Source organism: Massilia sp. 2TAF26 (genome assembly GCF_052115005.1).
Lineage (GTDB): Bacteria > Pseudomonadota > Gammaproteobacteria > Burkholderiales > Burkholderiaceae_D > Telluria.
This window is the reverse complement of record NZ_JBFRFV010000003.1, coordinates 55,234-110,850: the sequence shown is the minus strand read 5'-3', so window position 1 is coordinate 110,850 and position 55,617 is coordinate 55,234. Positions and strand designations below refer to the sequence as shown.

The 55,617-nt window shown below is 65.7% G+C and carries 51 protein-coding genes (2 of these 51 cut by a window edge); 16 read left to right on the top strand and 35 right to left on the bottom strand.

Features of this window, described 5'->3' with window-relative positions:
- From AB4Z32_RS04160 to AB4Z32_RS04120, 9 genes are all read right to left on the bottom strand, one after another.
- Positions 1–243, bottom strand: partial view of a ribonucleotide-diphosphate reductase subunit beta gene (locus AB4Z32_RS04160; RefSeq protein ID WP_441934654.1) — the beginning only. The gene continues 870 nt to the left of window position 1, outside the view; only the first 243 of its 1,113 coding nucleotides appear in the window; it begins with the start codon at positions 241–243; the stop codon falls past the left edge of the window.
- Between the two features lie 120 nt (positions 244–363).
- Entirely contained in the window at positions 364–3,276 is a 2,913-nt protein-coding gene (locus AB4Z32_RS04155) for a ribonucleoside-diphosphate reductase subunit alpha (protein WP_441934653.1), read from the bottom strand.
- 427 nt (positions 3,277–3,703) lie between these two features.
- Complete coding sequence (locus tag AB4Z32_RS04150; protein ID WP_441934652.1) at positions 3,704–5,203, bottom strand: sigma-54-dependent transcriptional regulator; 1,500 nt, start codon at positions 5,201–5,203, stop codon at positions 3,704–3,706.
- Between the two features lie 3 nt (positions 5,204–5,206).
- A complete protein-coding gene (locus tag AB4Z32_RS04145; RefSeq protein ID WP_441934651.1) occupies positions 5,207–6,850 on the bottom strand; it encodes an ATP-binding protein in 1,644 nt (547 codons plus the stop codon).
- Between the two features lie 5 nt (positions 6,851–6,855).
- Complete coding sequence (locus AB4Z32_RS04140; RefSeq protein WP_441934650.1) at positions 6,856–7,146, bottom strand: PP0621 family protein; 291 nt, start codon at positions 7,144–7,146, stop codon at positions 6,856–6,858.
- Positions 7,143–7,952, bottom strand: a complete 810-nt coding sequence (locus AB4Z32_RS04135) for a cytochrome C assembly family protein (RefSeq protein WP_441934649.1) — start codon at positions 7,950–7,952, stop codon at positions 7,143–7,145. Before AB4Z32_RS04135 ends, AB4Z32_RS04140 begins: the two co-directional genes overlap by 4 nt.
- A 224-nt stretch (positions 7,953–8,176) precedes the next feature.
- Positions 8,177–8,971: an ABC transporter ATP-binding protein gene (locus AB4Z32_RS04130; protein ID WP_441934648.1), complete on the bottom strand. Its 795-nt coding sequence runs from the start codon at positions 8,969–8,971 to the stop codon at positions 8,177–8,179.
- A 14-nt stretch (positions 8,972–8,985) separates the two neighbouring features.
- Entirely contained in the window at positions 8,986–9,822 is an 837-nt protein-coding gene (locus tag AB4Z32_RS04125) for an ABC transporter permease (RefSeq protein ID WP_441934647.1), read from the bottom strand.
- Positions 9,823–9,849: 27 nt separating this feature from the next.
- Positions 9,850–10,824, bottom strand: coding sequence for an ABC transporter substrate-binding protein (locus AB4Z32_RS04120; protein ID WP_441934646.1), 975 nt, complete (start codon positions 10,822–10,824; stop codon positions 9,850–9,852).
- Between the two features lie 266 nt (positions 10,825–11,090).
- On the opposite strand from AB4Z32_RS04120, the gene ffh reads away from it, so the two are divergent.
- Both ffh and AB4Z32_RS04110 read left to right on the top strand, forming a co-directional pair.
- Positions 11,091–12,455 carry a signal recognition particle protein gene (gene ffh / locus AB4Z32_RS04115; RefSeq protein ID WP_441934645.1) on the top strand — a complete coding sequence of 455 codons (1,365 nt, stop codon included), beginning with the start codon at positions 11,091–11,093 and terminating at the stop codon, positions 12,453–12,455.
- A gap of 243 nt (positions 12,456–12,698) precedes the next feature.
- Complete coding sequence (locus AB4Z32_RS04110) at positions 12,699–13,091, top strand: SWIB/MDM2 domain-containing protein (protein WP_441934644.1); 393 nt, start codon at positions 12,699–12,701, stop codon at positions 13,089–13,091.
- An 89-nt stretch (positions 13,092–13,180) separates the two neighbouring features.
- On the opposite strand, the gene AB4Z32_RS04105 is transcribed toward AB4Z32_RS04110, so the two are convergent.
- The 3 genes from AB4Z32_RS04105 to AB4Z32_RS04095 are packed head-to-tail and all read right to left on the bottom strand — an operon-like array spanning position 13,181 to position 16,839.
- Complete coding sequence (locus tag AB4Z32_RS04105) at positions 13,181–14,563, bottom strand: alkaline phosphatase (RefSeq protein WP_441934642.1); 1,383 nt, start codon at positions 14,561–14,563, stop codon at positions 13,181–13,183.
- A gap of 19 nt (positions 14,564–14,582) precedes the next feature.
- Complete coding sequence (locus tag AB4Z32_RS04100; protein ID WP_441934641.1) at positions 14,583–16,031, bottom strand: alkaline phosphatase; 1,449 nt, start codon at positions 16,029–16,031, stop codon at positions 14,583–14,585.
- A 34-nt stretch (positions 16,032–16,065) separates the two neighbouring features.
- A complete protein-coding gene (locus AB4Z32_RS04095; RefSeq protein WP_441934639.1) occupies positions 16,066–16,839 on the bottom strand; it encodes a sulfite exporter TauE/SafE family protein in 774 nt (257 codons plus the stop codon).
- 91 nt (positions 16,840–16,930) lie between these two features.
- Between AB4Z32_RS04095 and AB4Z32_RS04090 the strand changes: the two genes are divergently transcribed.
- A complete protein-coding gene (locus AB4Z32_RS04090; protein WP_441934637.1) occupies positions 16,931–17,821 on the top strand; it encodes a LysR family transcriptional regulator in 891 nt (296 codons plus the stop codon).
- A gap of 36 nt (positions 17,822–17,857) precedes the next feature.
- Here AB4Z32_RS04090 and AB4Z32_RS04085 read toward each other — a convergent pair whose 3' ends face one another.
- A complete protein-coding gene (locus tag AB4Z32_RS04085) occupies positions 17,858–18,469 on the bottom strand; it encodes a lytic transglycosylase domain-containing protein (RefSeq protein ID WP_441934635.1) in 612 nt (203 codons plus the stop codon).
- A gap of 44 nt (positions 18,470–18,513) precedes the next feature.
- Positions 18,514–20,238: a proline--tRNA ligase gene (locus AB4Z32_RS04080; RefSeq protein ID WP_441934633.1), complete on the bottom strand. Its 1,725-nt coding sequence runs from the start codon at positions 20,236–20,238 to the stop codon at positions 18,514–18,516.
- Between the two features lie 209 nt (positions 20,239–20,447).
- On the opposite strand from AB4Z32_RS04080, the gene AB4Z32_RS04075 reads away from it, so the two are divergent.
- The 3 genes from AB4Z32_RS04075 to AB4Z32_RS04065 all read left to right on the top strand — a co-directional run bounded on the left by AB4Z32_RS04075 (position 20,448) and on the right by AB4Z32_RS04065 (position 23,342).
- Positions 20,448–21,152: an RNA pyrophosphohydrolase gene (locus AB4Z32_RS04075; protein ID WP_441934631.1), complete on the top strand. Its 705-nt coding sequence runs from the start codon at positions 20,448–20,450 to the stop codon at positions 21,150–21,152.
- 142 nt (positions 21,153–21,294) lie between these two features.
- Positions 21,295–22,851, top strand: coding sequence for a retroviral-like aspartic protease family protein (locus AB4Z32_RS04070; RefSeq protein WP_441934629.1), 1,557 nt, complete (start codon positions 21,295–21,297; stop codon positions 22,849–22,851).
- A gap of 65 nt (positions 22,852–22,916) precedes the next feature.
- Complete coding sequence (locus AB4Z32_RS04065) at positions 22,917–23,342, top strand: DUF1841 family protein (protein WP_441934627.1); 426 nt, start codon at positions 22,917–22,919, stop codon at positions 23,340–23,342.
- A gap of 112 nt (positions 23,343–23,454) precedes the next feature.
- Here AB4Z32_RS04065 and AB4Z32_RS04060 read toward each other — a convergent pair whose 3' ends face one another.
- Entirely contained in the window at positions 23,455–23,808 is a 354-nt protein-coding gene (locus AB4Z32_RS04060) for a c-type cytochrome (protein ID WP_441934625.1), read from the bottom strand.
- 12 nt (positions 23,809–23,820) lie between these two features.
- Positions 23,821–24,171 (bottom strand): c-type cytochrome, encoded by a 351-nt coding sequence (locus AB4Z32_RS04055; RefSeq protein ID WP_441934623.1) that lies wholly within the window; start codon positions 24,169–24,171, stop codon positions 23,821–23,823.
- 176 nt (positions 24,172–24,347) lie between these two features.
- On the opposite strand from AB4Z32_RS04055, the gene AB4Z32_RS04050 reads away from it, so the two are divergent.
- Genes AB4Z32_RS04050 through AB4Z32_RS04040 form a run of 3 tightly spaced genes read left to right on the top strand, consistent with a single transcriptional unit; the run spans position 24,348 to position 26,945 of the window.
- Complete coding sequence (locus AB4Z32_RS04050; protein WP_441934621.1) at positions 24,348–25,202, top strand: AAA family ATPase; 855 nt, start codon at positions 24,348–24,350, stop codon at positions 25,200–25,202.
- Positions 25,199–25,786 (top strand): GNAT family N-acetyltransferase, encoded by a 588-nt coding sequence (locus AB4Z32_RS04045; RefSeq protein ID WP_441934619.1) that lies wholly within the window; start codon positions 25,199–25,201, stop codon positions 25,784–25,786. The genes AB4Z32_RS04050 and AB4Z32_RS04045 overlap by 4 nt, the downstream gene beginning before the upstream one ends.
- Positions 25,776–26,945, top strand: a complete 1,170-nt coding sequence (locus AB4Z32_RS04040) for a vWA domain-containing protein (protein ID WP_441934617.1) — start codon at positions 25,776–25,778, stop codon at positions 26,943–26,945. The genes AB4Z32_RS04045 and AB4Z32_RS04040 overlap by 11 nt, the downstream gene beginning before the upstream one ends.
- A gap of 30 nt (positions 26,946–26,975) precedes the next feature.
- Here the strand turns inward: AB4Z32_RS04040 and AB4Z32_RS04035 are convergent, their stop codons facing one another.
- Positions 26,976–27,557: a CPBP family glutamic-type intramembrane protease gene (locus AB4Z32_RS04035; RefSeq protein WP_441934615.1), complete on the bottom strand. Its 582-nt coding sequence runs from the start codon at positions 27,555–27,557 to the stop codon at positions 26,976–26,978.
- A 9-nt stretch (positions 27,558–27,566) separates the two neighbouring features.
- Positions 27,567–27,926 (bottom strand): hypothetical protein, encoded by a 360-nt coding sequence (locus AB4Z32_RS04030; protein WP_441934613.1) that lies wholly within the window; start codon positions 27,924–27,926, stop codon positions 27,567–27,569.
- An 89-nt stretch (positions 27,927–28,015) separates the two neighbouring features.
- Here AB4Z32_RS04030 and AB4Z32_RS04025 point away from each other — a divergent pair, with 89 nt between their 5' ends.
- Both AB4Z32_RS04025 and AB4Z32_RS04020 read left to right on the top strand, forming a co-directional pair.
- Complete coding sequence (locus tag AB4Z32_RS04025; RefSeq protein WP_441934611.1) at positions 28,016–28,462, top strand: SRPBCC family protein; 447 nt, start codon at positions 28,016–28,018, stop codon at positions 28,460–28,462.
- Positions 28,463–28,513: 51 nt separating this feature from the next.
- A complete protein-coding gene (locus AB4Z32_RS04020; protein WP_441934609.1) occupies positions 28,514–28,918 on the top strand; it encodes a VOC family protein in 405 nt (134 codons plus the stop codon).
- Positions 28,919–29,057: 139 nt separating this feature from the next.
- Here AB4Z32_RS04020 and AB4Z32_RS04015 read toward each other — a convergent pair whose 3' ends face one another.
- Both AB4Z32_RS04015 and AB4Z32_RS04010 read right to left on the bottom strand, forming a co-directional pair.
- Positions 29,058–29,387 carry an antibiotic biosynthesis monooxygenase family protein gene (locus AB4Z32_RS04015; protein WP_441934607.1) on the bottom strand — a complete coding sequence of 110 codons (330 nt, stop codon included), beginning with the start codon at positions 29,385–29,387 and terminating at the stop codon, positions 29,058–29,060.
- The gene (locus tag AB4Z32_RS04010; protein WP_441934605.1) at positions 29,384–29,713 is read right to left on the bottom strand and encodes an NIPSNAP family protein; all 330 of its coding nucleotides are present in this window, start codon (positions 29,711–29,713) and stop codon (positions 29,384–29,386) included. Before AB4Z32_RS04010 ends, AB4Z32_RS04015 begins: the two co-directional genes overlap by 4 nt.
- A 78-nt stretch (positions 29,714–29,791) precedes the next feature.
- Between AB4Z32_RS04010 and AB4Z32_RS04005 the strand changes: the two genes are divergently transcribed.
- Entirely contained in the window at positions 29,792–30,469 is a 678-nt protein-coding gene (locus tag AB4Z32_RS04005; protein ID WP_441934603.1) for an ArsR/SmtB family transcription factor, read from the top strand.
- 12 nt (positions 30,470–30,481) lie between these two features.
- Here AB4Z32_RS04005 and AB4Z32_RS04000 read toward each other — a convergent pair whose 3' ends face one another.
- Positions 30,482–30,841, bottom strand: a complete 360-nt coding sequence (locus tag AB4Z32_RS04000; RefSeq protein WP_441934601.1) for a hypothetical protein — start codon at positions 30,839–30,841, stop codon at positions 30,482–30,484.
- Positions 30,842–31,016: 175 nt separating this feature from the next.
- Positions 31,017–31,970, bottom strand: coding sequence for a gamma-glutamyl-gamma-aminobutyrate hydrolase family protein (locus AB4Z32_RS03995; protein WP_441934599.1), 954 nt, complete (start codon positions 31,968–31,970; stop codon positions 31,017–31,019).
- Between the two features lie 240 nt (positions 31,971–32,210).
- Between AB4Z32_RS03995 and AB4Z32_RS03990 the strand changes: the two genes are divergently transcribed.
- Positions 32,211–34,211 (top strand): DNA topoisomerase IV subunit B, encoded by a 2,001-nt coding sequence (locus AB4Z32_RS03990; protein WP_441934597.1) that lies wholly within the window; start codon positions 32,211–32,213, stop codon positions 34,209–34,211.
- Between the two features lie 57 nt (positions 34,212–34,268).
- Positions 34,269–36,602, top strand: a complete 2,334-nt coding sequence (gene parC, locus AB4Z32_RS03985) for a DNA topoisomerase IV subunit A (protein WP_441934595.1) — start codon at positions 34,269–34,271, stop codon at positions 36,600–36,602.
- Between the two features lie 60 nt (positions 36,603–36,662).
- Here the strand turns inward: parC and AB4Z32_RS03980 are convergent, their stop codons facing one another.
- From AB4Z32_RS03980 to AB4Z32_RS03950, 7 genes are all read right to left on the bottom strand, one after another.
- Positions 36,663–37,412 (bottom strand): DsbC family protein, encoded by a 750-nt coding sequence (locus tag AB4Z32_RS03980; RefSeq protein ID WP_441934593.1) that lies wholly within the window; start codon positions 37,410–37,412, stop codon positions 36,663–36,665.
- Between the two features lie 22 nt (positions 37,413–37,434).
- Positions 37,435–38,211 (bottom strand): lipase secretion chaperone, encoded by a 777-nt coding sequence (locus AB4Z32_RS03975; RefSeq protein ID WP_441934591.1) that lies wholly within the window; start codon positions 38,209–38,211, stop codon positions 37,435–37,437.
- 4 nt (positions 38,212–38,215) lie between these two features.
- Positions 38,216–38,737, bottom strand: a complete 522-nt coding sequence (locus tag AB4Z32_RS03970) for a nuclear transport factor 2 family protein (protein ID WP_441934589.1) — start codon at positions 38,735–38,737, stop codon at positions 38,216–38,218.
- Between the two features lie 98 nt (positions 38,738–38,835).
- The gene (locus AB4Z32_RS03965; protein WP_441934587.1) at positions 38,836–39,774 is read right to left on the bottom strand and encodes a hypothetical protein; all 939 of its coding nucleotides are present in this window, start codon (positions 39,772–39,774) and stop codon (positions 38,836–38,838) included.
- A 609-nt stretch (positions 39,775–40,383) separates the two neighbouring features.
- The gene (locus AB4Z32_RS03960) at positions 40,384–41,010 is read right to left on the bottom strand and encodes a hypothetical protein (protein WP_441934585.1); all 627 of its coding nucleotides are present in this window, start codon (positions 41,008–41,010) and stop codon (positions 40,384–40,386) included.
- A 153-nt stretch (positions 41,011–41,163) separates the two neighbouring features.
- The gene (locus AB4Z32_RS03955) at positions 41,164–41,751 is read right to left on the bottom strand and encodes a hypothetical protein (protein WP_441934583.1); all 588 of its coding nucleotides are present in this window, start codon (positions 41,749–41,751) and stop codon (positions 41,164–41,166) included.
- Between the two features lie 98 nt (positions 41,752–41,849).
- The gene (locus AB4Z32_RS03950; RefSeq protein WP_441934581.1) at positions 41,850–43,274 is read right to left on the bottom strand and encodes a M64 family metallopeptidase; all 1,425 of its coding nucleotides are present in this window, start codon (positions 43,272–43,274) and stop codon (positions 41,850–41,852) included.
- 135 nt (positions 43,275–43,409) lie between these two features.
- Here AB4Z32_RS03950 and AB4Z32_RS03945 point away from each other — a divergent pair, with 135 nt between their 5' ends.
- Positions 43,410–44,444: an alpha/beta fold hydrolase gene (locus tag AB4Z32_RS03945; RefSeq protein WP_441934579.1), complete on the top strand. Its 1,035-nt coding sequence runs from the start codon at positions 43,410–43,412 to the stop codon at positions 44,442–44,444.
- Positions 44,445–44,446: 2 nt separating this feature from the next.
- Here the strand turns inward: AB4Z32_RS03945 and AB4Z32_RS03940 are convergent, their stop codons facing one another.
- From AB4Z32_RS03940 to AB4Z32_RS03925, 4 genes are all read right to left on the bottom strand, one after another.
- Positions 44,447–45,133 carry a hypothetical protein gene (locus AB4Z32_RS03940; protein ID WP_441934578.1) on the bottom strand — a complete coding sequence of 229 codons (687 nt, stop codon included), beginning with the start codon at positions 45,131–45,133 and terminating at the stop codon, positions 44,447–44,449.
- A 61-nt stretch (positions 45,134–45,194) separates the two neighbouring features.
- Positions 45,195–46,439: a cyanophycinase gene (locus AB4Z32_RS03935; RefSeq protein ID WP_441934576.1), complete on the bottom strand. Its 1,245-nt coding sequence runs from the start codon at positions 46,437–46,439 to the stop codon at positions 45,195–45,197.
- Between the two features lie 75 nt (positions 46,440–46,514).
- Positions 46,515–46,958: a GNAT family N-acetyltransferase gene (locus AB4Z32_RS03930; RefSeq protein WP_441934574.1), complete on the bottom strand. Its 444-nt coding sequence runs from the start codon at positions 46,956–46,958 to the stop codon at positions 46,515–46,517.
- A 96-nt stretch (positions 46,959–47,054) separates the two neighbouring features.
- Entirely contained in the window at positions 47,055–47,675 is a 621-nt protein-coding gene (locus tag AB4Z32_RS03925) for a hypothetical protein (RefSeq protein ID WP_441934572.1), read from the bottom strand.
- Positions 47,676–47,824: 149 nt separating this feature from the next.
- On the opposite strand from AB4Z32_RS03925, the gene argH reads away from it, so the two are divergent.
- Positions 47,825–49,222, top strand: a complete 1,398-nt coding sequence (gene argH, locus AB4Z32_RS03920) for an argininosuccinate lyase (RefSeq protein ID WP_441934570.1) — start codon at positions 47,825–47,827, stop codon at positions 49,220–49,222.
- A 9-nt stretch (positions 49,223–49,231) separates the two neighbouring features.
- Here argH and AB4Z32_RS03915 read toward each other — a convergent pair whose 3' ends face one another.
- On the bottom strand, positions 49,232–49,519 hold the full coding sequence (locus AB4Z32_RS03915; protein WP_441934568.1) for a hypothetical protein: 288 nt from the start codon (positions 49,517–49,519) through the stop codon (positions 49,232–49,234).
- A 319-nt stretch (positions 49,520–49,838) separates the two neighbouring features.
- A protein-coding gene (locus AB4Z32_RS03910) for an Ig-like domain-containing protein (RefSeq protein ID WP_441934567.1) crosses the window boundary here: on the bottom strand, positions 49,839–55,617 show its 3' portion. Its footprint extends 2,465 nt past the window's final position; only the last 5,779 of its 8,244 coding nucleotides appear in the window; the start codon falls outside the window, past its right edge — the gene reads right to left on this strand; the stop codon is at positions 49,839–49,841.

Sequence of the window (55,617 nt, the reverse complement as noted above, 5' to 3'; positions counted from 1 at the left end):
GCGCTGCATGTTCACTTCCTGCGGCATCCAGTGGTTGGCGCAGCCGGCCAGGTATTTATCCCAGGCCCACTTGTACTTGAACGGCACCAACTGGTTGACGTCGGTTTTGGCGTTGATGATGCGCTTGTCGTCGGCGTTGACGCGCTTGGCGACATCGGCGGCGCTGACGCCTTCCGCGATGTTGCTTCCTGCGGCGGCGGCCGGTGCGCCCGTGGTCGGTTCATCGTCCCATGACAGAGCCATGATCTTTTCCTTCTATTATTAACTTAGAAACGTCGCCCCCGCGGAGGCGGGGGCCCAAGTTAAGTTAGCGTACCGCGAACAAACTTGGATTCCCGCCTTCGCGGGAACGACGGGGTGTCTTTACTGGCAGGCTTCGCACTCGTCGAAGCCGGCATCGCCCGGACGCAGGTAGCATGCTGCGCCTTCCACGACATCCGGGGTGCTCGCCACCGGTGCGGCCGGGGCTGCAGCCGGAGCTGCCGCCGCCGCCGACAGGCCGCCATCGACCGCCACGGCGTTCAGGGCGCCGGTACGGGTAGTCGACTTCTCCATGTGGGTCGCCGCGATGGTGCGCAGGTAGTAGGTCGTCTTCAGGCCGCGCAGCCAGGCCAGCTTGTAGGTCTCGTCCAGCTTCTTGCCCGAGGCGCCGGCCATGTAGATGTTCAACGACTGCGCCTGGTCGATCCACTTCTGGCGGCGGGAAGCGGCTTCCACCAGCCACTTCGGCTCGACTTCGAAGGCCGTCGCGTAGATGTCGCGCAGGTCTTGCGGCACGCGGTCGATACGCGACAGCGAGCCGTCGAAGTATTTCAGGTCGTTGATCATGACCTCGTCCCACAGGCCGCGCGCCTTCAGGTCGCGCACCAGGTAGCCGTTGATCTCGGTAAATTCGCCCGACAGGTTCGACTTCACGTACAGGTTCTGGAAGGTCGGCTCGATGCAGGCAGAGACGCCAATGATGTTCGAGATGGTCGCGGTCGGCGCGATCGCCACGCAGTTCGAGTTACGCATGCCGAACTGCTTGATGCGGTTGCGGACCACGGTCCAGTCCATGGTTTCGGACAGGTCCTGCTCCAGGTAGCCGCCGCGCTCTTCGGCCAGCAGCTTGATCGAATCCTGCGGCAGGATGCCGCGGTCCCACAGCGAACCTTCGTAGGACTGGTAGCGGCCGCGCTCTTCGGCCAGCTCGGTCGAAGCCAGGTAGGCGTAGTAGCAGACGGCTTCCATCGAGCGGTCGGCGAATTCCACGGCCTTGCTTGATGCAAACGGCACGCGCATCATGTGCAGGCAGTCCTGGAAACCCATGATGCCCAGGCCGACCGGACGGTGGCGCAGGTTCGAGTTCTTCGCCTTGTCGACGGCGTAGTAGTTGATGTCGATGACGTTGTCGAGCATGCGCATCGCGGTGCGGATGGTCTTCTGCAGCTTGACCACGTCCAGGCCGTCGCCCTTCATGTGGGCCGGCATGTTGACCGAACCCAGGTTGCAGACGGCGATCTCGTCGGCGTTGGTGTTCAGCGTGATCTCGGTGCACAGGTTGGACGAGTGCACCACGCCGACGTGCTGCTGCGGCGAACGGATGTTGCACGGATCCTTGAAGGTGATCCACGGGTGGCCGGTCTCGAACAGCATCGACAGCATCTTGCGCCACAGGTCGAGCGCTTCAATTTTCTTGTACACGGTCATTTCGCCGCGCGCCGCCCTGGCTTCATAGCCCAGGTAGGCTTCCTCGAAGGCCTTGCCGACCTTGTCGTGCAGGTCCGGCACTTCGGACGGCGAGAACAGGCTCCAGGAGCCCTTCTCCATCACGCGCTTCATGAACAGGTCGGGAATCCAGTTCGCGGTGTTCATGTCGTGGGTGCGGCGGCGGTCGTCGCCGGTGTTCTTGCGCAGGTCGAGGAATTCCTCGATGTCCAGGTGCCAGGTTTCCAGGTAGCCGCAGACCGCGCCCTTGCGCTTGCCGCCCTGGTTGACCGCCACGGCGGTGTCGTTCGCCACTTTCAGGAACGGAACCACGCCCTGCGACTTGCCGTTGGTGCCCTTGATGCGCGAACCCATCGCGCGGACCGGGGTCCAGTCGTTGCCCAGGCCGCCGGCGAATTTCGACAGCAGTGCGTTTTCCTTGATCGCGTCGTAGATGCCTTCCAGGTCGTCGCTGACGGTGGTCAGGTAGCACGAGGACAGCTGCGAGCGGCGGGTGCCCGAGTTGAACAGGGTCGGGGTCGAGCTCATGAAGTCGAAGCTCGACAGCAGGTTGTAGAACTCGATCGCGCGCGCTTCGCGGTTCTCTTCGCGCAGGGACAGGCCCATCGCGACGCGCATGTAGAAGGCCTGCGGCATCTCGATGCGGGTTTCGCGGATGTGCAGGAAGTAGCGGTCGTACAGGGTCTGCAGGCCGATGTAGCCGAATTGCAGGTCGCGGTCGGCGACGATGGCCTTGGCCAGCTTCTGCAGGTCGAACTTGGCCAGTTCCTCGTCCAGCAGCTCGGCGTCGATGCCCTTGGCGATGTACTGCGGGAAGTAGGTCACGTATTCGGCGGCGGCACCGGCTTGCGGCACTTCCTTGCCGAAGACTTCCTTGCGGATGGTGTGCAGCAGGATGCGCGCGGTGACCTGGCTGTAGGCCGGATCCTTTTCCATCAGGGCGCGGGCGGCCAGGATGGCCGACTTGTGCAGCTCCTCGACCGGCACGCCGTCGTAAAGGTTTTTGACGGTTTCGGCCAGGATGGCGTCGGCGTCGACATGCTTTTCCAGGCCGGCGCAGGCGGCGCCGATCAGGGACGAGACTTCGTTCATGTCCAGCGGACGGCGCACGCCGCCGTCGACCACGGTGAACTGCGGCGCGGCGACCGCGGTGGCGCCGGCTGCTTCCTTGGCGGCGCGGCGCTCGTCCATGCGCTTGGCGCGGTACAGCACGTATTCGCGCGCGACGTCATGCTCGCCCGAGCGCATCAGGGACAGCTCCACCTGGTCCTGCACATCTTCGATGTGGAAGGTGCCGCCGTTCGGCTGGCGGCGCACCAGGGCGGCGACCACGTTGTTGGTCAGCTGCTCGACCAGGTCGCGGATGCGCGCCGACTCGCGGCCCTGCTCGCCGTTCACGGCGAGGAAAGCCTTGGTCATCGCGACGGCGATCTTGTTCGGAGCAAACGGCACCACGGCGCCGTTGCGGCGGATGATGCGGTAGTCGCCGGTCGCGACCAGTTCAGCCGCGCTGGTGCCGGCAGCCGTTCCTGGTTGCGGATTGATGGAGATGTCCGAAGATGTTTGCATTGAGCCTCCCAGGATGGCAGCGCGCCACCAACTAAAAACGATGAATGCCAACTGAGCAAAGTTGGCAACCTAATAACTTTTTGAAAATAATAAAGAGGAGAGCCATGTTGAAAAACGCCTGCATGCGCCCCTCCTCTTACTGATCTGTCTTCCGACACTGACCACTAGATATAGTGTCCGACAGCCGTATGAGCCTAATTGTAGTCGATATTCGGCAATATCAAAGGCTCTGCTGAGCGGTTTTTTTTGTAGCGCCGAGCTTGACATTTGCCGAGGCGAATCATCATGGGCCTCGGAATGAAAGTAAGCACTAACATAACGATTGGGGGGCCCAGGCGTGGTGCGGCCAGACGTTGACGGAGTCGGCGTTCAGGCTATGCTGCGATGGCGAAAAGGCAACAGCTCGCCCGTTTAACCATGATCCGAATCAGGGTTCGGGCGCGTGGATCTCCAGTTTCTGCATCTGATAGCGCAGTTGGCGCACGCTGATGCCGAGCAGGCTGGCAGCCTGGGTGCGGTTGAACTGGGTCTGCTGCAGCGCGCGCAGGATGATGTCGCGCTCGACCTGGCTGAGGTAGTCCGGCAGGTTGCTGGGCAGCTCGCCGGCGCCCAGGCTCGGCATGCCGGACGGCGTCTCGGCCGGGACCGGCGCGGCGGGTGCGGCGGGCGCCGCGGCCGGCGGCATGGCGGCCTGCGCTGCCGGCTGCGCAGGCGCTTCCACTGCCGCCGTTTCGCGGACCACAGCGGCGCTTCCCGCATCGAGCAAACGCGCGCCCTTCAGCAGCAGATCGCCGGCCTCGATCACGCCGTCGTCGGCAAAGGCCAGCGCGCGTTCCAGCACATTCTCCAGTTCGCGCACATTGCCGGGAAAGGCATAACCCTGCAGCGCTTCCAGCACGCCGGCGCCGAGGCGCGCATTGCCCGGCCCCGCCAGGCGCGCGAGGATGGCCTCGGTCAGCAGCGGCAGGTCGTCGAGGCGTTCGCGCAGCGGCGGCAGGGTCAGCTCGATCACGTTCAGGCGGTAGAACAGGTCCTGGCGGAACTGGCCGGTCTCGACCAGCCTTCCCAGATCCTTGTGGGTGGCGCTGATGATGCGCACGTCCACCGCTTCCTCGGCGGTGGCGCCGATCTTGCGCACGCGCCGCTCCTGAATCGCGCGCAGCAGCTTGACCTGCATCGCCAGCGGCAGGTCGGCCACCTCGTCCAGCATCAGGGTGCCGCCGTTGGCGGCCTGGAAGAAGCCGTCGCGCTCGTCGGTGGCGCCGGTGAAGGCGCCTTTCCGGTAGCCGAAGAACTCGGCCTCCATCAGCGCTTCGGGAATCGCGCCGCAGTTCACGGCGACGAAGGGCTTGCCGGCGCGCGCGCTCCGGGCGTGGATCTCGCGCGCCGCCAGCTCCTTGCCGCTGCCGGATTCGCCGTTGATGGCGATCGGCGCCTGCGAGCGCGCCAGCCGGCCGATCTGGGCGCGCAGCGCCTGCATCGCCTGCGAGCGGCCGAGCAGGCGCGAATTCCTCCCGTCCTCCCCCTCTCCCGGGGCCGACGGCTGCCCGGCCGGCGCTTCGGACAGGCGCAGCGCCGAGCGCACCATGGTGCGCAGGTCGTCCAGCACCACCGGCTTGGAGACATAATCGAAGGCGCCGGCCTTCAGCGCCACCACCGCGTTCTCGGCGCTGCCGTAGGCGGTGATCACGGCGATCGGCGTGCCGCGCCCCGCGCCGGCGACTTCGCGCACCAGCTCCAGGCCGGTGCCGTCGGGCAGGCGCATGTCGGTCAGCACCAGCGCGTATTCGGTCTGGCCCAGCAGCGCGCGCGCCTCGCGCACGGTGGACGCGCTGTCGACGTCCAGCCCCATCTTGACCAGGGTGATCTCGAGCAGTTCGCGCAGGTCGGCTTCGTCGTCGATTACAAGGATGCGGGGAGAACTCATACTCTATATAGTAAAGGTGATCACGAAGCGTCCCGGCGCATCGAAGCCGGCGGGGCCATCGACCCGGTATTCGTAGTCGAGCATGGCGCCGTTGTTCAGGCACAGCTCGCGCGCCAGGTAGAGCCCCAGGCCGGTGCCCTTGCTCGAGGTGGTATAGAAGGGCTCGAACAGGTGGGCCCTCACCTCGGGCGTGATGCCGGGACCGTCGTCCTGCACGTGCAGCTCGACGCGACCGGTGGCGTCCAGCACCGGGAACACGCGGATGCTGGCCGGCTTGCCGCTCGCATAGCGTACGGCATTGCCCAGCAGGTTGACCAGCACTTCCCGCAGGTGCAGGCCGTCGAAGCGCACGGTGCGCGGGCCGGCGTCGCCGATGTAGATCATGTGATCGGCCAGGCCATGGGTTTCCGTGAACTCCGCCTTCAGCTCGGCCAGGAAGGCGCCGAGCGGCACCGGCTCGGCGCCCGGCTGCACCTTGCGCGACAGTTTCAGGATGTCCTCGACCATGCGGTTCACGCGCGCCACGTTGTCGCCGACGATGCGCAGCAGCCGGGTCTCGGCCGGTCCGCTCAGGTCTTCGGCCAGCAGCGAGGTCGCGTGGCCGATCGCCGACAGCGGATTCCTCACCTCATGCGCGATGCTGGCCGTCAGGCGGCCCATCGAGGCCAGCTTGAGCTGCTGCGCCTGGTTCTCGATGGCGCTCACGTCCTGCATGAAGATCACGCTGCGCTCGGCCTCGCCGTCCGGGGTGTCGACCCGCGCGAAACGCAGTTTCAGGTGCACCGGCTGGTCGAGGCGGCCGCGCACCGGTCCGGCCGCGTCCTGCCAGCGCTTGACGGTCACGTAAGTTTCGGCCGGTTCGGCCTCGAGCCAGGCCTGGAAGGCCTGCGCCACCGGTTCCAGCGCGGCGATGTCGGCCAGGCGGAAGTCGCTGTCGCTGTCCAGCCCGAGCATGCGGCGCGCCGCCGGGTTGCCGGAAAAGACGAAGCCGTCGCTTCCCACCACCAGGATGCCGTCGCCGGCATCGTCGACCACGATGCGGTTGACCGCCTGCTGGACCCGCAGGTCGGCACCGCGCCTGGCCGCCAGCTCTTCCTGCCCGATCAGGCGGGCCGCCAGCCGGCTCACCACCAGCACCACGGCAAAGAAGACGGCGCCCGTCATCCCGGCCTGGAACAGCGGCGGCTCCTGGTCGCTGATGAAGATCTGGTAAGTGCTTTCGGCCAGCACGAACAGGGTCGCGAGCGAGGCCGAGAACAGCGCCAGGACCAGCGGCGCCAGGATCGCGGCGCCGGCCAGCGGGAACAGATAGAGCAGTCCGAGTCCGCTGCGGGCGCCGCCGGCGGCCAGGTAGAGCAGCGAGATGACGGTGATGTCGACCAGGATCTGGCAGCACAGCTGCCACAGGAAACGGCGGCGCCAGCGCTGGGTGATGCCGGCGAACAGCAGGGCCGCCAACACGTAGGCGACGCAGGTCTGGCCATAGACCGCGCCGCCCAGCCGGCTGAAGCCCTGGCCATGGCGCGCATCGACCGCCAGGTAGACCAGCAGCACCAGCGCGATCACGATGCGCGTCGCGTTGAGCGTCTGCAGCGAGCGCCAGAAGGTCTCCCGCGACGCTGCGGACAAGGGCTGCCAGGGCGCCATGCGCCTCAATCGATGCGGGAGGCGGCCGCCTGGCGCGCGTGGGCCTGGCTGCAGTAATCGCGTCCGCCCTCACGAACCGATTCCGAGGCCGGGAAATAAATGCCGCATTGGGCGCAGGAAGTCATGCGCTCGGAGTCCTCGACTTGCGGCCGGACCGGCGCGCCGGCGGCGGACATGTCGGGCCCCTGCCCCGGCTGCGGTTGATCGGTGCGCGCGGCCACCGCCGCCCGCAGTTTGCTGCGTACCGCCATCACCACCAGGATGATGAGCGCAATCCAGAATAACAGTCGCGTCATACGAACCCCCGGTGCAGAACGACTTCAAGGACAAAACGGCTGCCGACATAGGCCAGCGCCAGGGTAGCGAATCCCGCCAGCGTGAAGCGCAGCGCGGTCTTGCCGCGCCAGCCGCGCCAGCGGCGTCCGGCCAGCAGCGCGGCGAACAGCAGCCACGACAGCAGCGCGAATATATTTTTGTGGTCCCAGCGCAGCGCGCGCCCGAACAGCTGTTCGGAGAACACGATGCCCGACAGGACGGTCAGGCTGAGCAGAACGAAGCCGATGCCGATCATCCGGAACAGCAGCTTTTCCATGGTCAGCAGGGCCGGCAGCTGGTCGATGGCGGCGCCCAGCCAGCCCTTCTTCGCGTTGCGGGTGTGCAGGCGGGTTTCCTGCAGCGCCATCAGCACGGCGTGGAAGGCGGCGATGGTGAGCGTGCTGTAGGCCATGATGGCGACCGCGACGTGCCAGCCGAAGGCCGGCGTCTGGGACTGTTCGCTCAGCGAGATGAGGCTGCCCGGGAACAGCGGCGGCAACAGGGCGGCGACCGCCGCGCACGGCATCACCATGCGGCGCATGCCGTCGAGCGCGAAATTGCGGTTCTCGATCCACCAGGCCGCCACCGAAATCCACAAGGCGGCCGACAGCATGAAGGCGAAGCCGACGCGCAGCGCACCGTGGGCCAGCATGTCCGGCCACAGCGCGGCGCCATGCAGCGCCCACGCCAGCGCGGTCACGCCGGACACGACGAAACCCCGCCGCGCCGGCAGCAGGGCACACACCGCGTACAGGATGGCCGCGGCAATGAATAAGGTGGTTTGCATAGGGGCGAGTTTACACTATCCGGATCGTTACCACCGTCGTCTCCCGCGAAGTCATCACCGTCGGCCCCGAGAAGTCATCACCGTCGGCCCCGAGAAGTCATCACCGTCGGCCCCGAGAAGTCATCACCGTCGCCCCCGCGAAGGCGGGGGTCCAGGTTTGTTTGCAGAACGCTAGCTTAACTTGGATTCCCGCCTTCGCGGGAACGACGTTTACTAGTAAACACTTAGTCGACAGCCGCCGACCTCATCTCCGCCTCATGATGCCGCTGCTGCTCTTCCATGACGAGCTGCCCCAGCTCGCGCTTGAGCGCATTGAACTCGGGCGCGGCCGGGTCGCGCATGCGCGGCAGGTCGATCGCCATGTCGCGCTTGACCGTGCCCGGCCGGTAGGTCATCACGACGATGCGGTCGGCCAGGTAGATCGCTTCCTCGATGCTGTGGGTGACGAAGATGACGGTCTTCTTCAGCTCGGCCCAGATGCGCAGCAGCTCGTCCTGCAGGTTGCGGCGGGTCAGCGCGTCGAGGGCGCCGAAGGGTTCATCCATCAGCATGATCGGCGAATCCAGCGCCAGCACGCGCGCGATCGCGACCCGCTGGCGCATGCCGCCCGACAGGTCCTTCGGATAGCGCCTGCCGAAGTCTTCCAGCGACAGCAGTTTCAGGAGCTCGGCCACGCGCGCCGCGACGGCGGGCCTGGCCATGCCCTTGATCTCGAGGCCGAAGCCGACGTTCTGCTCGACCGTCATCCACGGGAACAGCGCGTATTCCTGGAACACCATGCCGCGTTCCGGTCCGGGTCCGGCCACCGGGGCGCCGTCGGCCAGGATCCGGCCTGCGGTCGGCGGGGCGAAGCCGGCGATCGCGTTCAGCAGGGTCGACTTGCCGCAGCCGGACGGGCCGAGCAGGCAGACGAACTGGCCGCGCGGGATCTCGAGGCCGATGTTCTCCAGCGCGACCAAGCGGCGGCCGTCGGTTTCGAACACCTTGCTGACCTGATCAATGACGATATGCGCGCTCACTCGGTGCTCCCCATTCAGTGCTCCAGGCCGCGGTGCCAGCGCAGCAGGTGGTTGTTCAGGCGGTTCATGGCCCAGTCGATCGCCAGGCCGAGGAGGCCGATGGTGATCATGCCGGCGATGATCTTGTCCGACCAGAAGTACTCGCGCGCCTCGAGGATGCGGAAACCCAGGCCGTTGTTCACCGCGATCATCTCGGACACGATCACCACGATGAAGGCGGTGCCAACGCCGATCCGCATGCCGGTCAGGATATACGGCACGGCAGCCGGCAGGATCACGCGCAGGAACATGGTGGCGCCGCCGGCGCCCAGGTTGCGGGCGGCGCGCAGGTAGATGCCGTCGACCTGGCGCACCCCGGCGATGGTATTCATCAGCACCGGGAAGAAGGCGCCGATCGCGATCAGGAAGATGGCCGGCGGATTGCCCAGCCCGAACCACAGGATCGACAGGGGGATGTAGGCGATCGGCGGGATCGGGCGCAGCAGCTGTACCAGCGGATTCATCCAGGCGTACACGATGCGGCTGGCGCCCATCGCCAGGCCGAGCGGCAGGGCCAGGCCGGCCCCGACCGCGAAGCCGACCACCACGCGGTACAGGCTGCCGAGCGAATCGATGATCAACTCTCCCGACAGCGCCCACGACCACCAAGCGCCATCAGGCTTGTTCTCGTGCCAGGTCTTGAAATCCTGCAGCGGCAGCAGATAAGCCACCCACTTGTTCCACACCGCCAGCGGCGACGGCAGGATGTTCGCGTTGACCCATCCCATGCCCGCCACCCACTGCCAGATCCCGATCGCCATGATCGGCACCACCAGGCCGACGGCGATGTCCTGCCAGCTTCTTTTTGCCATCCCGCTCTCCCCGCTCACGCGTGGTGATTACTTGACACCCAGGCCCTTCTTGGCCTCGTCCAGCAGGTCGGTCTTGACCCACTCCCTGGCCGCGGGCGGTTTGGCCATGCGGCCGACGCCGGTCTTGTACATGATGTCGGTCGTGGTCTGGATGTGCTCCGGCGTGATGTCGTAGGTGTAGGACGCGTTATCCATCGCATCGCGGAAATCGTCGCTGGTGATCTGGCCCTTGAACACGACGTCGCGCACGTACTTTTCGGCCAGCGCCGGATCCTTGATGAAGGTGCTGGTGGCCTGCACGAAGCAGCGCATGAATTTCTCGGCCAGCGGACGCTTGGTGGTGTAGAACTTCTCGGTCATCACCATGGTACGCACCGGTTCGCCGATCGGGGTGTCGTAAGGCTTGATGATCTCGGTGCCGAAGCCCTTGTTGATGGCCTGCGAGGATTGCGGTTCGGACTGCATCATGGCGTCGATGTTCTTGCCCAGCAGCGCCTGGTTCAGGTCGGCGTAGGCCAGGAACACCAGCTGCACATCCTTGCCCGGCGCGGCGTCGGCGGTGAGGCCCACCTTCTGCAGCTCGGCCATCAAGAGCACTTCCTGGATGCCGCCGCGGGTCACGCCCACCTTCTTGCCCTTCAGGTCCTTGACGCTCTTGATATTGCTGCCCTGCCCCGCCACCAGGCGCGCGCCGCCCTTGGCGAAGCCGGCGACGACATAAATAGGCGCATTGCCGGCGCGGCCGGAGATCGCCGCTTCCGAGGCCGTGGTGCCGACGTCGATCTCGCCGGCGATGATGGCCTGCATCACATCCAGGCCCTTGGCGAACACGCGCTCCTCGACCTTGATGCCGCACTTCGGTGCGATCTCCTTTATATATGACACCGCGCCATAGTGGGCGAACTTGAGGTTGCCGAGCCGGACGACTTCCTGGGCCTGGGCGCCGCCCGCAGCCAGCAGGGAGGCGATGAGAATGGTCTTGCCGAACGCTTTTACTGTCATTGCTGTCTCTCCGTTATGGTCTGCTTCAATGAACTGCGAACTTGCAATGGCAACGAGGCTATAACGTAGAGCAATACATTGTCAAACAGTACAGTTGCTTACTCAGAAATTCACAAATCCGCCTCCCAAGTATCAACGCAGGGCCTTGACTTTTTCGCTTGCGGATCGCCAGGGCAAGGTCTTGACCATCAAAAACATGGCCATACATGCGGTAGAATGGCGGTTTGCGCCCAAACACAATCTAGGTAGATAGGTAGAACACAACCATGCTGGATAACCTGACCCAACGCCTTGCCAAGGTCGTCAAGACGATGCGCGGCGAGGCGCGCCTGACCGAATCGAACACCGCCGAGATGCTGCGCGAAGTGCGCCTGGCCCTGCTCGAGGCGGACGTGGCGCTGCCGGCAGTCCGCGAATTCATCGCCAAAGTGAAGGAAAAAGCGCTGGGCGAAGAGGTCATCGGCTCGCTCTCCCCCGGCCAGGCCCTGGTCGGCGTGGTGCAGAAGGAGCTGGCGGCCCTGATGGGCGCCGACCTCGGCCCCGAGGCGTCCCAGCTCTCGTTCGCCCAGCAGCCGCCGGCGATCATCCTGATGGCCGGCCTGCAGGGTGTGGGTAAGACCACCACCACCGGCAAACTGGCCAAGTACCTGAAAGAGCAGAAGAAGAAGGTGCTGACCGTCTCCGCCGACGTGTACCGCCCCGCCGCGATCGCGCAGCTGGAGTCCGTCACCAAGCAGGTCGGCGCCGACTTCTTCCCGTCCACCGCCAACGACAAGCCGGTCGACATCGCCCTGGCCGCGCTGGACTGGGCCAAGAAGCACTACCACGACGTCCTGATCATCGACACCGCCGGCCGCCTGGCGATCGACGAGGCGATGATGCAGGAGATCGCCGCGGTGCACGCCGCCGTCAAGCCGATCGAGACCCTGTTCGTGGTCGACGCCATGGTCGGCCAGGATGCGATCAACACCGCCAAGGCCTTCAACGAGGCGCTGCCGCTGACCGGCGTAATCCTGACCAAGCTCGATGGCGACTCGCGCGGCGGCGCGGCGCTGTCGGTGCGCCACGTGACCGGCAAGCCGATCAAGTTCGCCGGCGTGTCCGAAAAGCTGGACGGCCTGGAAGCCTTCGATCCGGCCCGCATGGCCAACCGGGTGCTGGGCATGGGCGACATCCTGGCCCTGGTCGAGGAAGCGCGCAAGGGCGTGGACATGCAGGCCGCGGCCGACATGGCCAACAAGATCAAGTCGGGCGGTAAGTTCGACATGAACGACTTCAAGGCCCAGCTGACCCAGATGAAGAAGATGGGCGGCATGGCAGGACTGCTGGACAAGCTCCCGGCCCAGTTCCAGCAGGCGGCAAGCGGCGCCAACATGGACCAGGCCGAAAAGCAGGTGCGCCGCATGTGCGGCATCATCGACTCGATGACCCCGCAGGAACGCGCCAAGCCGGAACTGATCAAGGCCAACCGCAAGCGCCGCATCGCCGCCGGCGCCGGCGTTCAGGTGCAGGAAGTGAACCGCATGCTGACGCAGTACGATCAGATGAACACGATGATGAAGAAGCTCAAAGGCGGTGGCCTGATGAAGATGATGCGCGGGATGAAGGGCATGATGCCCGGAATGCGCTGACCGTCCGTCCCTTTCGGGACCTGTCGAAAGCCGTGCGTGGCAGCCGCTCCGCACGGCTTTTTTGCCTCTTGCGGAGCCCATTTTTCACTCTGGAGCGGCGCGGCTGGCACGATCTGCCATTTTGGGGCTTATAAGAGTGAAAAAATTTCGAAAAAGACTTGCACGAACACTAAAACCCTACCAATATAAGCCGGTGCGATTTATTGCGCAATTTTCCACGTGTTCCGTTTAGGAGGCTCGAAGATGGCAACAGCCAAAAAAACCACCGCAGCGCCCGCCAAGAAGGCCGCTGCAAAACCGGCTGCAGCGGCGAAGCCTGCAGCAAAGAAGGCAGCTCCTGCCAAAGCAGCAGCACCGAAAGCAGCAGCGAAGCCGGCAGCAGCACGCAAGCCCAACGCCGCATTCATGAAAGAGATGACCCCGTCGGCGACCCTGGCCGCAGTAGTCGGCGCCAAGCCGCTGCCGCGTACCGAAGTCACCAAGAAAGTCTGGGACTACATCAAGGCCCAGAACCTGCAGGACGCCGCAAACCGCCGCATGATCAACGCCGACGACAAGCTGAAAGCCGTCTTCGGTGGCAAGGCCCAGGTATCGATGTTCGAGATGACCAAGCTGATCTCCGATCACCTCAAATAAAAACGACGACAGGCCGCCCCGCTGGCCGGATACCAAGATGAAAAGCCCTGGTTTTTGCCGGGGCTTTTTGTTTATATATGCGGTGGTCGCTACAGCCCCGCAGCCGCCTTCATCAGATCGAACACCCGCGTATTCTCGATCGTGCCCTTGAACGGCGCCGACCCCGCCCCCACCGCATACAGCTTCACATCCCCGCCGCCATGTCCCTCGCCTGGCAGGCGCACGCCGGCCTCCTGGCGGTAGTCCAGGGCCTGGGCGCGGGCGTCGTCGACGTCGCTGCGCAGCTCCTGGCGATTCGGGCCGCCGCCGTAGACCAGGGTCGTGTAGGTCTTGCCGTCCGCATCCAGCGCCGGCTGGCCGGTCGCGACGTCGCGCACGATGCCGAGGATCGGGTTGCCGCGCTTCGGATAGCCGTTCATCACCATCGTGTGGTCATGGTCGGCCGTCACCACGATCAGGGTGTGCTCCAGGCCGGGGTCGATGCTCCGCATGCGGTCCAGCGCGGCCTGGATCGCGTTGTCGAAGTCGACCACCTCCTCCAGCGCGTTCTTCGCGTTCGAGTCGTGCAGCGCGTGGTCGATCTTGCCGCCTTCGACCATCAGGAAAAAGCCCTTCGGGTTCTTCGACAGCAGCTCGATCGATTTGCTGGCCATCTCGGCCAGGGTCGGCTGGGTGGGCTTGCGCACGGTGGCGTAGTCGAGGTGGCTGTCGGCGTAAATACCCACGAACTTCCGGTTCGGCAGGGCCGACATCATGTCGCCGCGGGTGGCCGCCACGAAGTAGCCGCGGGACTCCAGCTCGGCCAGCAGGTCGCGCCCGTCCGCGCGGCCCTTCGGGTTGGCCTTCGCATCGTAGGGCGTGAAGAAAGGCCGGCCGCCGCCCATCAGGACGTCGACGCCGTCCTTCAGCCTCTCGTTGTAGCCGGCGCCGCCGGGCACGATCTGCTGCGCGATGGTATAGACCGTGTTGCGGTTGCAGACATGGGAAAAGGTCGAGGCCGGGGTCGCGTGGGTCAGCTCGGTGGTGGTGATCGCGCCCACCGAGCGGCCGGCGGCCTTGGCGAGTTCGAGGATGGTCATCGGCGCGCTGCCATTGTTCTCGCCGCAGCGGTCCACGCTCGGGTTGCCGTTGGCGTCCTTGCCCGGCGACTGCGGCTTGGCATCCTTGCGCGAGATCACGTCGTTATTGATCTTCACGCCGGTCATGTAGGCGCCCATCGACGGCGCGCTGTCGGTCACCATCGCGTCGTTCGAGTAGGTCTTGATGCGCGCGGTGCGGTCCAGGCGCTCGAAGTTCAGCAGCCCCTCTTCCTTGTATTTATAGATGCGGGCGGCCGTGATCGTGGTCGGGCCCATGCCGTCGCCAAGGAAGAAGATGATGTTCTTCGCCTGGGGTGCGGCCAAATTCTGCGCGAAGGCCTGGGTCTGGAATGCGGCTGCCAGCAGCAGCGCGCAGGTGCGGATTGCTTTCATGTGAATCTCCTTGCGCGCCTTACCAGCCGGCCGCCTCTTTGATCAGGGTGAACACGCGGGTGTTGTCGATGGTGCCGCGGAAGACCTCGGCGCCCGCACCCACCGCGCCCAGGTAGACGTCGGCGCCGCCATGGGTCTCGGACTTCATGCGCACCGCCGCTTCCTGGTGGTAGCCGTCGGCGCTGACGATGGCGTCCGTGAGGCCGGCCTGCGAGGCTCGGCTGCCCTGTACCCGGTGCTCGCCGGTACCGAAGCCGAGGACGGTGTAGGGCGCGCCGTCCTTGTCCAGCTTGACCTTGCCGTCCGGGAGGCTGTGCACCAGGCCCAGCACCCCCGGATTGTCCGGCGTGGTCTTGCCGCTGCGCGGCGAATAACCGTTGATCAGCAGTGTGTGGTCATGGTCGGCGGTGGCAACGATCAGGGTGTGCTTCAGGCCCGGATCGGTCTTTTGTACTTCGTCGATCGCGGCTTTCAGCGCGGCGTCGAAGGCCGCGGTTTCCTGCAGCGCGCGCTTGGCGCGGGTGGCGTGCAGCGCGTGGTCGATCAGGCCGCCCTCCACCATCAGGAAGAAGCCTTGATTGCCGCCCTGCGCACTGCGCTGGCCCAGCAGCGAGACCGCCTTGCGCGTCATCTCGGCCAGGCTGGGCTGGCGCGCCGGATCGCGCTCGGCGTCGTAGGCCAGGTCGTCCTGCGCGAACAGGGCGATGGCCGGCAGGCTTGATGGCGCCAGCGCCTTGAGGCTCGCGGCATCGAAGGCCGTGCGGTAGCCAAGCGCCTGCAGCTCGGCCAGCAGGTCGCGGCCATCAAGGCGCTTGCCGCCGCCGGCCGCCGGCTTGAAGTACTGGGCGCCGCCGCCGACGACCAGGTCGATGCCGCCGCCCAGCGCCGTGTTATAGCCGGCGCCGCCCGGCACCATCATCGCCGCGATCTGGTTTTGCAGTTTGCGGTGGCAGGCGTGGGCATAGGTGGCGGCCGGGGTGGCGTCGGTGACGCTGGTCATGGTGACGATGCCGGTGGCGAGGCCGCGCGCCTTGGCCAGTTCCAGCAGGGTCGGCACCGGCTGGCCGTTCTCACAGCGGCTGGCGCCATCCGCCGCCGGCGCCATCGCGCGGGTGTCGGACGACATCGAGATCACGCCATTGTTCTGCTTCACCCCGGTCATATAGGCCGACATCGAGGCCGCGCTGTCGGTCACCTGGGCATCGTTCGAGTAGGTCTTCACGAAGGCCGATTCGGGCAGCGTGTCGATGGTCAGCTCGCCGCTTTCCCCCACCGCGTAGATGCGGGCGGCGGTCAGGGTGTTGATGCCCATGCCGTCGCCGAGGAAGAAGATCACGTTGCGGGCGCGGTCGATGTCACGGGCCTGCGTGGTGGCGGCGCTGGTCGCGGGCGGCGCGCCGGCGCAGCCCGTCAGCGCGGCGGCGCCGCAGGCCATCAGCATGGCGGCGGCGAAGGGGGTGAATCGCATGTCTGCTTGCTCCCTGATGAGGAAAGCAAGCAGTCTATCCGAGGAAGGGACGCAGCATCAAATACAGGCCGAGCCCGAGCAGGCCGATGAAGTAGCAGCGGCGGAAGGGTTCGGGACGGATGCGTCCGCGGATCCGCCGGCCGATCGCCATGCCGCCCAGCGCCGGCAGCAGCGCACAGAAGGACAGGCCGGCCTCGCGCAGTTCGAACTGCCCGGCCAGCCGCAGGGAGGCCGCCAGCGCGACGGTCGAGGTGGTGAAGGCCAGGCCCAGCGCCTGTGCCAGCAGCTCACGTTCGAGACGCAATCCCCGCAGATAAGGCACGGCCGGGATCACGAACACGCCGGTGGCGGCCGTGACCGCGCCGGTGGCGAGGCCTACCACGGGCGAGGCCGCGCGCTCGCCGCTGGGCGGCACGTGCAGCGTGAAGGACGCCAGGCCGGCCGCCGCCACCATCATCAGGGCGCCGCCCAGGGCCGCCACCGCATCCGCGGAAGCGCTGGCCGGCAGCAGCATGCCGCCGACGAGGGTGCCGACGGCGATTCCGGCCAGCATCGGCCACAGGCGGCGCGCGAGCGGCCCCGCCGAGGGACCTGCCGCCACTTGCCAGGCATTCGTCACCAGCGAAGGCACGACCAGTAAAGCGGCTGCGTCGCGCGGCGCCATCATCATCCCCAGCAGGCCGACCGCGACCGTCGGCAGACCGAGTGCGGCCACGCCCTGGACCAGGCCGGCGAGCAGGAACACCAGGGAAATCAAGGTCAAATCGAAGGCTTCATGTGCGTGTAAGATGGAAAGCAGAGCGTCCATGCCTGGAATTCTGCCCCATCCCGGGCGCTTGCAGAATGAGGGATTACCGCAATGAGCCTTCGGAAATTCCGAAGGCTAAACGAGAGAGGCTATGAGATTTGACCTGGTCGACATGCAGCTGTTCCTGCACGTGGTGGAAGCCGGCAGCATCACCGGCGGCGCCGCGCGCGCCCACCTGTCGCTGGCTTCCTGCAGCGAGCGCATCCACAGCATGGAGGAGACGCTGGGGGTGCCGCTGCTGCTGCGCGGACGGCGCGGGGTGAGTCCGACGCCGGCCGGCGAGGCCCTGGTGAGGCATGCGCGCCTGGTGTTCCAGCAGCTGGAGCGCATGCGCGCCGAGCTGGGCGACCATGCCCAGGGCCTGAAGGGCACGGTGCGGCTGCTGTGCAATACGGCCTCGCTGACCGAGTACCTGCCGGACGCACTGGCCGGCTTTTTGGCGCGCCACGCCCACGTCGACGTCGAACTCGAAGAGCGCGCCAGCCATGAGGTGGCGAAGGCGGTGCGTGAAGGCGCAGCGGACCTCGGCATCCTGTCGGACGCGGTCGACCTCTCGCAGCTGGAGAGCTTCCCCTTCCGCACCGACCGCCTGGTGGCGGTGGCCACGCCGGCGCTGGCGGAGGTGCTGTCGCCGGACGGCCGCCCGGTGGCCTTCGCGCGCCTGGCCGATTTCGACCAGGTCGGCCTGGCCGGCGACAGCGCCCTGTCCAGCTACCTGGAGCTGCAGGCGCGGCGTCTCGGGCGCACGCTGCATACGCGGGTGCGCCTGCGCGGCCTCGAGGCGGTCTGCAGGATGGTGGAGGCAGGTGTCGGGATCGGCATCGTGCCCGAGCCGGCGGCGCGGCGCTGCGCGCAGACGATGACGATCGCGGTGCTGGAGCTGGCGGATGCGTGGGCGCTGCGGCAGCTGGCGATTTGCGTGCGCAGTTTCGATGATTTGCCGCGGCATGCGCAGCAATTGGTGGATGCATTACGGGCGTGAGCGCGGGTGGAGACCGCCCACGCAATCACATGCGAATCAGTTCAACGCGATGGCCGTCGCGGCCGCCGGCTTGAACTCCCAATTCTTCCACGCCGCCAGCACCGCATTCGGATACTCCGGCCGGCCGCGGCTGCCGTTGTAGCGGCCCAGCGCCAGATACAGGTTGCCGCCTTCCATGTCGATGTACATGCGCAGGATCGAGCAGCCGTAGCGCAGGTTGGTCTGCATGTCGAACAGGGCGCGGCGGTTGGAGTCGCCGATCACCCTGGTCCAGAACGGCATCACCTGCATGTAGCCGCGCGCGCCGACGATCGACACCGCGTACTTGCGGTAGGCCGACTCCACCTGGATCAGGCCCAGCACCAGCCCCGGATCGAGGCCGGCGCGGGTCGCTTCGTACCAGGCCGACTCGAGGAACTCGGTGCGGACCTGGTCGTCCGGCAGGCGGCGCTTCAGGCGCGCCGACATCGCGTCGAACCACTGCCGGTAGCGCCCCTGGGCGGCGGCGTCGCGGAACACCGGTTTCGGCGGGCGCCCGTCGCGGATCGCCCGTTCGAGCGCCAGCCGGACCGAATCGGCCAGCGCTTCTTCCTTCTGGTTGCCGGCGTAAGCCGCGCCGCTGCTCATCAGTGCAGCGGCAGCAAGCATGGAGCCGAGCCAGGCCGAAGCCCGGCTTGCAAAACGGGCAGGCATCACTTGGCCAGTTTGCCTTTGACGAAGGCGACCATGTCGGCGGCGGGCACGGAGCTCGCTTCGGCATCGCGGCGGCCCTGGTATTCCAGGTTGCCTTCCTTGAGACCGCGCTCGCCGATCACCACGCGGTGCGGCACGCCCACCAGTTCCCAGTCGGCGAACATGGCGCCCGGACGCAGGCCGCGGTCGTCGACGATGACGTCGATGCCGGCCGCCTGCAGTTCGGCGTACAGGCGGTCGGTCTCCGCCTTCACCAGTTCGCTGCGGTCGTAGCCCATCGGGCACAGCACCAGCTCGAAGGGTGCGATCGCGTCCGGCCAGACGATGCCCTTGTCGTCGAAGTTCTGCTCGATCGCCGCGCCCAGGATGCGGGTCACGCCGATGCCGTAGCAGCCCATCTGCATCGGTACCGGCTGGCCCTTTTCGTCCAGGTAGACGCAGTTCATCGCGGCGGAGTAGGCGGTACCGAGCTGGAACACGTGGCCCACTTCGATGCCGCGCTCGATCGCCAGCACGCCCTTGCCGTCCGGCGAAGCGTCGCCTTCGACCACGTTGCGCAGGTCGGCGACGATCGGCTCGGCGACGTCGCGGCCCCAGTTGGCGCCGCTCAGGTGGTAATCGGCCTCGTTGGCGCCGCAGACGAAATCGGCCATGTTGGCGACGGTGCGGTCGGCCACGACCTTGACCGGCTGCTTCGTATTGATCGGACCGAGGTAGCCCGGCACGGTGCCGTAGGCTTCCTGGATTTCGGCTTCGCTGGCGAAGCGGAAATCCTTCAGGCCCGGAACCTTCGACACCTTGACTTCGTTCAGCTCATGGTCGGCGCGCAGCAGCAGCAGCCAGTTTTCCTTGGTCCCATCTTCCTTTTCGACCGTCAGCGCGATCGACTTGACGTTCTGTTCCAGCGGGATGCCGAGCAGCTTGGCCACACCTTCGCACTTGGTGGTGTTGGGCGTGGAGACCTTGGTCAGCGGCTGGGTTGCGGCGGCGCGCGCAGCGATCAGCGGCAGTGCCTCGGCCGCTTCCATATTCGCGGCGTAATCGGAGGTCGGGCAGTAGACCAGTGCGTCCTCGCCGGTGCTGGCGATCACGTGGAATTCGTGCGAGCCGGTGCCGCCGATGGCGCCGTTGTCCGCCGCCACCGCGCGGAACTTCAGGCCGAAGCGGGTGAAGATCTTCACGTAGGCGTCGAACATGGTCTGGTAGGAGACCTGCATGCCCTCGACGTCGCGGTCGAAGGAATAGGCATCCTTCATGGTGAACTCGCGGCCGCGCATCAGGCCGAAGCGCGGACGGCGCTCGTCGCGGAACTTGGTCTGGACGTGATAGAAGTTCACCGGCAGCTGGCGGTAGCTCTTGATCTCGGTGCGCACCACGTCGGTCACGACTTCTTCCGAGGTCGGCTGCAGGGCGAAGTCGCGGCCATGGCGGTCCTTGAGGCGCAGCAGTTCAGGCCCCATCTTGTCCCAGCGGCCCGTCTCTTGCCACAGTTCGGCCGGCTGCACCAGCGGCATCAGCAGCTCGATGCCGCCGGCCTTGTTCATTTCTTCACGGATGATGGCCTCGACCTTGCGGATCACACGCAGGCCCAGCGGCATGTAGGTATAGATGCCGGAGCCGAGGCGCTTGATCATCCCGGCCCGCATCATCAGCTTGTGGCTGACGATCTCGGCGTCGGAAGGCGCTTCTTTGAGCGTTGAAATAAAAAATCGAGAGGCACGCATATCGATGAATTCTTTTTAAAAAGAGAGGGTTATAATCAACCTAATTTTAAAGGATTAGCTGGCCGATGCATCCAATCTTTATACAAATGGCTCTGAAAGAAGTGGTGCATGCCGTTGTTCCGACGCGAGTTAACGGCAGAGGCACCTGAGCTGTAAGTAAAAATAGAAGAGACAAGAGCAAAAGCTGGCAGAAAGTTTCGAGGTGAATCATGCTCGATCGTGAAGGGTTTCGCCCCAACGTCGGCATCATCCTGCTGAACGCCAACAACGAGGTGTGGTGGGGCAAACGGGTGCGCGAGCACTCGTGGCAGTTTCCGCAAGGGGGTATCAAATACGGCGAGACGCCGGAACAGGCGATGTACCGCGAGCTCGAGGAAGAGATCGGCCTGCGCCAGGAGCACGTCAAGATCGTGGGTCGCACCCGCGACTGGCTGCGCTATGAGGTGCCGGATCACTTCATCAAGCGCGAAGTGCGTGGTCACTATCGTGGCCAGAAGCAGATCTGGTTCCTGTTGCGCATGGTCGCCCGCGACAATGACGTCAACCTGCGCCTGACCGACCACCCCGAATTCGATGCCTGGCGCTGGCACGACTACTGGGTGCCGCTGGACGTGGTCATCGAGTTCAAGCGCGATGTCTACCAGCGTGCGCTGCAGGAACTGTCGCGCTTCCTCACCTGGCCGTCCAATGGCCAGGGCGAACGCCGCCACAGCTCGCGCTACCTGCGCCAGCCGCACGAGCGGCGCGGAAATGGCGGGAATGGCGGTAGTGGCAACACGGGAAATGCCGGCAACGTTCAGCCAGGCAATAGGCAGTCCACCAACGCCAGCAACAAGGTGGTGGTCGCTGCCAGCAAGGCGATCGCCGATGCGGTGGGAAGTTCTCAATTGGTGCTTGCGCGCGACAAAGAGTAATCAAAAGTAGCGTAAAAGCAACAACCTGGAAGGCAAGTACGTCGTTTTATCGGCGCACTTGCCTTTTTGCATTTTTTTCTTGCAATATTTACAAGTTTGCGCAGTAGAATTACCAGCATTGCTCCTCAACAGAAAGACAATAATGATGCCGCTGAAACGTGCCCTGCTGCCACTGGCCTGCGCACTGCTCCTGAATCCGCTGGCCCGCGCCGGCGACGCCCCGCGCTGTACCTATGTCGAGGTCGCCGACATGCCGCTCAAGTATGTCGGCCAGGGCCTGGTGCCGGCGGTCGACGGCGTGATCGATGGCGCGCCCGCGGTCATGCTGGTCGACACCGGCGCCTTCGACACCCAGCTGACCATGAACGCCGTCGCCAAGCGCGACCTGGTCATGCACATGACGGGACGCTACGTCGAAGGCATCGGCGGCAGCTCGCGGCTGTACGCGGCCCGCATCGGCGAATTCGCGATCGGCCCGGTGAAGAGTTCCAGGAAGCGCCTGGACCTGTACGTGATCGGCGAGACCACCTTTACGCCGGCTTTCGACGCCCTGGTCGGCGCGCCTTTCCTGCTGCAGGCCGACATGGAATTCGACCTGCGCGCCAAGCACATGAAGTTCTTCCGCCCGCAGAACTGCGACCGCGACACCCCGCTCAACTACTGGAAGGAAGAGACGGTCGTCCTGCCCTTCGAGTTCAGCCGCAGCGACAGCCCGAATCCGCACTTCACGGTGCTCGTCAACGGCAAGGAGCTGGACGCCATGATCGATACCGGCGCGGCCAACAGCTTCCTGACACTGAGGGGCGCCAAGAAGCTCGGCATCGACGTCAAGGCTGCGGACGTGACGCGGCTGGGCGATACCGGCGGCGTCGGCTCGGACCGCGCCTCGCACTGGACCGCGCCGATCAAGTCGGTGCAGATCGGCGGCGAGACCATCGGCGGCGCGGAGCTCAGCATCGTCGACGTCCAGAGCCAGCTCGAGGCCGAGCTCCTGCTGGGCCAGGATTTCCTGCGCGCCCACCGCGTGCTGTTCGCGATGAGCCAGCGCAAGCTCTACATCGCCTACCTCGGCGGCGACGTGTTCTCGCGCCGCACCGGCCTCGAACCGTGGATGCTGCAGGAGGCCGACGGCGGCAATGCCGACGCCCAGTATGCGCTGGCCTATATGCTCAACACCGGCCGCGGCGCCCCGCGCGACCCGAAACAGGCCCAGTCCTGGCTGGAAAAAGCCGCCGCGGCCGGCCAGCCGAACGCCAACCTCAATTTCGGACGCCAGCAGATGCTGCACGGGAAAGTCGACGAGGCGATCCCGAAACTGCGCACCGCCCTCGACCAGCTGCCTGCCGAGCGCTTCGGCCCGCTGTGGCTGTACAACGCCCGCGTGCGCAAGGGCCAGGCCGAGCTGGCGAAGACCGAACTGGCCGCCAGCGTGAAAAAGCAGCGCAACGACGACTGGCCGGCGCCGATCGCCGACTTCTACCTCGGCAAACTGGACCAGGCCGGCCTGCTCGAGATCGCCGCCAAGGACAAGCAGGCCGCGCATGCGCGCACCTGCATGGCGACCTCCTACATGGCCGAATGGCATGCCGCGCGCGAGGAAAAGCCGCAGGCCGAGGCGCTGCTGGCGAAACTGCACGCCGAGTGCCGCCCGGCGAAACCGGCGGCGCCGGTGGCGCCACCGCCAACCGCCGCTCCCTGAGCCGGCAAACGCGAGAAAAGCAGGCGCGCTACAATGGCGCCTGCTTTCCTTTCTGCGACCCCACCATGTTCACCCCCTCCTCCAACGATGTGCGCCGCTTCTTCTGCGAAGCCTGGCGCAAGCGCCGCGCCAACGAAATCCTGACCCCGATGGATGCGATCGCGGCCGACTGGATCGACCAGCATCCGGAATACCACGACGCCCTGCTCGACGCCGACGAGGCCGTGGCGCGCGACTACTCGGTCGAAGGCGGCCAGCCGAATCCCTTCCTGCATTTGTCGATGCACCTGTCGATCGCCGAACAGGTCTCGATCGACCAGCCGCGCGGCATCAAGGCGGCCCACGATGCCCTGGCGGCCCGCATCGGCGAGCACGATGCGCACCACGACATCATGGAGTGCCTGGGCGAGATGATGTGGACCTCGCAGCGCAGCGGGCTGCCGCCGGATGCGGAAGCCTATATCGACTGCGTGCGCAAGCGCGTCCGCTGAAACAAGTTCAATCCAGCTTGTCGTCGCCACGCGGTGAGCGGCAGCGCCAAAAAACAAAGTCCGCCGGCATGGGCCGGCGGACCAGAGAGACCGCTAGTTTACTTGGCAGCGCTTATTTGCGAACGACCAGCGGCCCCGGAAGGCTTTGCAGGTAGGCGGCGATATCGGCCTTGTCGCGGTCCGACAGCGGCTGGGCCATGCCGGCCATGATCGGATTGTTACGGCCGTTCATGACCTTGTCGCCGCGCTGGTAGGCGGTGAGCGCATGCACCAGGTAATCGGCATGCTGGCCGGCCAGCTTCGGATAGCTCGGGTCGATCGGGCTCTTGTAATCGGCGCCGTGGCAGGAGGCGCAGTTGTATTTCTTGGCCAGTTCGGCGCCGCGCGCGGTATCGCCGCTGGCAAAGGCGGACGCGGACACCATCAGTGCCGCGGTGCCGGACAGGGCTAGGATCAGTTTATTCATGGCGTCCCCGGCTCATTTGGTGGGCGTGGCGGCCGACTGCTGCGCGTAGTAGGCGGCGATGTCGGCGATGTCCTGGTCCGACAGCACCTTGGCGGTCGGCGTCATTTGCGGATGCTTGCGGTCGCCCTTCTTGTAGGCTTGCAGCGCGGCTTCGATGTATTTGGCGGACTGGCCGCCGATCATCGGCACCTGGTAGACCTCGGGGAAGGCGGTCTTGTACTCGGGGATGCCGTGGCAACCGATACATTGCTCAATCTTGTTCGGTGCGGCTTTCGGGTTGGCGACGATCTCTGCGGCGCCGGCTGCACTGGCCATCACGGCTCCGGCGGCGGCAAGCAACAGTACAGCTAATGGTTTTCTCATGATTGCACAATCGTATGGTTGAATTGTATACCGCAACTGCTCAAAAACTTAGCAAATGTACTACGAATAGCCGATTCTATATGAAGAATATGGCTCAGTCTACAAAGCAACAATTCAGCGGTGGCGATGCAACTGTCATATACTCGATGTCACTTCCCCATCACCTTGAACGTCCCATGCACGCAACCCAACGTTTCGAAGGCAGCGACAACTACGTCGCCACCGATGACCTGAAACTGGCCGTGAACGCCGCCCTCACCCTGGCCCGCCCGCTGCTGATCAAGGGCGAGCCCGGCACCGGCAAGACCATGCTGGCCGAAGAAGTGGCCGCGGCGCTCGACATGCCGCTGCTGCAGTGGCACATCAAATCGACCACCAAGGCGCAGCAGGGCCTGTACGAATACGACGCCGTCTCGCGCCTGCGCGATTCCCAGCTGGGTGACGAGCGCGTGCGCGACATCCACAACTACATCGTCAAGGGCGTGCTGTGGCAGGCCTTCACGGCGCCCGAGCCGGTGGTGCTGCTGATCGACGAGATCGACAAGGCCGACATCGAATTCCCGAACGACCTGCTGCGCGAACTCGACCGCATGGAGTTCTACGTCTACGAAACGCGCGAGATGGTGGTGGCCAGGCACCGTCCGCTGGTGATCATCACCTCGAACAACGAGAAGGAGCTGCCGGACGCCTTCCTGCGCCGCTGCTTCTTCCACTACATCAAGTTCCCGGACCGCGAGACGATGGCGGACATCGTCAACGTCCACTATCCGAACCTGAAGCAGGAACTGCTGGCCGCCGCGCTGGAGAACTTCTACCAGCTGCGCGAGGTGGCGGGCCTGAAGAAGAAGCCGTCGACCTCCGAATTCCTCGACTGGCTCAAGCTCCTGCTGGCCGAGGACATCCCGCTCGAGGCCCTGCGCAGCGGGGACTCCCGGACCATCGTGCCGCCGCTGCACGGCGCGCTCCTGAAGAACGAGCAGGACGTCCACCTGTTCGAGCGCCTGGTGGCGATGGCGAGGCACAACCGATGATCCGCGTCGATCCCGCCACCCTCGAATTCAACGGCGTGCGGCTGGAGCCGCTGGCCCTGCACCACGTCGACGGCCTGCGCGCCGCCGCCGCGGACGGAGAATTGTGGAACCTGCGCATCACCTCGGTGCCGGCGCCGGACGAGACGGAACAGTACATCCGCACCGCGCTGGAGATGGACAACCGGCGCGCCTTCGCCGTGATCGACGTGCCGACCGGTGCCGTGATCGGCTCGACCAGCTACCACGACATCGTCGCGGCCATCGACCGCGTCGAGATCGGCTACACCTGGTATGCGAAGAGCCGCCAGCGCAGCCACGTCAACACCAGCTGCAAGCTGATGCTGCTCTCGCATGCCTTCGACATGCTCGGCTGCGCGGTGGTCGGCCTGCGCACCGATAACTTCAACCACGCCTCGCAGGCGGCGATCGAGCGCCTCGGCGCAAAGAAGGATGGCGTACTCCGCCACCACGGGCCGCGCCGCGACGGCACCGTGCGCGACACGGTCATGTACAGCATCCTGCGCGGCGAGTGGCCCGAGATCAAGTCGCAGCTGCACTACCGGTTGAGCAGGCATGCTGATTGATTTCTTCTTCACCCTGCGCGACGCCAGGGTGCCGGTCACGCTCAAGGAGTTCCTGACGCTGCTCGAAGCGCTGGAAAAACAGGTGATCGCGCCCTCGCTCGACGAGTTTTATTACCTGTCGCGCCTGGTGCTGGTGAAGGACGAAGCCCACTTCGACAAGTTCGACAAGGCCTTCGGCGCCTATTTCAAGGGCATCGAGACGGTGTTCGACACCAAAGCCGACATCCCGCTCGACTGGCTGATCAAGCGCCTGGAGCGCGAGCTGACGCCGGAGCAGAAGGCCGAGCTGCAGAAGCTCGGCTACGACAAATTGATGAACCGCCTGGCCGAGCTGCTGAAGGAGCAGAAAGCGCGCCACGAGGGCGGGAACAAATGGATAGGCACCGGCGGCACCTCCCCCTTCGGCAACGGCGGCACCAATCCGGAAGGGATCCGCATCGGCGGCAAGAGCAGGAACCGCAGCGCCGTGAAAGTGTGGGAGCAGCGCGAATACAAGGACTACGATGGCGAGCGCGAACTGGGCGTCCGCAACATCAAGGTGGCGCTGCGCCGCCTGCGCCGCTTCGCCCGCCTAGGTGCCGCCGAGGAACTGGCGCTGGACGACACGATCCGCTCGACCGCCAACAACGCCGGCTGGCTCGACATCAAGATGCAGCCCGAGCGCAAGAACCGCATCAAGGTGCTGATGCTGCTGGACGTCGGCGGTACCATGGACGACCACATCGAGCGCACCGAGGAACTGTTCTCGGCGGCGAAGACCGAATTCAAGAACATGGAGTTCTTCTACTTCCACAACTGCGTCTACGACTACCTGTGGAAGAACAACCGGCGCCGCAGCTCGGAGCGCTTCCCGACCTGGGAAGTGCTGCGCAAATATCCGCCCGACACCCGCGTGATCTTCGTCGGCGACGCCACCATGAGTCCCTACGAGGTGCTGGCCCCGGGCGGATCAAGCGAATACAACAACGAGGAAGCGGGCGCCGAATGGCTGGCGCGCTTCTGCAACGCCTTCCCGAAATTCGCCTGGCTGAATCCTGAGCCGGAAAGCCTGTGGCAGTACCGGCAGTCGATTGCCGTCATCAAGCAGATCATGAATAACCGGATGTTTCCGGTGACGATAGATGGGCTGGAGCGGGCGATGCGCCTGCTGAGCAAATAAGGTCCGCGTGGGCGCGGGGAGCCTACCCTACTAACGAATCGCGGCTCGAACGATCATCAAGCCCACGATATCGATCCACGCATGCACCAGCATCGAAGCCAGGAGGCCGACACGCTGGAACACGAAGCCCAGCACCACGCTGCCGACGAACACGCCGGCCGCCTGCGCCAGCGCGGCGCCATCCAGCTTGCGGAAGCGGTACACCGGCACGTGCGTGACCAGGAACAGCAGCGAGACGATCCACACGCCCAGCAGCGGCTGCAGGGCCGCGCGGAACAGCATCTCTTCGCCAACGGCGGCGGCGATGCTGATCCACAGCGGATTCAGGCCGCCCAGGTCGAGCTTGGCATAGCTCTCGATGGTGCGGGCGCTGGAGGCCGAGTTGGCGGTCATGCGGAACAGCAGCCATGACACGCCGGCGGCGAGCAGCGCCAGCACCTGGCCGACCAGCAGCTGGGTCAGCGGCCCAAGCGGACGGCTGAACAGTTCCAGCGGATGCGGCCGGCCGAACCAGATGATGGGGGCGGCGATCAGGCAGAAGACCAGGCAGGTCAGCAATTGGGAAGCGAGGCGGATCGGGGCGCGCGGTGCGGTCTGTGGAGCTTGGGTCATCCCGCCATTCTATCCCAGCGTACCGGGCCGCCTTTCAAGGGCGTCCGGCAAGGCCGCATACCAGTCCGCGTATGGCGTGTTCGCCACCATCCTGCGATTGAAATCCGGCGCGCCGTCCGTCCACCACACCGGCCCGCGTTCGCCCAGTGCGCGCTTGGCTTCGTCGACGTCGCGGCGGGCGCCGCGTTCGGCCGCCACGTCGCCGGCCTTCTTCGCGACGCCGACCTGGCGGCGCGCCTTCATCAGCCTGTCGACCCATTCCTGCCTGAGTTCCGGCGCCAGCGCAGGATTGCTCGTGCGCCAAAGCCGGCCATTGACGACGAAATAACGTCCGTCCGGCGTCACGGGATATTGTCGGGAGCTGGACATGGACTTACTCTAGCATGTCGAATCTGCCGGGCCTCGTTCGTCGTACCATCGGAGGGATGTCCTCTGCCACCAACGATAAGGAAGCTATCATGACCACCAACACCGTCGAGCTGCACCGTGTCCTGAAATCCAGCGCCGACCGCGTCTACCGCGCCTTCACCACCGCCGCCGCCTTCGCCAAATGGCTGCCGCCGCATGGCTTCATCGGCACCGTCCACGAGATGGACGCCCGGGTCGGCGGCCGCTACCGGATGTCCTTCACCAATTTCACCACCGGCCATATCCACTCCTTCGGCGGCGAATACCTGGAACTCGCGCCGGGCCAGCGCCTGCGCTACTCGGCCGAATTCGACGATCCGAACCTGCCTGGCCAGATGCAGACCACGGTGCAGCTGCGCGAAGTGTTCTGCGGCGTCGAGGTCAAGATCCGCCAGGAAGGGATTCCGGCCATGATTCCGGCGGAAGCCTGCTATCTGGGCTGGCAGGAGTCGCTGGAACTGCTGGCGAAGCTGGTCGAGGCCGAGATCAGGGACTGAGCCGACGGGCCGCGCTATGATGTGGGCCTTCGCTCATCAAAGGAGACATGCATGCTGAATCACGTGATGCTCGGGTCGAACGACCTGGAACGCTCGAAACGCTTCTACGATGCCGTGCTCGGCACGCTCGGTGCCGGCGAGCCCTTCCGCGACACCGCCGGCAGCGGCCATACGCGGCTCTTCTACCGCCACAACGGCAGCACCTTCTGCATTACCGAGCCCATCAACGGCGAAGACGCCACCTTTGCCAACGGCGGCACCATCGGCTTCAAATGCGATTCGCCGGAACAGGTGCAGAAGTTCCATGACACCGCGGTCGCGCAGGGCGGCACCTCGATCGAAGAGCCGCCGGGCTTGCGCGAAGGCAGCATCGGGAAGATGTATCTCGCTTACGTCCGCGATCCCGACGGCCACAAGCTCTGCGCCATCTATCGTCCTAAGAACCTTTCCCGGTAGGCGGGGGGAAGCTCATGACGATGCATGGCAAGTGCGGGCAAGGCGCGAGGAGGCCGCATGGCGAGCCATGCAACGACGAGCAACGCAGCACCCGCTTGCCAGGCGCGTCAGGAGCGACTCCGGCCTACTGGGATAGGTTCTAGGTATGCGACGGCACCTGCTCGCGGTCGTGCAAGCCGTAGTCGCGCACGACCTCGGCCACGCGCAGGCGGTAGCCGCGGAACACGCCCTGCCGCCCGCGCGCCTGCGCTTCCCGGTGCGCGGCCTGGGTGCGCCAGCGCCGCACCGCCTCCTCGTCGCGCCAGAACGACAGAGACAGTAGCCTGCCCGGCCGGCTCAGGGATTCGAAGCGCTCGACGGAGATGAAGCCGTCGATGGCCTCCAGTTCGGCGCGCAGCGCGGCTGCGGTACCGAGATATTCCTGGCGGTGCGCCGGGTCCGGATCGACTTCGAAGATCACGGCGATCATCGCTGCGGCTCCGACTGGAAAGTGCCTTCCACCAGTTCAGTGAAACTGCGTTCCTCGCGCAGGATGAATCTGCTTTCGCGCGCGAAAGTGAAGTTGGCACACGCTTCCTCGTCCTGCCTCAGGCGAGCGCGGTAGGCCTCGTAGGCGGCCAGGCTGTCGAAGCCGACCAGGCCCCAAGCCTCGTAATTCGTGCCCTCGTGCGGCAGGAAGTAGCCGAGCAGGCGTCCGCCCAGCCGAGGAATGATGCGGCCCCAGTTTTCCGCGTAGCGGCGGAAGGCCTCTTTCTGGATGGGGTCGATTTCGTAACGGATGAAGCAGGTAATCATGGTGATGTGGACTCCTTGTGATGGACAGGGCCACTCTAGTCCTTTGCCATCCCCCGATGCTTCGGTTAGCATCGAAGCATGAGGGACGGACCGAACATCACGAATATCGCCGCCATGATCGGCGACCATGCGCGCGCCGAAGTGCTCACCGTTCTGATGAGCGGCATGGCGCTGACCGCGACCGAACTGGCGGACGCCGCCGGCGTCACGCGCCAGACCATCAGCGGCCACCTGGCCAAGCTGCAGGATGCCGGCCTGCTGTCCGTCGAGGCGCAGGGCCGGCACCGCTACTTCCGCATCGCCGATGCCGAGGTCGCGCAATTGCTGGAATCACTGATGGGCGTGGCCTTCGGCACCGGCGCCGTGCGGATGCGCTCCAGTCCGCGCGAGCCGGCGCTGCGCAAGGCCAGGGTCTGCTACGACCACCTGGCCGGCGAGCTGGGCGTGCTGATCTACGAGCGCCTGGCGCAGCGCGGCGCTTTTTCTCTCGGCGCCGATGGCGTCATGCTGACCGATGCGGGCCGCGGCGCGGTGCGCGCCCTCGGCATCGATCTCGACAGGCTGCCGGCATCGCGCCGGCCCTTCTGCCGCACCTGCCTGGACTGGAGCGAGCGCCGCCATCACCTGGCCGGCCAGCTCGGCACGCTGCTCCTCGACCGCTTCCAGCAACTGGGCTGGGCCGGGCGCGTGCCGGACTCGCGCGTGCTCGCTTTCACGCCGGACGGCGAAGCGGCCTTGCGCGCCTGGCTGGACTGAACTCCCGCCGGCTCAGGTGGCCAGCGCCGGGGTCTTGAAGATCCCCGGACGCAGGATGTGCGACAACAGCGGCCGCCTGGCTGGCGCCGGCATGCGGCTGTCGACCAGGTCTTCCCACTTCACGCGCAGCTGCTCGCAGGTGGCGCGCAGCACCGGCTCGGCGTCCGGCAGGCGCGCCAGGGCATCGAGGTGGCGCTCGATCACGGCAGCCAGTTTGACGCAGGGACCTTCGTCGTCGGGATTGCGCGGGTCGCGCTTGGCGCTGCGGATCGTGTACTGCGACATCAGGTGCAGCAGGGCCGCGATCAAGAGGGCGTGGCGGGTACTGGGGGTGCCGGATGCGGGGGTGTCGTCCAAAAAATCGTCGTCCATTGGGCCTCCTTGCTTTCATGAGAATGATTCTCATTTAGATTATGGAGGCAGTTTGATGGCTGTGCAAGCGAAATACGTCGTTGCCGCGCATGATCTCGTCGTCCCCGCGAAGGCGGGGACGACGGTAACAATAGCGGGAACGACGGTGGTCAATCGCAGGGACGACGGTAGTTATTTAAAGCCGCGTCTCGCGCGCAGCCCGCAAAAACTCATCCAGCACCGGCGTGCAATCCAGCAGCTCCGTCCCCTTCGCCCGGTGGAACTCCGGATGCCACTGCAGCCCCATCACGAAGGGTGCGCGCTGGTAGCGGATCGCTTCGACGATCCCGTCCGGGTCCGACATCGCCTCGACGTGGATGTCGCGGCCCAGGTCCTTGACGGCCTGGTGGTGGATGGAATTCACGATCGGGCGCTTCTGGTCGGGGAACATCTTGCCCAGCGAGGAACCGTGCGGGAAGACGATGGCGTGGCGGTGGGCGTCGTAGTCTTCGTGCACGTGGGCCAGGGCATCGGGGACATTGGTGGCGACGTCCTGGTAGAGGGTGCCGCCGAAGGCGACGTTGATCAGCTGGCAACCGCGGCAGATGCCGAGCACCGGCTTGCCGGCGTCGACGAACTCGTGCAGCAGCTCCAGTTCATATACATCGCGCGCGCGGTCGCCGTTCCATTCGGGCCTGGTGGGCGTTTCGGAATAGGTCATCGGCGAGACGTCCGCCCCGCCCTGCAGCACCAGCCCGTCCAGGTGGCGCGCGTAATGGCGCATGGTGATGTTGCTGGGGTGGAGCAAACCACCGGTGTTCACGGTCGGCACCATGAAGACCAGCACATCGCGCGACATCACCCATTGCGCGATCGACTCTTCGAGGTATTGCAGGTTCTTGCTGCGCAGGCCGACGGCGCCCGGTTCCGGATGAAAGATGCGGGCGGAAACGCCGATGCGCAGGGTGCGCCGCATGAAGTCGCGGCTGAAGCGGTCGCTGAGGGCGCGCCAGCGCGAACGCAACACGCGGCCGGCCAGATTCAAGGGTGTATCGCCCTGCCGCAGGTAGCGCGACGCATTTCCAGACGCGCGCCGGTCAGGCACGCGCGGCGACCCCGCAGTTTCACGGTCTTCATTGTCCTCTGCCATGAACTCACTATAGCCCTGCCATAGGCGCGCACGATTCCCATTTACAGAATCTCACATCCAGCACTTGCAAACTTCGGCGCAACAGGCAAAAATACTGTATTTCCATACAGTGTTGCGTTAGCCACTCTTCCCAAAAAGCGCGTAAGCACCGACACTGGCGCCTTTTGCCGCGTCGTTTGGCGTTCTCATTTCCGCCCGACAAGATAGAATGCGCAGGCATTCGACATACAACTATCCAGCATGGCCACCAAGAAAACTGCAACCGACTACAGCGAATCATCCATCCGGGTCCTGAAGGGACTGGAGCCCGTCAAGCAGCGTCCGGGCATGTACACGCGCACCGAGAACCCGCTGCACATCATCCAGGAAGTGATCGACAACGCCTCGGACGAGGCGCTGGGTGGTCACTGCAAGAACATCGCCGTGACGATGAACACGGACGGCTCGATCACGGTCGAGGACGACGGCCGCGGCATCCCGGTCGGCATCCACCCCGAGGAAGGCGTCTCCACCGTCGAGATCGTGTTTACGCGCCTGCACGCGGGCGGCAAGTTCGACAAGGGTTCGGGCGGCGCTTACGCCTTCTCGGGCGGCCTGCACGGCGTCGGCGTGTCGGTCACCAACGCGCTGTCGAAGCGCCTCGAAATCACCGTCTGGCGCAAGGACGAGCAAGGCAACGGCGTGCACCAGCTGGCCTTCGAGCACGGCGACGTGGTCGAGCCGCTGAGCTCCAACCCGGCCGAGCGCGGCGGCAAGAAGAACGGCACCCGCGTCACCGCCTGGCCGGACGGCAAGTACTTCGACTCCCCGACGATCCCGATGGCCGAGCTGCAGCGCCTGCTGCGTTCGAAGGCCGTGCTGCTGCCGGGCGTCACCGTCACCCTCACCAACGAAAAGACCGGCGATACGCAAACCTGGCGCTACGACGAAGGCCTGCGCGGCTACCTGCTTGAAGCGCTGGCCCAGACCGTGGGCCAGGGCCAGACCGTGATCCCGCTGTTCGAAGGCGCGCAATATGCGGCTGCAGGGGATGAGGGCTTCGCGGAAGGCGAAGGCGCGGCCTGGGTCGTGGCCTGGACCGAGGAAGGCGCCGTGGTGCGCGAATCTTATGTCAACCTGATCCCGACGGTCAGCGGCGGCACCCACGAATCCGGCCTGCGCGACGGCCTGTTCGGCGCAGTGAAGAGCTTCGTCGAGATGCACTCGCTGCTGCCGAAGGGCGTCAAGCTGCTGCCGGAAGACGTGTTCGCGCGCGTCTCGTTCGTGCTGTCGGCGAAGGTGCTGGATCCGCAGTTCCAGGGCCAGACCAAGGAGCGCCTGAACTCGCGCGACGCCGTGAAACTGGTGTCGACCTTCACCCGTCCGCCGCTCGAGCTGTGGCTGAACCAGCACGTCGACTACGGCAAGAAGCTGGCCGAACTGGTCATCAAGCAGGCGCAATCCCGCCTGCGTTCGCTGCAGAAGGTCGAGAAGAAGAAGTCCTCGGGCGTGGCCGTCCTGCCGGGCAAGCTGACCGATTGCGAATCGACCGACATCACCCGCAACGAACTGTTCCTGGTCGAGGGCGATTCCGCGGGCGGCTCGGCCAAGATGGGCCGCGACAAGGAATTCCAGGCCATCCTGCCGCTGCGCGGCAAGGTGCTGAACACCTGGGAGACCGACCGCGACCGCCTGTTCGCCAACAACGAGATCCACGACATCGCGGTGGCGATCGGCGTCGACCCGCACAGCGCGGACGATACGCCGGACCTGTCCGGCCTGCGCTACGGGAAGATCTGCATCCTTTCCGATGCGGACGTCGACGGCTCGCACATCCAGGTGCTGCTGCTCACTTTGTTCTTCAAGCATTTCCCGGCCCTGTTCAAGAACGGCCACGTGTGTGTCGCGCGTCCGCCGCTGTACCGTGTCGACGTGCCGGCGCGCGGCAAGAAACCGATCCAGAAGCTGTACGCGCTGGACGACGGCGAACTGCTGGCGATCGAGGACAAGCTCAAGAAGGAAGGCCTGAAGGAAGGCGTGTGGAGCATCTCCCGCTTCAAGGGTCTCGGCGAGATGAACGCCGAACAGCTGTGGGAAACCACGATGAACCCGGATACCCGCCGCCTGCTGCCGGTGGCCTTCGGCGACTACAACCTGGCCGAATCGTCGGCGCGCTTCAATATGCTGATGGGTAAAGGCGAAGCCGCCGCCCGCCGCGCATGGCTGGAAGAGCACGGTAACGAGACGGAAGCGGACATTTGATGCGCACGTAATGCGTGGGCACGGCGTGCCCACGCACCGAATACGAATAGATAGAACATGAGCCAAGCAAGCCTCTTCGAACAACAACACGAGCCGGCCGGCATTGATGCCGAAACGCTCACCCTTTCCACTTTCGCCGAGCGCGCCTACCTGGACTACGCGGTCTCGGTCGTCAAGGGCCGCGCGCTGCCGGACGTGTCCGACGGCCAGAAACCGGTCCAGCGCCGCATCCTCTACTCGATGAACGAACTGGGCCTGGGCCCGACGGCGAAGCCGCGCAAATCGGCGACCGTGGTCGGCGACGTGCTCGGTAAGCTCCACCCGCACGGCGACCAGTCCGTGTACGATGCGCTGGTGCGCATGGCCCAGGACTTCTCGCTGCGCTATCCGCTGATCGACGGCCAGGGCAACTTCGGCTCGCGCGACGGTGACGGCGCGGCGGCAATGCGCTACACCGAAGCGCGCCTGACGCCGGTATCGCGCCTGCTGCTCGACGAGATCGACATGGGCACGGTCGACTTCCAGCCGAACTACGACGGCTCCAGCGAAGAGCCGCGCACCCTGCCGGCCCGCCTGCCGATGCTGCTGCTGAACGGCGCCTCCGGCATCGCGGTCGGCATGGCCACCGAGATCCCCTCGCACAACCTGCGCGAAGTGGCGGCGGCCGCGGTGGCGATGATCCGCAACCCGAAGATCACCCACGCCGAGCTGATGACGCTGGTGCAGGGCCCCGACTACCCGGGCGGCGCCCAGATCATCACCCCGGCCTCGAACATCGCCGACATCTACACCACCGGCCGTGGCTCGCTGAAGGTACGCGCACGCTGGAAGATCGAGGAACTGGCGCGCGGCCAGTGGCAGGCGGTGGTCACCGAACTGCCCCCGGGCGTGTCGTCCCAGCGCGTGCTGGAAGAGATCGAAGAACTGACCAACCCGAAGATCAAGGCCGGCAAGAAGACCCTGCTGCCCGAGCAGCTGGCGCTGAAGCAGACCATCCTCGGCGCGCTGGATGCCGTGCGCGACGAATCGGGCCGCGAGGCCCCGGTGCGCCTGGTGTTCGAGCCGAAGTCGAAAAACCAGGACCAGGCCGAGTTCATGCTGATGCTGCTGGCGCATACCTCGCTGGAGACCTCGGCCCCGATCAACCTGGTGATGATCGGCGGCGACGGCCGTCCGCGCCAGAAGGGCCTGACCGAAATCCTGCAGGAGTGGATCGACTACCGCTTCGTGACGGTGCGCCGCCGCACCGAGTTCAAGCTCGGCAAGGTCAACGACCGCATCCACATCCTGGAAGGCCGCGAGACCGTCCTGCTGAACATCGACGAGGTCATCGCCATCATCCGCAACTCGGACGAGCCGAAGGCCGCGCTGATCGAGCGCTTCCGCCTGTCGGAGCGCCAGGCCGAGGACATCCTCGAGATCCGCCTGCGCCAGCTGGCGCGCCTGGAAGCGATCAAGATCCAGCAGGAGCTGGCCGAGCTGCGTGGCGAGAAGGAAAAGCTGGAAGACATCCTGAACAATCCGTCTTCCATGAAGCGCCTGATCATCCGCGAGATCGAAGCCGACTCGAAACAGTACGGCGACGACCGCCGCACCCTGATCGAGGAAGCGCAGAAGGCCGTGGCCGAACAGAAGATCGTCGACGAGCCGGTGACGGTGATCGTCTCCGAAAAGGGCTGGGTGCGCGCGCGCACCGGCATCGGCCACGATCCTGCGCAGTTCACCTTCAAGGCCGGCGATTCGCTCGGCTCCGCCTTCGAATGCCGCACCATCGACAACCTGCTGTGTATCGGCGACAACGGCAAGGCCTACTCCGTGCCGGTGGCGGCGCTGCCGGGTGCGCGCGGCGACGGCGTGCCCATCACGACCCTGGTCGACCTGTCGGGCGGCGGACGCATCCTCTACTACTTCGCCGGCAATGCCGAGACGCGCCTGCTGCTGTCGACCACCGCGGGCTTCGGCTTCATCGCCAAGGCCGGCGACATGGCGACCCGCCTGAAGGGCGGCAAGTCCTTCATCACGCTGGACGACGGCGCCGTGCCGCTGGCCCCGCGCGTGGTGCCGGATACCGCCGGCGCGGTGGCCTGCCTGTCCGAGAAAGGCCGCGTGCTGGTGTTCGGCATCGACGAGATGAAGGTGCTGACCAACGGCGGCCGCGGCGTGACCCTGATGGAGCTGGAACCGAAGGAAACCCTGCTCGCAGCCCAGCCGATCAACCAGAAAGGCCTGAACGTGATCGGCACCTGGGCCGGCGACAAGCCGCGCACCGTGGAGCTGTTCGCATCGGGCCTGGAGCCGCACTTCGGCAAGCGGGCACGCAAGGGCAAGCCGCTGTCGGCCAAGCTGAAGGCGAAAGACCTGTCGATGCGTACGACCGGCGACGGCCAATAAAAAAGTGACGCCCGTCGCTACCCCGGCGGGCGTCACGAACAGAATGGCATCCAACCGACTTTACGGTTTCGTAAGCTTGCGCAGGCGCGCTTCCAATGTCGCCGCGTCGAAGCCACTGCCGCTGCGCGATCCATCGGCAAAATAGATCGTCGGCGTGCCCTGCACGTGCAGCTTGCGGCCCAGTGCCAGCACCTGTTCCCCGGGCGCGATGCAGCCGGCCGGGGCGGCCGGCGGCGCCTTCGTTTCCAGCATCCACTGCTGCCAGGCCTGCGAGCGGTCGGTCGCGCACCAGATATTCTTGGACTTGGCCGCCGAGTCTTCCGACAGGATATTCAACAGGAAGGTATAGACGGTCACGTTGTCGATGCCGCGCAGCGTTTCGTGCAGCTTGCGGCAGTAAGGACAGTTCGGATCCTCGAACACCGCCATCACCCGCTCGCCATTGCCTTTCACGGTCTTGATCGCCATCTCCAGTGGCAGGTCGGCAAAATGGATCGCCGCCAGCTCGTCGGTGCGCGCGCGCGTCAGGTCCTGCAGCGTCCCCAGGTCGACCACCTTCCCGACGAACATGTAGCGCGCGTTCGCATCGGTATAGAAGATGTCGCCGCCGGTGCGGATCTCATACAGACCGCCATACGGCGTCCTCTCCACCACATCCACCTTCACGTTGTTGCCCATGCGCGGCTCCACTAGCTTGTGGACGCGCGCCTCGTCCGGCGTTTCGGTGTGCGGGCGGGCGGCTGCGTTTGCCGCTCCTGCGGCGAGCGCCATCGCCGCGGCGATTCTCGCCATCGTCGTCATCGTTTTCATCGTCTCCATTCCATCGCTTCCCTCATGTTCCGGCGCCGCCGCCCATGCCCGCGATGAGCTGCGCGGCGCAGAGCCGCGCGCCCTCCTCGCGGCGCTGCTCCAGCACGGCGCCGTGCAGGCGCCGTGCCTGCAGTTCGTTCGAATCCACTTCGGCCGACCCGGCCGGCGCGTGCATCCTGCGCCAGTCCGCCAGGGCGGTGTCGCAATCGGCATCCTCGGCCGCAAACCATGCCTGCGCCACGGCCGTGCCCAGCATCCGTTCGCGCAACTGCGTGCGCTGCCGCAGCCAGTCTTCCATCTGTCCGACCTGGGCAGCATCCAGGGCGCCCTCGCCGGGCGGCGCGATGCGCAGCTGCGCACGCAAGCCCTGCTCGGCATCCAGGTAGCGCAGGTAGTCGCCGACCAGGCCTTCCGCCTGCGCCAGCGCCGGCTGCTTCAGGCCTTGGCGCAGGTAGGCGCGCAGTTCGGCGGCGCCTGCCTGGCGTGCGCCGCCCTTGGTCTTCACGACGTAGGAATCGATCAGCTGCCGCAGCGGCAGGCCGATGATGAGGCGGCCGCCGGCATCCACCAGCGACGGCTCGCCCGGCGCCGCCTCGCGGGAGGCGCTGCCGGGGCTGGGCGCCGGCGCGGCAAGGGCGCCGGGGCCGATCGCGCCGTCCCAGGCCGATGCGGCGGCGGGCGCCGGCCTGGCGGGAGGCGCGTCGCCGCCCTGCAGCCAGAACGCCGCCGTCACCCCGATGAAAATGCCGGCCACACAGACCGTGCCGAATCCGAGTTTGCTGTCCAGCAGGAAGGCCATGGCGTCACATCTTCTTGCGCAGCGACTGGTCGCTGGGCGCGACCGCTCCCGGTACCATCGCGGCGCCAGCGCCGGCCGGCGCGGCGTAACGCACCGTCGCCTTCCACTCGCTGCCGCTGCGCTTCCAGGTGTCGACCACAAAAAAGGACTGTGGCGCGGTCCCGTCCGCGATCGTCCACAGGAAGCTGACCAGCATTACGTCGCCGTACTCGTGCACCGCCATCTGCTCGATCGACGACCTGGACACGGGCGCGCGCAGCGATTCGCGCAAGGCTTCGGCGCGCGCGGTCGGTACGCCCGGCGCGGCGGCGCTGCGGATTTCGAAGTCGTCCGCCAGCAGCCGGCCCAGGGCCTCGGCGTCGCGACGCTGCAGCGCCTCGAGCCAGGCGTTTTCGAGTTTGGTGAAAGTGAGGACGTTGCGCGTCGGCGTCACCGCCCCGCCGCGCCCGTTCGGGGCGACCTGGCCGGCCGCGAACGCGCCGCCGAAGGTGGCCAGCAGGCCCAGGAGAATCAGGAATCGTTTCATATGCCTCGACAGGAGAATGAAAAAGCTGGCGCCCACCAATGCCGCGGCGGGCGCCACATCGTCAGGATAGCGTCAGACCAGGTCCGACGCCGCCCTGCTTAGGGATAGTGCTGGACGCACTTCTGGGTGCTGGCGATCAGCCAGTTCTGCTGGATCAGGTACTTCATGGTGCCGAAAGTCTGGTTGTACTTGGCGCCGTTCGATGCCAGCGAGGTGGTGCCGAAGTTCCACGCGCACTTGTCGCCGTTTTCCTTGCCGTCGTAGCTCGAGTACCATGCGTTCAGGTTCGGATCGGTGACCGTTTCCTCCAGCTCGTGCGCCAGCACGCTGGCGGCGCCGTCCGCGCCCGGGGTGTTGTTCGGGCTCGGGCTGGTCGCGCCGCAGGCCGAGGCGCACTGGGTTTCAGCGTTGCCGACGAAGGCATACTTGATGTCCTTGCCGCCAATCGAGGTGTGGTCATGCCAGCCGCAGTACTGGGTGCAGAAGCCCGAAGTCGCGGTGGTCGAGTGGTCGGTCAGCACGACGTAGACGCCATTCGGATCGGATGGCAGCTTGCCCGAGGTGATCGCATCCGACACGATCGAGGCAATGTTCGCATCGGTCAACTGGGTGCCGTAGGTGCCGGTATTGGTGGTGCTGCCGGCCAGCGTCACGCTGTTCTGCACGTGCACGTTCGCGCTGTTGTAGTAGGTCGTGTTGATGTTGAAGTAGGGCGAACCGCCGATGTGCTGGCCGAGGTTGGTCAGCACGTTCTGCGATGCCGCATCCCACTGCGAGCCGTACCAGATGTAGTACATATTGGTCGGCGCCACCATCACCGGGCCGCCGTGCAGGGTCAGATTGGAAATGCTGGCGCTGCGCGAGGCACCGCCTGCCTGCCCGTTCGAGTGCTGCATCGCGACATTGTCCAGCTCCCCCCAGCCTTTGCCGGTCGGCTTGAACTGGGAATTCGGCGTTTCCTTGACGGTTTGTGCGTGAGCAGCGAAAGCACATGCCAGGCCTGCCGCGAGCAGGCTGAGTTGACGGCTGAATTGCATTTTTTCTCCGTTTCGATCTTTATTGAAATAATGGCGTCCCGGTTGGGACGGTCTCCAACCCCGCCAGCCAGGGCTGTTGGCCCTGGCCGTGACGGTTTATCCAAACGACAGGCCGACCTACGGACGTGCGCCGGCCTGGCGCTCGAATGCCTTGCAAACCCGCCTGGGTAAACAGGCGGATGCGCGAAACTTTGTGTGACGGAGGTGCTAGCGCGGCGGCAGCGGAACGTGCGCGCGCGAATGGGAAAGCGGAAGGGAAATGCGGTAAGGCCGAGCTGGGGAACGCAACACGATACGACTCCTCCTGTTGAACCGGCGACTGAAATGTTAAAAATCCAGTCTACGAGACAAGTGATGAGCTCGCAACAAGCGCAACATTACGGTTTTGTAATGTTGCAAAAAACAACAATCAAAATAAAATCTGATGTAAATCAATGTTGTAGATCAATGGAATCATGTATTCCGTTCACGCGTACGCGCGCAGCGTCTGACTTGCAGACGGGCAAATGTGAAATTTTAATGAAGGAAAGAACGCCGTCGCGGATGCGCCGGCGTAGGGTCGCGCCGCCCGGACCGGCGTCCGGACGGGGTCTGGCGGAGAATGAAGGATTACTTGGCCGCGTCCTTGTGCGCGTCAGCCACGGCCTTGGCGGTCTTCTCGGCAGCCTTGTTCTGTGCCTTGGCCTTGTCGGCATTCGCGTCCACGATCTTCTTCTGGGCCTTTTCGTCGGCCTTGATCATGGTTTCCTGCGCGTCGGCATGGGCTTCGGCGATTTTCTTCTCGGCCTTGGCCGATGCCTTGGCCTTGTGTTCCGGGTCGGCCTTCGTCACTTTGTCGTTGGCGTCGGCGATCTTCTTCTCAGCCTTGTGCTGGGCCTTGGCCTTTTTCTCGTTGGCCTTCTGGGTAGCCTTCGAGATCTTCTCGTCCTGCTTCGCGATTTCCTTGGATTCCTTCTCGTTCGCCTTGGCGATGTCCTTGTCGGCCTTGGCGTCGCCGGTCGAGGCGGCGGTCTGGCCCATGCCACTGGTGCCGTGGGCCGGCGAGGTGGTGCCGACCACGGTGGTGCCCGGTGCCGGGGTCACGCCGTTGGCGGTGGCCGGGGTCATGCCGGTAGCGGTGCTGGTGGCGGTGCTGTTGGTCGGGGTACCGGTCGAGCTGGTGCTCTGCGACTGGGTCTGAGCGTACACCGAGGTGGCGAACAGGCCGGCGATCAGGGTGGCGAGCAGTTTATTCATGGGGTTTCTCCTATTCCGTATATGGTGAGACGACGCAGTTGCGTCATGGCTTTTTATTAATTCGAGTTAACAGAATAGGCCTTGGGCCGTATTGACTCTGTACGACAGCGCACACAGCCCAAGGAAGTGTTGTTAAAGTTGTTACGAAAGATCTCAGCGGTTTTCGGTGTCGCCGCCAGCCTCTCGGTTGGCTGCCTTGCGCCTGGATTTTTCCTTGACCTCGGCGCGCTTCTCGCGGCCTGCCTCGACCGAATGCACGGTCTTCAGGCGCGAGCCCGGCGGCTCCTTGACCTTGGTCGTGTTCGACTTGCGGACTTCCATCTCGGCCTTGGTACCGGCCTTGCCGCGCCCGCCGGTCGCCTTGGCGTCCTTGGCCGTGCTGTTCGGCGCCGTCGTGTTGGTCGCCTGGGCGTTGACGTTGTCCGCCTTCTCCGGCGAGACGCCGATCACGGCGGTACTCTTGCTGGTGACCTGGCCGGCGCTGTTGACGCCTGCCGCCTGCTCGCCAGTAACGCCATGCGCGCTGCCGGTGGTCGCGGTACCGTCGGTGTGCAGGCCGGTGCCGGAGACGCCGGCAGCGGTCGAGTTATGGCCCGACACCGCCTGGCCGATCGGCGCCGTGTTGGCGCTGCTGCCGGCCTGCTCGCGCGGCTGGGGTTTGACTTGCGTCTGGGATTGAACCTGGGCCTGGGCGGATGCCGCCAGCAGGCCGCAGATGATGGTGGCGAGGAATGTTTTCATGTTGAGTCCCGTTGCTTTAGGTAAGCAACGAGCATAGGAGCCGGCGCCCCCGCCATCTGTTCGGCAGCGCACGATTCGGCGCGATGCCGCTCCAACGCTTATTTCGCCGGGCGCGCGTACAGGTCGATGATCTCGCTGATCCCGTCCTGGCACACCGGGCAGAACTGCTCGCTGCGGTCGAACATGATGCATTGCATGGCCGGACGGTAATAGCCGCTGGCCTCATAGTTCGCGCCCTCGAAGGCGCCGATCGCGTTGCGGTACTGCGCCTTCGAGAACAGTTCCTTCGTGTGCACCAGGTCTTCCCTGAACAGGGCGCTCATCTCGGATTCCGGACGGTTCGCCGCCCGCAGCGCCGCGCGCCGCTTCTGGTACTCGCGCGAATAGGCCTCGTACTCTTCCTTCGGCCACGGGGTCGGCAGCGGCGTGCCGGCCTGCACGTGTTTCTTCCATTTCAGCTTGCCCGGATCGCGCAAGGCGGTCGCGTTCGGCTCCCACGGCTCCATGCGCGCGCCGCTCGACTGGTAGGCCACCGGCGAGGTGTAGTACTCGTCGGCCAGGCCGGCGAAATGGTGGCCGAACTCGTGCACGAACAGGTAATTGGCCCAGTCGTTGCTGGCCGCCGCCGTGCTGAACTGGCCGAAGATCCCGCCACCGCCATAGGTGTCGTTGTTGACCAGGATCTCGATGAACTCGTAGGGCGCGTACTGGGCGATGTCGCGCAGCGCGCGGTTGTCCAGGGTCAGCACATAGCGCTCGCTGCCGAAGATGTCGTAGCGCGTGCCCAGCGCCGATGCGTGGTGCACGCCGGTCGAGGGCCGTGTGATGCCCGATTCCTGGGTCGGCACCGCCATCGCCCAGACGTTGAAGTCACTGGCGCGTTCCTTGAACGGCGACACTTCGAACAGGTGCTTCGACAGGCGCCGCGCATCGTCCTCGAACTTCTTCATGTCCTTCTGGGTATAGCCGTCTCCCAGGATCAGCAGGTCGACCTTCTGCGGCGACGGCCCGCTGACCTTGATCGGGATCGGTTTCGCCGGCGCCGGCGGCTGGCTGCGCACCACGTCCTGGGCCTTGGTATCGACCTCGACGCTCCACGCCACCGAAAACTCGTTGCGCTCGTCGCGCTTCAGGATGCGCACGGCTACCTTCCGGTCGGGCTGGGGAAAGCGCACCGATTCATGGAATCCACGGCTGAGCTTGTTCGCCTCCTCGGTCGTCTTCCATTCACCGAACACGGTGGAAAAGTCGCGCGAGTACAGCAGGTCGCCGGTCCTGGCATCGGCTACTTCGAGGCGGTTGTTGCCGCGATTGGTGTTGTCGAAGGGCTGGGACATGTCGCCCGGCCAGGGCAGCGGCTCGATCAGCACGCGCTCGATGGCGTATTGCTCGGACAGGGCGTTGCCGCTGTGGGTGTAGTCGAGGCGGACGGTGGCGGGTTGCTGGGCCGTGGCGGCGCCGGCGGCACTGCCGCAGGCGAGGGCAAACAGGGCGGACAGCAGACGTTTCGAAGCGGGGGACATGGTCTTCCTTGCAGCTGAGAATAATCGAATTGTAAACCTGTCTATCCACTGCGGCATGCCCTCCTGTCATTTAACGCAGGATGACCCGGCCCGATTTCTCGGCAAGAATAGCCAGCACGCTTACTGGAGAACACGATGCCGCGCCACTTCCTTGCCCTTGCCGCCCTCCCCTTGCTGTTCCTTCATCAGGCGGCCCATGCGCAAGCCTGCACCAGGCCCGGCCAGGCCATCGACGAAAAAGGCTTCGTGCCCATCGGCGGCATCGAACAATGGGTGAGGATCAAGGGCAGCAGCTGCGCCAACCCGATCGTCCTGATCGTGCACGGCGGGCCGGGCAATCCGACCACGCCGTGGGCCGACAATGTCTACAAGGGGTGGGAAAAGGACTTCACCATCGTCCAATGGGACCAGCGCGGTGCCGGCAAGACCTTCGGGCGCAATCCGATGAAGGATGAAGAGCCGCTGGTGGTCGAGCGCCTGCGCGACGACGGCGTCGAGGTGGCGCGCCATGCGGCGCGGCGCTTCGGCAAGCGGAAGGTGATCCTGATGGGCGGATCCTGGTCCTCGGTGCTGGGCGTGTATATGGCCAAGTCGAATCCGGAGATGTTCTGCGGTTTCGTCAGCAGCGCCCAGGTGGTCGGCAACGCGCTCTCGCAGCGCGGCAGCTACGACGCCACGCTGGCACTGGCGCGCGCGGCCGGGGATGCGGATTCGGTCGGCAAGCTGGATGCGATCGGGGCGCCGCCCTGGACCGACCCGCGCAGCCCCGGCATCATCCGCCGGATCATGCGCAAGTACGAAGCCCTGGGCACGGAGCCGGCGCCGAAGGCCTGGTGGACGCCGGACCCGGCATATGCGACGCCGAAGGACGAAGCCGATTACACGGCCGGCGAGGATTACTCATGGCTCCAGTTCGTCGGCCTGAAAGGCGACGGCATCTCGTCGAAGATCGATTTATACAAGCTGGGGCCGAAGTTCGCGCTGCCCGTCTACATGGTGCAGGGCGAGCAGGACCTGCTGACCATGCCGGAACCCAGCAAGCGCTACTTCGACTTCATCCAGGCCCCGCACAAGGAATACGTGCTGGTGCCGCGCGCCGGGCACGATCCGAATCCGCCGATGGTCGATGCCCAGTACCGGCTGCTGAAGAAGATCGGCGACTGCCGCTGAGATCAGCTTCCGGACTTGCCGGCGTGGCCGCTGTCGTTTTCGGCCACCACGGTTTTCAGCACCTTGTTCAGCGATGCCAGGTTGTTGTCGAGATTGTCGTAGGCCGCCACCATCCGCGCCGCCAGCTGGTAGATTTCCTGCGGCGTCGCCGTGCCCATCTCGGCCTTGCTGAAGATGTCCAGGAGACGCGGGGCATCGAGGAACATCAGTGCGCCGCTATAGGTGTAGGTGCTGGTGTCGCGGATCGCCCCGTAGGCGCCCGCATAATTTTCGAGCGCTTCGCGGGGCAGCCAGGTGACTGCCTGGTTGGCGACCGCCGCCTCCCATGCCTCGCGGTGCAGGGTGGGCGTGTCCAGGTCCAGGCGCATCATCTCCGCCCATTCTTTCTTGAAGCGTTGCATCAGTTCGGCATCGTCGGTCTTCGCGCGTATCCCCGCCAGCAGCTGGTCGCGCGCCTGGTGGAGTTGCTGCCGCTTCTTCTCGTTGTGCTCGAGCGCGGCATCCACTTCCTTGATCGTGCGGCGCAGCTCGGCGTTCATTTTGGCGCTGGCTTCATGCGCGAGGTGGCGGTGATGCATGGCCTCGAAGCCCTGCTCGAGCGCGAGCGCGGTCAGGATACTGATGACGATCATCACGTACTCGCCGCCGAACTCCTTGAATTTCTTCGCTTTGGGGACTTCGAAGTGCATAAAAAGTGATATGGAATAGATGACAAAGCAACAATCTATCCCAATATTTTCTTTTATGCAATTATTGCGGCGACTTGTATTGGTAGAGCGGCCGCCGGATCAGGATCGGCCGGATGTCGAGCCGCAGGTTGTAGATCGAGTAGGCATCGGTCGATGCCGACGAGTAGCCGACGCTGTCGGCGGCGCGGGTAAAGCGGAACTCGAAGCCGAGGTCGGGCTGGACGCCGTTCGGGCTGCCGAGCGTGATGCCGATGGCTTCCGGCTGGTCGCTGTCGATCAGCTTGCTCATCAGGTCGACGACGGTGGAGTTGCCGAGGATATCGGCGGTGAACAGGGGCTCGCGGTAATACGGCCGCGAGGGATCGAGCTTGCCGTCGGCCTTGTCTTCGGAGGGCGTGAATTCATGGGTGACGATGTTGAAGCGGTCGCCATTGTCGAGGTAGCTGACGCGGACGTTGCTGACGTTGAAGGCGCCCTCGCGCGCGTTGGCGGCGGACAGGTCGAGCACCAGCGCGCCTTTGTAGCCGATCACCTCGACGTCGCGGTTCGGCAACACCACCATGGCGGTGTCCTCGTCGATGCCCAGGCCCAGCTTGTAGCCCTTGGCCAGCATGGCCGGCAGCATGCGCGCGAAGCGGCCGCGCACCAGCAGGTGCTGGTCGATGAAGACGTCGTCGCCGACGAAGCCCAGCCCATCGGTGATTTCCTTGCCGTCCTCGATGCCCAGCTTGAGCGTGGCCAGCACGGCGCGCGGGCGGCCGAACATGGTGCTGCTCATGATGGCGGCGCCGGCGCTGGTGCCGGCGATCACGCCGCCGCGCCGGTACATGTCCCACAAGGCATCGAGCACGCGGGTATTGCTGCCGTCTTCATGACGCAGGGCGCTGGTGATGCGGATCTGGTCGCCGCCGGCGAAGAAGGCACCGCCCGCGGAACGCACCAGCTCGGCCAGCTTGGGATCGTCGGCGGCAGCATGGTAATCGCTGCCTGCCAGCTTGACGGCCACCGGCACGAAAAAGGCCTTGGCGCCATAGCTGTTGAGGCGGTCGACCAGGAACTTGCCGGATTTTTCGGGATAGCCCGAGGCTGAGGCGAACACGGCAATGCGCGCATCCTTGCCGCCGGCCAGTTGCAGTATGCGCTCCCAGACCGGGGCATTCGCCGGACGCAGGTTGCCGCCGATGATGACCAGCGATCCCTTCGGGGGCGTGGCGTTGGAGGCGGCGCTTGCATCGGCGGCCGATGCGAACTGGACGCTGGCGAAGGCCAGCATGACGACGACGACACGCAGTGCGAGCCTTAACATGGACTCCCTTCCAATCTTGACCGTTGGAACAATCGTAAGCCTGATTGCAGAGGCCCGGCGCCGTGTTGAGCCGTGTTAGGTCAGATAAATGTTCGGGGAGTAACGCTCCATCACGGTTTCCGGGCGTTGCGGCGCAGTGAAACCGAAGCGCTCATACAAGCTGTGCGAATCCGTGGTGTTGAGCGTGAAGCGGCGCAGGCCCTGCAGGCTCGGATGCTCCAACACGATGCGGAGCAGCTGCTTGGCATAGCCCCGCCCGCGGTACTCGGGAACCACGAAGACGTCGCAGAGGTTGGCGAAGGTCGCATAGTCCGTGACCACCCGCGCGAAGGCGATCTGACGGCCGTCGAGGTAGCCGCCGAAGCACAGCGAATTCTCGATCGAGCTCTCGACCACCTTGCGCGAGATGCCCACGGCCCAGGTCGAGTTTTCGCTGAGGTAGCGATAAATCATCGGCACGTCCAGGCGCGTGCGATCGGTACTGACCTGGAAACTGGAGTCGTTGGTAGTAGTAATCATGGGACGGCGTCGATCGGCAACTCTGGTAAAAAAACCAATTCTAGCGCCGTTCGCGCCGCCAGGGTCGATTCAGCCAATCGTGCGCTGCCCCATCGTTCAATGACTGCTGAGGTAGCGGTCCGGCAACGGCAAACGTTCGTCTTCCGCGCGCCACAGAACGTTCACGACCCACCAGCGCTTGCCATCGTTGTAGAGCTGGATGCTGTTGATGCCGCGCTGGAAAGGCTTGGCGTCGCCGGCCGCGTGGCGCGATTCATAGGTACTGAACACGTGCACGATCTGGCCGAAGGTCTCGGTCGTGCGCGCCGCTTCCCTTTCGAAAAAGCCCACGCTGGCGAAGGCCTTGGTATTGCGCGCGATATAGTCTTCGACACCCATGCCGCGCAGGACGAAGCTGCCGTCCGGGCGCGCGCCGACGGCCATCAGGCGGCCTTCCGGTGCGAACAGCGAACGCATGCGATCCCAGTCGCGCGGCTTGCCGGCCGGGCCGGAAATCACGTCGTACAGTGCGGCGACGATGCCGTCCACGCTCTCGACGTCGGCGCTGCGCGCCTGGTAATTCGACGCCGGCACGGCCGGGGTAGCAGGTGCTGCCGGTGCCGCCGCAGCAGCAGGGGGCGCCGGTGTTGCCGGGGTCGCCGCCGTCTGCGCCTTGGCGCTGTAAATGCCGCCGACCGCTACCGCGATCGCCACCGCCACGAGTGTCCAACGCTTCATGCCTGTCTCCTTATCGTTATCAACAGGCACATCATCCCGCATTTCTTTCCTAAAGTCATCGCCCCAGCGTTGGGGGAAGGATTGGGGAAGCAAAGCGGTGCACAGTTTATAATCAGGGATCCAAGGAACTCCCACACCCCTCCTCCATCATGACCGCACAACTGTCCAAAAAAGCGGAAGCCTGGTCGGCCCGCTTCTCCGAACCCGTCTCCGATCTCGTCAAGCGCTATACGGCCTCCGTATTCTTCGACAAACGCCTGGCCCTGTTCGACATCCAGGGCTCGCTGGCCCACGCCGAGATGCTGGCCGCCCAAGGCATCATCAGCGAACAGGACCGCGCCGACATCCAGCGCGGCATGGCCCAGATCCGCAGCGAAATCGAAGCCGGCCAGTTCGAGTGGCTGCTCGACCTGGAGGACGTGCACCTGAACATCGAGAAGCGCCTGACCGAACTGGTCGGCGACGCCGGCAAGCGCCTGCACACCGGCCGCTCGCGCAACGACCAGGTGGCGACCGACATCCGCCTGTACATGCGCGCCGCCATCGACGACATCCTCGCCCTGCTGAAAGGCCTGCGCGGCGCCCTGACCGACCTGGCCGAACGCAACGCCGACACCATCATGCCGGGCTTCACCCACCTGCAGGTGGCGCAGCCGGTGACCTTCGGCCACCACCTGCTGGCCTATGTCGAGATGTTCGGCCGTGACGCCGAGCGCATGGCCGACACGCGCCGCCGCGTGAACCGCCTGCCGCTGGGTGCCGCCGCCCTGGCGGGCACCACCTTCCCGATCGACCGCCTGCGCGTGGCCAAGACCCTGGGCTTCGAGGACGTCAGCCACAACTCGCTCGATGCTGTGTCTGATCGCGATTTCGCAATCGAGTTCACGGCGGCCGCCTCGGTCTTGATGATGCACATCTCGCGCATGTCGGAAGAGCTGGTCACCTGGATGAGCCCGCGTGTCGGCTTCATCGACATCGCCGACCGCTTCTGCACCGGTTCGTCGATCATGCCGCAGAAGAAGAACCCGGACGTGCCGGAACTGGCGCGCGGCAAGACCGGCCGCGTCTACGGCCACCTGATGGGCCTGTTGACCCTGATGAAGGGCCAGCCGCTGGCCTACAACAAGGACAACCAGGAAGACAAGGAACCGCTGTTCGACACCGTCGACACCGTGCTGGACACCCTGCGCATCTTCACCGACATGGCTTCCGGCATCTCGGTCAAGGCCGAGAACATGCGCGCCGCCGCCCTGCAGGGCTATGCGACGGCCACCGACCTGGCCGACTACCTGGTCAAGAAGGGCCTGCCCTTCCGCGACGCCCACGAAGCCGTGGCGCATGCCGTGCGCGCCTGCGACGTGGCCGGTTGCGACCTGTCCGAGATGCCGCTGGAGCGCCTGAAGGAGTTCTCGCCGCTGATCGAACAGGACGTGTTCGCCGTGCTGACCCTGGAAGGCTCGGTGGCCGCGCGCGACCACGTCGGCGGCACCGCGCCGAACCAGGTCCGCAAAGCCATCGAACGCGTGCGCGGCCAGCTGGCCGACTGAGCAGGACCTTCAGCCGCCCCGCTTGCCGCGTCCGCGCTGGAGGGCCGCCTTGCACAGGGCCTTCCAGCGTGACCGCTCGGCGATCCGGTCGAGCGGCGTCTGCCCGGCGCGGCGCACCTCCCTCAGCAGTTTGCGGTAATTGCGCAGGCGGGCGGCGTCGACCGCTCCGCGTACCGCGCATCGCGGCTCGCTCTCGTGGCTGCAATCGCTGCGCTGGCGGCGTTCCGCCAGCGCAGCGATATCGGTGAAGGACAGGCCGGGATCGTCCTCGCCGGCGTCCGCTTGCCATGCGCGCAACCCGGGGGTATCGACGATGCAGGCGCGGATTGCTGGTTGAAGCCGATCGGCCGCAGGGCCGGGTAATCGAGTTCGATCATGACGATGTGATGGTTCCAATCTGATGAACGCACAGGCGTGCGCATGCCGTCTGTCCCAATGGGACGGACGAGAGTCGAGAATGGAAGGTCAGCGGGTCAGGCGGCCGACCGGAGGACGGTATCAGGCTGGTTCATTTGTCGTCTCCTCCGGTGGTCATTGAAAGCCGTCAGTCCGGCATCCGCTCTTTCGAGCGTCAAGCCCGGTGCGCGAGCACCGGGCTTTTTTCAACCTCGCGGCATCAGGCGTGGCCGTCCGGGGTGAAGGTGGTGCTCATCACACCGACCAGGCCGATCTTCTCGGCCGACTCGGTGAACTGCAGCAGCACGCCGCCGCGGTCGAGCGCACCGCTGGCCAGCAGCTTGGTCCAGCCCGACACTTCGGCCTGGCTGGCGTCGCGGTGCATCGCGACGTGGTACAGCTCCTCGACGAACTGGGTGTCGCTCATCTTGCCGAAGCGCGCCTGGGCTTCCGCCGAGTGGACGAAGCCGTCCGCGATCGCCGCCAGCGAGGCGCCGGCCTCCGAGCGTCCCAGCCAGTAGTTGATGCCGTCCACGTCCGCCGAGCGGCCGAACAGGGTGTCGTACATGCGCACCAGCGTGCCGTAGTCGGTGGCGCCGACGTCGATCTGGGACACGCCCGGCATCGCCATCTTCTCGGCCGAATCGGCCACTGCCAGGGCCACGCCGGCGCGGGTCAGCTGACCGCTGGCGAGCGCGCCGGTCCAGAAGGCCAGGCCGCCCGCATCGGCGGTGCGGCCGAAGGTGTGGGCATACAGCGCCTGCACGAAATCGGCATCGCCGGCCGGCTGCTGCGCGGCGTTCGCCGCCAGGATGTGCTGGGCCACCTGCTCGAGCGTGGCGCCGGCCTTCAGTTCCGACATCCAGCCCTGCACCGCCGCCGACGACGCCGCCGTGCCGGAAACCGCTTGGGCCAGGCGCATCACGCTGCCCTGCGGCGAGGTATCGGCGTGCGCATTCATGAAGCGCAGGACCTCGACGTTGGCGACCACGTCGGTGCCGTCGGCGCCGCCATTGAGATGGGTGAACACCAGGTTGCCATCGCCGTTCACGCGCAGCGAATAGTCGGCGCGACCGCCGCCGACCATCTGCACGGTGTCGACGCCGGTGCCGCCGTCGATATAGTCGTTGCCTTCACCGCCGAACACGACGTCGTTGCCGCCGTCGCCGTAGATATGGTCGTTGCCGCCTTCGCTGCCGACCGTGTCGTCGCCGTCGCCGCCGTGCAGGGTATCGTCGTCGGCGCCCAGCACGATGTACTGGCTGCCGCCGTCGGCCCACACGGTCTGCGAGCCGGCGCCGCCGGTCACGCGCACATTGCCGACCACCGCCGCGAACGACACGTCCTGCAGCTGGATCTCGGAACCGGAAGGCAGCTGGTGGGCATCGATCACCAGCGCCGACAGGGCGCCGCCGGCGGATGGCGCGAGGCCGGAGATCACCACCGGCTGCGCCGCCGTGCTGCCGGCGGCAATCGTCGGCACCACGGTGTGCACCAGCAGGTTGGCGCCGGCCGGAAGGCTCGACAGGAAGCCCGAACCGCCCCCCGTCATGCTGGCCTGGTCATGCGAGCCGCTCGCGGTCACGCCCTTGATCTCGCGGATCAGGTTGGTGAGCGCATCGTTCACGCCCACCGGCGCCGCGGTGCCGCTCACCTGCAGGCCGACACCGGTCGGCACCTGGGCGCTCAGCAACGGCTTGCCGTCGCCGCCGGCCACCAGCGGCACGTCGGCCACGCTGTTGTTGCCGACGCTCTCGACGCGGCCCTGCTGCACCACCGGAATGGTGATGACCTGGCTGCTGCTGCCGTCGCCGTTGCCGCGGCTGTCGGTCACCACCTGCACGCCGTCGACCTCCTTGGCCGGCGGCGGCACGTCGGCCACGCTGACCTGCAGGGTCTGGATATCGCTGCCGTAGGCGTCCGACGCCTGGACCCGGACTTCGTAGACGTTGTCGTGGCCGGCGTCCTGCGGGAAGTCGTAGTCCGGCACGGCCTTGAAGCGCAGCACGCCGGTCACCGGATCGACGCTGAACAGCGCGGCATCGTCGCCGCCCACGATCGCGTAGTTCACCGGACCGGTGGCGCTGGCCACGATCTTGGTCACCTCCTGCTGGCCTTCCAGCACGCCGATCCTGGCGAGCGGCGCGCCGCCGTTGCTGCCGATCAGCGGCGCCACCGTACCAAGGCCGCCCGGATCGACGATGCTGCCGTTGGCCAGGTGGTCGCTGTCATATACGCCGCCGTCGGTGAGCGAGAAGGTGATCTTGGTCTTGCTGCCGACGTTGACCACCGAGGTCGCCAGGTTCACCCAGTTGTTGGCGGCATCCTTCTTGAAGTAGCCGTTCACGTTCAGCGTCTTGTCGACATAGATGCTGACTTCGGCGCTGCCGCCCGGCGTGACGTTACCGATCGTGAAGTCGAACTGGCCGGCCGGCATCTTGACGTTGCGCGGCAGGCCGGTGGCGGCCGGCAGGCTGGATACCGAGCTCAGGGTCAGGCCCGGCGCCGTCTCGATCGTCGCGTAGGGCGCGTTGGCGACCACGGTCGGCAGCGAGGCCACGTTCAGCTGGGCGCTGTCCGGGATGCCGTCGCCGTTGCCGTCGCCAAAGCCGCCGTGGGCGCCCGGCACCGCATCCTCGATGCTGTTCGGACGGCCGTCGTTGTCGATGTCGTCGTCGTTGACGTCGGCCACGCCGTCGCCGTCGAGGTCGGCCAGGATCTTCACCGACAGCATCTGCTTGTCGATGCCGCCCTTGCCGTCGGCGGCCATCACCTCGACTTCGTACACGTTGTCATGGCCGCTGTCGGCCGGGATTGCTACCAGCGGAGCGCTCTTGAAGCGCAGCGCGCCGCTGGCGGCGTCGATCTGGAACAGCCCGGCGTCGGCGCCGCCGCTGATGCTGTAGCCGATGGCGTCGGCATCCAGGTCGGTAGCGGTCACGGTGGTGACCACGAGCTGCTTCTCGGGCATCTCGATGGCCGCGGTGGCGCCGCCGCCGTTGCTGCCGATGACCGGCGCCGCATTGAACGAGGTGGTGTGCACCGCGCCCGTCGTGAAGCCGCCCTGCAGCTGGTTGCCGGCGATGTCGGCGATGCCGGTGCCGGCGGCCTTCAGCTGCAGCTGCAGGCTGCCGTTGCCGGCGATGCCGTCGACCCGCACGACATAGCTGGCGCCCGAACCGCTGATCGAGGCGATGGTGCCGCCGGCCGCGCCGGTGGCGCCCAGCGCGAAGTCGGCGGCGTCGATGCCGCTGACCGCTTCGTTCAGGGTGACCGCGAACTCGACCGAGGTGGCGTTGGCGGCCGGCGTGCCGACCAGTGCGATCGTCTCGATATGCGGAGCGACGGCGTCGACCCTTACGTTGGCGCTGTCGGTGCGGACGGTGGCGTTGCCGGCATCGTCCAGCACCGTCACGGCGACGTTGCGGCCCGCCGCGTCGAGCGTGCCGGCGCCGATCGTCCAGCTGGCGCTCCAGACACCGTTCGACCCGGTCGCGGCCACCGAAGCCGGGCCGCCGAACTGGCTGAAGTCGAAACTGGCCGAGGCCACATCGGCATTGCCGTCGAGGGTGTTGCTCCAGACTGCGGTGACGACGTCGCCGATGCGGTACACGCCGCCGTTGCCGGTAGCGCCCGAGATCGACAGCGCGGCATCGCTCGCCAGCGGCGCCTGGTTGTCCAGCACGACGTTGGCGTTGCCGGTATGCGTGGTGCTGTTGCCGGCCAGGTCGGTGACCGTGATGCCCGCATGCAGGGTGGCGGCATCGATGAGGCCGGCCGTCACCTGGAAGCTGGCCTGCCACACGCCGCCAACCAGGGTCGCGATGGCGGCGGCCGGGCCGCCGAACTGGCTGAAGTCCACCTTCACGCCTGCGGTATCGCCGTTATGGTCGCCCGTGGCGCCGTCGTTCCAGGCCACGGTGAGGGTGTCGCCGATGCGGAAAGCGCCGTTGCTGCCGGTGGCGCCGCTGACCGCCAGGGCCGCGTCGCTCACGACCGGCGCCTGCGTGTCGCCGCCGAAGTGCAGGACGTTGGCGCCCGCCGTGTTGGCGTTGCCGGCGGCATCGAAGAACTTGCCGGCATCGATGGAGATCGTGCCGCCCAGGTTCTGGGCGCCGCTGTCCGGGGTGAAAGTGGCGTGATAGACCCGGGCGTCGTTCTGGTCGACCGCCAGGTTACTCAGGGTGCCGCCGCTGACCTTGACCGAAGCGGCGCCGAATCCGACCGGCGCCTCGCTGAAGCTGAAGGTGACGGCGGCAGTCTCGCCGGCCTTGAACTGGGTGCGGTCGGTGCTCAGCGTCACACCCGGCAGCGCGGTATCGCCGCCGATCAGGACATTGCTGGTGCTGGCCACGTTGCCCAGGCCGTTGACGTCGGTGAACTTGCCGGCGCCGACCGAGATCATGCTGCTCAGGTTCTGCGTATTGTCGGCCGGGGTGAAGGTCGCACGGTAGATGGTGGGGTCGTTCTGGTCGACCGTCAGGTTGCCCAGGCTGCCGCTGCCGGCGCTGACGCCGACGTCGCCCAGGTCGAAGCCGGTCGGCGCCTTGCTGAAGTGGAAGGTGATGGTGGCGGTGTCGCCGGCCTTGACGCTGGCCTTGTCGCTGGCGATGGTGACCGTCGGCGGCGTGTTCACCGTGATCGACAGGACTTTTTCGAGGCTGTTGCCGGCGGCATCGACGGTGCGCACGCGCACCGATTTCGCGCCTTCGCTCAGGGCCGAGGCATCGATCGCCTTCAGGCTGTTGCCGGCGATTTCGAATGAAGCGTTGTCGGCGTCGCCGGCGCCGGCTACGAGCGTGTAGGTGAAGCTGTCGCCCGGCGTCGGATCCAGCGACAGCAGCTGGCCGACCTCGGCGTGCGCGCCGTCAAGGGTGGTGATGCTGGACTTCGTCAAGCCCAGGTCCAGCGGGGCGATGCCGTCGACCACGATGGCCTTGTTCGCGCCCAGCGAGCCGGCCGCGCCCTGCGCCGGCAGCACCGGCACGGCGGCGTTGCCGGCGCCATCGAGGATGCTGCCGCCGTTCAGCTGCAGTGCGAGGGTGCCGATGGTGTCCAGGTCGGGCGAGAAGTCGCCCGGCTGCACCGTGTACTGGAAGGTCAGCACATTGCTGCCGCTGCCCGACTGGTAGACGGCGGCGTGGTCGATACCGGTTGCCATCAGCAGCTTCGGCGTGCCGGTGACGGTGACGCTTTCCGAGAACGCCACCTGGATCGAGATGACGTCGCCGGCCTTGTAGATCCCGTTCGCGGTGGACGAGCCGATGCTGGTCACGACCGGCAGTGCGGTATCGCCGCCGATCAGGACATTGCTGGTGCTGGCCACGTTGGCCAGGCCATTGGCATCGGTGAACTTGCCCGCGCCGACCGAGATCAGGCTGCTCAGGTTCTGCGTATTCCCGGCCGGGGTGAAGGTCGCACGGTAGATGGTCGGGTCGTTCTGGTCGACCGTCAGGTTGCCCAGGCTGCCGCTGCCGGCGCTGACACTGACGTCGCCCAGGTCGAAGCCGGTCGGCGCTTTGCTGAAGTGGAAAGTGATGGTGGCGGTGTCGCCGGCCTTGACGCTGGCCTTGTCGCTGGCGACCGTCACCGTCGGCGGCGTGTTCACCGTGACCGACAGGACTTTTTCGTAGGTGTTGCCAGCAGCATCGGTGGTGCGCACGCGCACCGATTTCGCGCCTTCGCTCAGGGCCGAGGCATCGATCGCCTTCAGGCTGTTGCCGACGATTTCGAACAGGGCATTGTCGCCGGCGCCGGCGCCGGACACCAGGGTGTAGCTGAAGCTGTCGCCGCTGGTCGCGTCGGTCGACGACAGCAGGCCGACCACGGCATGCAAGCCGCCCAGGGTGGTGACGGTGGCGTTCGACAGGCTCAGGTCGGTCGGCGCCAGGCCGTCGATCACGATGGCCTTGTTCGCGCCCAGCGAGCCCGCCGCGCCCGGCGCCGCCAGGTCCAGCACGGCGGCATTGCCGGCCGCATCGGCGATGCTGCCGCCGTTC

Excerpts from the sequence above, each read along its gene's own strand:
- AB4Z32_RS04155 (WP_441934653.1), bottom strand. The coding sequence starts at position 3,276 with ATGCAAACATCTTCGGACATCTCCATCAATCCGCAACCAGGAACGGCT.
- AB4Z32_RS04150 (WP_441934652.1), bottom strand. The coding sequence starts at position 5,203 with ATGAGTTCTCCCCGCATCCTTGTAATCGACGACGAAGCCGACCTGCGC.
- AB4Z32_RS04145 (WP_441934651.1), bottom strand. The coding sequence starts at position 6,850 with ATGGCGCCCTGGCAGCCCTTGTCCGCAGCGTCGCGGGAGACCTTCTGG.
- AB4Z32_RS04140 (WP_441934650.1), bottom strand. The coding sequence starts at position 7,146 with ATGACGCGACTGTTATTCTGGATTGCGCTCATCATCCTGGTGGTGATG.
- AB4Z32_RS04135 (WP_441934649.1), bottom strand. The coding sequence starts at position 7,952 with ATGCAAACCACCTTATTCATTGCCGCGGCCATCCTGTACGCGGTGTGT.
- AB4Z32_RS04125 (WP_441934647.1), bottom strand. The coding sequence starts at position 9,822 with ATGGCAAAAAGAAGCTGGCAGGACATCGCCGTCGGCCTGGTGGTGCCG.
- AB4Z32_RS04120 (WP_441934646.1), bottom strand. The coding sequence starts at position 10,824 with ATGACAGTAAAAGCGTTCGGCAAGACCATTCTCATCGCCTCCCTGCTG.
- ffh (WP_441934645.1), top strand. The coding sequence starts at position 11,091 with ATGCTGGATAACCTGACCCAACGCCTTGCCAAGGTCGTCAAGACGATG.
- AB4Z32_RS04110 (WP_441934644.1), top strand. The coding sequence starts at position 12,699 with ATGGCAACAGCCAAAAAAACCACCGCAGCGCCCGCCAAGAAGGCCGCT.
- AB4Z32_RS04105 (WP_441934642.1), bottom strand. The coding sequence starts at position 14,563 with ATGAAAGCAATCCGCACCTGCGCGCTGCTGCTGGCAGCCGCATTCCAG.
- AB4Z32_RS04100 (WP_441934641.1), bottom strand. The coding sequence starts at position 16,031 with ATGCGATTCACCCCCTTCGCCGCCGCCATGCTGATGGCCTGCGGCGCC.
- AB4Z32_RS04095 (WP_441934639.1), bottom strand. The coding sequence starts at position 16,839 with ATGGACGCTCTGCTTTCCATCTTACACGCACATGAAGCCTTCGATTTG.
- AB4Z32_RS04090 (WP_441934637.1), top strand. The coding sequence starts at position 16,931 with ATGAGATTTGACCTGGTCGACATGCAGCTGTTCCTGCACGTGGTGGAA.
- AB4Z32_RS04085 (WP_441934635.1), bottom strand. The coding sequence starts at position 18,469 with ATGCTTGCTGCCGCTGCACTGATGAGCAGCGGCGCGGCTTACGCCGGC.
- AB4Z32_RS04080 (WP_441934633.1), bottom strand. The coding sequence starts at position 20,238 with ATGCGTGCCTCTCGATTTTTTATTTCAACGCTCAAAGAAGCGCCTTCC.
- AB4Z32_RS04075 (WP_441934631.1), top strand. The coding sequence starts at position 20,448 with ATGCTCGATCGTGAAGGGTTTCGCCCCAACGTCGGCATCATCCTGCTG.
- AB4Z32_RS04070 (WP_441934629.1), top strand. The coding sequence starts at position 21,295 with ATGATGCCGCTGAAACGTGCCCTGCTGCCACTGGCCTGCGCACTGCTC.
- AB4Z32_RS04065 (WP_441934627.1), top strand. The coding sequence starts at position 22,917 with ATGTTCACCCCCTCCTCCAACGATGTGCGCCGCTTCTTCTGCGAAGCC.
- AB4Z32_RS04060 (WP_441934625.1), bottom strand. The coding sequence starts at position 23,808 with ATGAATAAACTGATCCTAGCCCTGTCCGGCACCGCGGCACTGATGGTG.
- AB4Z32_RS04055 (WP_441934623.1), bottom strand. The coding sequence starts at position 24,171 with ATGAGAAAACCATTAGCTGTACTGTTGCTTGCCGCCGCCGGAGCCGTG.
- AB4Z32_RS04050 (WP_441934621.1), top strand. The coding sequence starts at position 24,348 with ATGCACGCAACCCAACGTTTCGAAGGCAGCGACAACTACGTCGCCACC.
- AB4Z32_RS04045 (WP_441934619.1), top strand. The coding sequence starts at position 25,199 with ATGATCCGCGTCGATCCCGCCACCCTCGAATTCAACGGCGTGCGGCTG.
- AB4Z32_RS04040 (WP_441934617.1), top strand. The coding sequence starts at position 25,776 with ATGCTGATTGATTTCTTCTTCACCCTGCGCGACGCCAGGGTGCCGGTC.
- AB4Z32_RS04035 (WP_441934615.1), bottom strand. The coding sequence starts at position 27,557 with ATGACCCAAGCTCCACAGACCGCACCGCGCGCCCCGATCCGCCTCGCT.
- AB4Z32_RS04030 (WP_441934613.1), bottom strand. The coding sequence starts at position 27,926 with ATGTCCAGCTCCCGACAATATCCCGTGACGCCGGACGGACGTTATTTC.
- AB4Z32_RS04025 (WP_441934611.1), top strand. The coding sequence starts at position 28,016 with ATGACCACCAACACCGTCGAGCTGCACCGTGTCCTGAAATCCAGCGCC.
- AB4Z32_RS04020 (WP_441934609.1), top strand. The coding sequence starts at position 28,514 with ATGCTGAATCACGTGATGCTCGGGTCGAACGACCTGGAACGCTCGAAA.
- AB4Z32_RS04015 (WP_441934607.1), bottom strand. The coding sequence starts at position 29,387 with ATGATCGCCGTGATCTTCGAAGTCGATCCGGACCCGGCGCACCGCCAG.
- AB4Z32_RS04010 (WP_441934605.1), bottom strand. The coding sequence starts at position 29,713 with ATGATTACCTGCTTCATCCGTTACGAAATCGACCCCATCCAGAAAGAG.
- AB4Z32_RS04005 (WP_441934603.1), top strand. The coding sequence starts at position 29,792 with ATGAGGGACGGACCGAACATCACGAATATCGCCGCCATGATCGGCGAC.
- AB4Z32_RS04000 (WP_441934601.1), bottom strand. The coding sequence starts at position 30,841 with ATGGACGACGATTTTTTGGACGACACCCCCGCATCCGGCACCCCCAGT.
- AB4Z32_RS03995 (WP_441934599.1), bottom strand. The coding sequence starts at position 31,970 with ATGGCAGAGGACAATGAAGACCGTGAAACTGCGGGGTCGCCGCGCGTG.
- AB4Z32_RS03990 (WP_441934597.1), top strand. The coding sequence starts at position 32,211 with ATGGCCACCAAGAAAACTGCAACCGACTACAGCGAATCATCCATCCGG.
- parC (WP_441934595.1), top strand. The coding sequence starts at position 34,269 with ATGAGCCAAGCAAGCCTCTTCGAACAACAACACGAGCCGGCCGGCATT.
- AB4Z32_RS03980 (WP_441934593.1), bottom strand. The coding sequence starts at position 37,412 with ATGAAAACGATGACGACGATGGCGAGAATCGCCGCGGCGATGGCGCTC.
- AB4Z32_RS03975 (WP_441934591.1), bottom strand. The coding sequence starts at position 38,211 with ATGGCCTTCCTGCTGGACAGCAAACTCGGATTCGGCACGGTCTGTGTG.
- AB4Z32_RS03970 (WP_441934589.1), bottom strand. The coding sequence starts at position 38,737 with ATGAAACGATTCCTGATTCTCCTGGGCCTGCTGGCCACCTTCGGCGGC.
- AB4Z32_RS03965 (WP_441934587.1), bottom strand. The coding sequence starts at position 39,774 with ATGCAATTCAGCCGTCAACTCAGCCTGCTCGCGGCAGGCCTGGCATGT.
- AB4Z32_RS03960 (WP_441934585.1), bottom strand. The coding sequence starts at position 41,010 with ATGAATAAACTGCTCGCCACCCTGATCGCCGGCCTGTTCGCCACCTCG.
- AB4Z32_RS03955 (WP_441934583.1), bottom strand. The coding sequence starts at position 41,751 with ATGAAAACATTCCTCGCCACCATCATCTGCGGCCTGCTGGCGGCATCC.
- AB4Z32_RS03950 (WP_441934581.1), bottom strand. The coding sequence starts at position 43,274 with ATGTCCCCCGCTTCGAAACGTCTGCTGTCCGCCCTGTTTGCCCTCGCC.
- AB4Z32_RS03945 (WP_441934579.1), top strand. The coding sequence starts at position 43,410 with ATGCCGCGCCACTTCCTTGCCCTTGCCGCCCTCCCCTTGCTGTTCCTT.
- AB4Z32_RS03940 (WP_441934578.1), bottom strand. The coding sequence starts at position 45,133 with ATGCACTTCGAAGTCCCCAAAGCGAAGAAATTCAAGGAGTTCGGCGGC.
- AB4Z32_RS03935 (WP_441934576.1), bottom strand. The coding sequence starts at position 46,439 with ATGTTAAGGCTCGCACTGCGTGTCGTCGTCGTCATGCTGGCCTTCGCC.
- AB4Z32_RS03930 (WP_441934574.1), bottom strand. The coding sequence starts at position 46,958 with ATGATTACTACTACCAACGACTCCAGTTTCCAGGTCAGTACCGATCGC.
- AB4Z32_RS03925 (WP_441934572.1), bottom strand. The coding sequence starts at position 47,675 with ATGAAGCGTTGGACACTCGTGGCGGTGGCGATCGCGGTAGCGGTCGGC.
- argH (WP_441934570.1), top strand. The coding sequence starts at position 47,825 with ATGACCGCACAACTGTCCAAAAAAGCGGAAGCCTGGTCGGCCCGCTTC.